Origin of the sequence: Arenibacter amylolyticus (assembly GCF_002150785.1) — a bacterium.
Taxonomy (GTDB): Bacteria; Bacteroidota; Bacteroidia; order Flavobacteriales; family Flavobacteriaceae; genus Arenibacter; species Arenibacter amylolyticus.
In genome coordinates this window covers 1-57,671 of record NZ_MTAZ01000018.1, presented here as the reverse complement: position 1 = coordinate 57,671, position 57,671 = coordinate 1, and the positions used below count along the sequence as shown (strand labels likewise).

Annotated in this window: 53 protein-coding genes and 5 tRNA genes (1 of these 58 running past the window's edge); 38 read left to right on the top strand and 20 right to left on the bottom strand. The window is 40.8% G+C overall.

Annotated features, from left to right (window positions below):
- A protein-coding gene (locus BV214_RS08690) for a biotin--[acetyl-CoA-carboxylase] ligase (protein ID WP_086477114.1) crosses the window boundary here: on the top strand, nt 1-477 show its 3' portion. 255 nt of this gene lie to the left of the window's left edge; 477 of the gene's 732 nt are visible here — the last part of the coding sequence; the start codon falls outside the window, past its left edge; its stop codon occupies nt 475-477.
- Nucleotides 478-636: 159 nt separating this feature from the next.
- On the opposite strand, the gene BV214_RS08685 is transcribed toward BV214_RS08690, so the two are convergent.
- Together BV214_RS08685 and pyrE are read right to left on the bottom strand one after the other, a co-directional pair.
- Nucleotides 637-1,029, bottom strand: coding sequence for an orotate phosphoribosyltransferase (locus BV214_RS08685; RefSeq protein WP_086477113.1), 393 nt, complete (start codon nt 1,027-1,029; stop codon nt 637-639).
- A gap of 3 nt (nt 1,030-1,032) precedes the next feature.
- Nucleotides 1,033-1,674: an orotate phosphoribosyltransferase gene (gene pyrE / locus BV214_RS08680; protein ID WP_086477112.1), complete on the bottom strand. Its 642-nt coding sequence runs from the start codon at nt 1,672-1,674 to the stop codon at nt 1,033-1,035.
- A gap of 7 nt (nt 1,675-1,681) precedes the next feature.
- On the opposite strand from pyrE, the gene BV214_RS08675 reads away from it, so the two are divergent.
- Nucleotides 1,682-2,269 (top strand): NUDIX hydrolase, encoded by a 588-nt coding sequence (locus BV214_RS08675; RefSeq protein ID WP_086477111.1) that lies wholly within the window; start codon nt 1,682-1,684, stop codon nt 2,267-2,269.
- On the opposite strand, the gene BV214_RS08670 is transcribed toward BV214_RS08675, so the two are convergent.
- From BV214_RS08670 to BV214_RS08650, 5 genes are all read right to left on the bottom strand, one after another.
- Nucleotides 2,270-4,015, bottom strand: coding sequence for a M14 family metallopeptidase (locus BV214_RS08670; RefSeq protein ID WP_086477110.1), 1,746 nt, complete (start codon nt 4,013-4,015; stop codon nt 2,270-2,272).
- 125 nt (nt 4,016-4,140) lie between these two features.
- Nucleotides 4,141-4,551, bottom strand: a complete 411-nt coding sequence (locus tag BV214_RS08665; protein ID WP_086477109.1) for a response regulator — start codon at nt 4,549-4,551, stop codon at nt 4,141-4,143.
- Nucleotides 4,538-6,388 (bottom strand): PAS domain-containing sensor histidine kinase, encoded by a 1,851-nt coding sequence (locus BV214_RS08660; protein WP_086477108.1) that lies wholly within the window; start codon nt 6,386-6,388, stop codon nt 4,538-4,540. The genes BV214_RS08665 and BV214_RS08660 overlap by 14 nt, the downstream gene beginning before the upstream one ends.
- 170 nt (nt 6,389-6,558) lie before the next feature.
- Entirely contained in the window at nt 6,559-7,017 is a 459-nt protein-coding gene (coaD, locus tag BV214_RS08655; protein WP_086477107.1) for a pantetheine-phosphate adenylyltransferase, read from the bottom strand.
- A gap of 94 nt (nt 7,018-7,111) precedes the next feature.
- Entirely contained in the window at nt 7,112-8,095 is a 984-nt protein-coding gene (locus BV214_RS08650) for a D-alanine--D-alanine ligase (RefSeq protein ID WP_086477106.1), read from the bottom strand.
- Nucleotides 8,096-8,281: 186 nt separating this feature from the next.
- On the opposite strand from BV214_RS08650, the gene BV214_RS08645 reads away from it, so the two are divergent.
- The 3 genes from BV214_RS08645 (at nt 8,282) to yaaA (ending at nt 10,751) form a co-directional block, all read left to right on the top strand.
- Nucleotides 8,282-8,869 carry a PASTA domain-containing protein gene (locus BV214_RS08645; RefSeq protein WP_086477105.1) on the top strand — a complete coding sequence of 196 codons (588 nt, stop codon included), beginning with the start codon at nt 8,282-8,284 and terminating at the stop codon, nt 8,867-8,869.
- A 2-nt stretch (nt 8,870-8,871) separates the two neighbouring features.
- Nucleotides 8,872-9,903 (top strand): RluA family pseudouridine synthase, encoded by a 1,032-nt coding sequence (locus BV214_RS08640; RefSeq protein WP_086477104.1) that lies wholly within the window; start codon nt 8,872-8,874, stop codon nt 9,901-9,903.
- Between the two features lie 86 nt (nt 9,904-9,989).
- Complete coding sequence (gene yaaA, locus BV214_RS08635) at nt 9,990-10,751, top strand: peroxide stress protein YaaA (RefSeq protein ID WP_086477103.1); 762 nt, start codon at nt 9,990-9,992, stop codon at nt 10,749-10,751.
- Nucleotides 10,752-11,001: 250 nt separating this feature from the next.
- Here yaaA and BV214_RS08630 read toward each other — a convergent pair whose 3' ends face one another.
- Nucleotides 11,002-11,130, bottom strand: coding sequence for a 30S ribosomal protein THX (locus tag BV214_RS08630; protein WP_086477102.1), 129 nt, complete (start codon nt 11,128-11,130; stop codon nt 11,002-11,004).
- Between the two features lie 357 nt (nt 11,131-11,487).
- Here BV214_RS08630 and BV214_RS08625 point away from each other — a divergent pair, with 357 nt between their 5' ends.
- The gene (locus tag BV214_RS08625) at nt 11,488-12,207 is read left to right on the top strand and encodes a uracil-DNA glycosylase family protein (protein WP_245806764.1); all 720 of its coding nucleotides are present in this window, start codon (nt 11,488-11,490) and stop codon (nt 12,205-12,207) included.
- Nucleotides 12,208-12,261: 54 nt separating this feature from the next.
- Here BV214_RS08625 and BV214_RS16765 read toward each other — a convergent pair whose 3' ends face one another.
- The 11 genes from BV214_RS16765 to BV214_RS08570 all read right to left on the bottom strand — a co-directional run bounded on the left by BV214_RS16765 (nt 12,262) and on the right by BV214_RS08570 (nt 21,454).
- Nucleotides 12,262-12,405 carry a hypothetical protein gene (locus BV214_RS16765; RefSeq protein WP_176328484.1) on the bottom strand — a complete coding sequence of 48 codons (144 nt, stop codon included), beginning with the start codon at nt 12,403-12,405 and terminating at the stop codon, nt 12,262-12,264.
- 344 nt (nt 12,406-12,749) lie between these two features.
- On the bottom strand, nt 12,750-13,514 hold the full coding sequence (trpA, locus tag BV214_RS08615; RefSeq protein ID WP_086477099.1) for a tryptophan synthase subunit alpha: 765 nt from the start codon (nt 13,512-13,514) through the stop codon (nt 12,750-12,752).
- A 50-nt stretch (nt 13,515-13,564) separates the two neighbouring features.
- Nucleotides 13,565-14,746 carry a tryptophan synthase subunit beta gene (trpB, locus tag BV214_RS08610; protein ID WP_086477098.1) on the bottom strand — a complete coding sequence of 394 codons (1,182 nt, stop codon included), beginning with the start codon at nt 14,744-14,746 and terminating at the stop codon, nt 13,565-13,567.
- A gap of 57 nt (nt 14,747-14,803) precedes the next feature.
- A complete protein-coding gene (locus tag BV214_RS08605; RefSeq protein WP_086477097.1) occupies nt 14,804-15,451 on the bottom strand; it encodes a phosphoribosylanthranilate isomerase in 648 nt (215 codons plus the stop codon).
- On the bottom strand, nt 15,448-16,233 hold the full coding sequence (trpC, locus tag BV214_RS08600) for an indole-3-glycerol phosphate synthase TrpC (protein ID WP_086477096.1): 786 nt from the start codon (nt 16,231-16,233) through the stop codon (nt 15,448-15,450). Before trpC ends, BV214_RS08605 begins: the two co-directional genes overlap by 4 nt.
- A 31-nt stretch (nt 16,234-16,264) precedes the next feature.
- Nucleotides 16,265-17,260: an anthranilate phosphoribosyltransferase gene (gene trpD, locus BV214_RS08595; protein WP_086477095.1), complete on the bottom strand. Its 996-nt coding sequence runs from the start codon at nt 17,258-17,260 to the stop codon at nt 16,265-16,267.
- 112 nt (nt 17,261-17,372) lie between these two features.
- The gene (locus BV214_RS08590; RefSeq protein ID WP_086477094.1) at nt 17,373-17,987 is read right to left on the bottom strand and encodes an anthranilate synthase component II; all 615 of its coding nucleotides are present in this window, start codon (nt 17,985-17,987) and stop codon (nt 17,373-17,375) included.
- A 78-nt stretch (nt 17,988-18,065) separates the two neighbouring features.
- Nucleotides 18,066-19,463, bottom strand: coding sequence for an anthranilate synthase component I family protein (locus BV214_RS08585; RefSeq protein WP_086477093.1), 1,398 nt, complete (start codon nt 19,461-19,463; stop codon nt 18,066-18,068).
- 274 nt (nt 19,464-19,737) lie between these two features.
- Nucleotides 19,738-20,316 carry a YceI family protein gene (locus BV214_RS08580; protein ID WP_086477092.1) on the bottom strand — a complete coding sequence of 193 codons (579 nt, stop codon included), beginning with the start codon at nt 20,314-20,316 and terminating at the stop codon, nt 19,738-19,740.
- Nucleotides 20,317-20,342: 26 nt separating this feature from the next.
- A complete protein-coding gene (locus BV214_RS08575; protein ID WP_086477091.1) occupies nt 20,343-20,975 on the bottom strand; it encodes an NAD(P)H-dependent oxidoreductase in 633 nt (210 codons plus the stop codon).
- Nucleotides 20,976-21,007: 32 nt separating this feature from the next.
- On the bottom strand, nt 21,008-21,454 hold the full coding sequence (locus tag BV214_RS08570) for a MarR family winged helix-turn-helix transcriptional regulator (RefSeq protein WP_086477090.1): 447 nt from the start codon (nt 21,452-21,454) through the stop codon (nt 21,008-21,010).
- A 191-nt stretch (nt 21,455-21,645) separates the two neighbouring features.
- On the opposite strand from BV214_RS08570, the gene BV214_RS08565 reads away from it, so the two are divergent.
- The 27 genes from BV214_RS08565 to BV214_RS08435 all read left to right on the top strand — a co-directional run bounded on the left by BV214_RS08565 (nt 21,646) and on the right by BV214_RS08435 (nt 47,718).
- Nucleotides 21,646-21,960, top strand: a complete 315-nt coding sequence (locus tag BV214_RS08565) for a rhodanese-like domain-containing protein (RefSeq protein WP_086477089.1) — start codon at nt 21,646-21,648, stop codon at nt 21,958-21,960.
- A gap of 137 nt (nt 21,961-22,097) precedes the next feature.
- The gene (locus BV214_RS08560) at nt 22,098-23,381 is read left to right on the top strand and encodes a DUF2851 family protein (protein ID WP_086477088.1); all 1,284 of its coding nucleotides are present in this window, start codon (nt 22,098-22,100) and stop codon (nt 23,379-23,381) included.
- Nucleotides 23,382-23,390: 9 nt separating this feature from the next.
- The gene (locus BV214_RS08555) at nt 23,391-23,618 is read left to right on the top strand and encodes a PspC domain-containing protein (RefSeq protein WP_086477087.1); all 228 of its coding nucleotides are present in this window, start codon (nt 23,391-23,393) and stop codon (nt 23,616-23,618) included.
- A gap of 2 nt (nt 23,619-23,620) precedes the next feature.
- Nucleotides 23,621-24,628 carry a potassium channel family protein gene (locus tag BV214_RS08550; RefSeq protein WP_086477086.1) on the top strand — a complete coding sequence of 336 codons (1,008 nt, stop codon included), beginning with the start codon at nt 23,621-23,623 and terminating at the stop codon, nt 24,626-24,628.
- Between the two features lie 100 nt (nt 24,629-24,728).
- Nucleotides 24,729-26,792 carry an amino acid carrier protein gene (locus BV214_RS08545; protein ID WP_086477085.1) on the top strand — a complete coding sequence of 688 codons (2,064 nt, stop codon included), beginning with the start codon at nt 24,729-24,731 and terminating at the stop codon, nt 26,790-26,792.
- Between the two features lie 167 nt (nt 26,793-26,959).
- Nucleotides 26,960-28,774 carry a sodium-dependent transporter gene (locus tag BV214_RS08540; RefSeq protein WP_086477084.1) on the top strand — a complete coding sequence of 605 codons (1,815 nt, stop codon included), beginning with the start codon at nt 26,960-26,962 and terminating at the stop codon, nt 28,772-28,774.
- Nucleotides 28,775-28,929: 155 nt separating this feature from the next.
- Complete coding sequence (locus BV214_RS08535; protein WP_086477083.1) at nt 28,930-29,853, top strand: ComEA family DNA-binding protein; 924 nt, start codon at nt 28,930-28,932, stop codon at nt 29,851-29,853.
- A 43-nt stretch (nt 29,854-29,896) separates the two neighbouring features.
- Complete coding sequence (locus BV214_RS08530) at nt 29,897-31,036, top strand: acyl-CoA dehydrogenase family protein (protein ID WP_086477124.1); 1,140 nt, start codon at nt 29,897-29,899, stop codon at nt 31,034-31,036.
- 151 nt (nt 31,037-31,187) lie between these two features.
- Nucleotides 31,188-31,529 (top strand): DMT family transporter, encoded by a 342-nt coding sequence (locus BV214_RS08525; protein WP_176328485.1) that lies wholly within the window; start codon nt 31,188-31,190, stop codon nt 31,527-31,529.
- A 217-nt stretch (nt 31,530-31,746) separates the two neighbouring features.
- Nucleotides 31,747-31,941 (top strand): 30S ribosomal protein S21, encoded by a 195-nt coding sequence (gene rpsU, locus BV214_RS08520; RefSeq protein WP_086477081.1) that lies wholly within the window; start codon nt 31,747-31,749, stop codon nt 31,939-31,941.
- Nucleotides 31,942-32,194: 253 nt separating this feature from the next.
- On the top strand, nt 32,195-33,082 hold the full coding sequence (locus BV214_RS08515) for a tyrosine-type recombinase/integrase (protein ID WP_086477080.1): 888 nt from the start codon (nt 32,195-32,197) through the stop codon (nt 33,080-33,082).
- 38 nt (nt 33,083-33,120) lie between these two features.
- Nucleotides 33,121-33,423 carry a ribosome hibernation-promoting factor, HPF/YfiA family gene (hpf, locus tag BV214_RS08510; RefSeq protein WP_086477079.1) on the top strand — a complete coding sequence of 101 codons (303 nt, stop codon included), beginning with the start codon at nt 33,121-33,123 and terminating at the stop codon, nt 33,421-33,423.
- 97 nt (nt 33,424-33,520) lie between these two features.
- A tRNA-Thr gene (locus tag BV214_RS08505) sits at nt 33,521-33,594 on the top strand.
- Between the two features lie 294 nt (nt 33,595-33,888).
- Nucleotides 33,889-33,970, top strand: a tRNA-Tyr gene (locus BV214_RS08500).
- Between the two features lie 128 nt (nt 33,971-34,098).
- A tRNA-Gly gene (locus BV214_RS08495) sits at nt 34,099-34,171 on the top strand.
- A gap of 180 nt (nt 34,172-34,351) precedes the next feature.
- Nucleotides 34,352-34,423, top strand: a tRNA-Thr gene (locus tag BV214_RS08490).
- A gap of 54 nt (nt 34,424-34,477) precedes the next feature.
- Nucleotides 34,478-35,665, top strand: a complete 1,188-nt coding sequence (tuf, locus tag BV214_RS08485) for an elongation factor Tu (RefSeq protein ID WP_086477078.1) — start codon at nt 34,478-34,480, stop codon at nt 35,663-35,665.
- A 143-nt stretch (nt 35,666-35,808) separates the two neighbouring features.
- Nucleotides 35,809-35,881, top strand: a tRNA-Trp gene (locus BV214_RS08480).
- A gap of 152 nt (nt 35,882-36,033) precedes the next feature.
- A complete protein-coding gene (gene secE / locus BV214_RS08475) occupies nt 36,034-36,222 on the top strand; it encodes a preprotein translocase subunit SecE (RefSeq protein ID WP_086477077.1) in 189 nt (62 codons plus the stop codon).
- A gap of 10 nt (nt 36,223-36,232) precedes the next feature.
- Nucleotides 36,233-36,784, top strand: a complete 552-nt coding sequence (gene nusG / locus BV214_RS08470; protein ID WP_086477076.1) for a transcription termination/antitermination protein NusG — start codon at nt 36,233-36,235, stop codon at nt 36,782-36,784.
- Between the two features lie 105 nt (nt 36,785-36,889).
- Nucleotides 36,890-37,327 carry a 50S ribosomal protein L11 gene (gene rplK, locus BV214_RS08465; RefSeq protein ID WP_086477075.1) on the top strand — a complete coding sequence of 146 codons (438 nt, stop codon included), beginning with the start codon at nt 36,890-36,892 and terminating at the stop codon, nt 37,325-37,327.
- A 20-nt stretch (nt 37,328-37,347) separates the two neighbouring features.
- Nucleotides 37,348-38,037 (top strand): 50S ribosomal protein L1, encoded by a 690-nt coding sequence (rplA, locus tag BV214_RS08460; protein ID WP_086477074.1) that lies wholly within the window; start codon nt 37,348-37,350, stop codon nt 38,035-38,037.
- A 22-nt stretch (nt 38,038-38,059) separates the two neighbouring features.
- Nucleotides 38,060-38,575 (top strand): 50S ribosomal protein L10, encoded by a 516-nt coding sequence (gene rplJ, locus BV214_RS08455; protein ID WP_086477073.1) that lies wholly within the window; start codon nt 38,060-38,062, stop codon nt 38,573-38,575.
- Between the two features lie 53 nt (nt 38,576-38,628).
- On the top strand, nt 38,629-39,006 hold the full coding sequence (gene rplL, locus BV214_RS08450) for a 50S ribosomal protein L7/L12 (protein WP_086477072.1): 378 nt from the start codon (nt 38,629-38,631) through the stop codon (nt 39,004-39,006).
- Nucleotides 39,007-39,138: 132 nt separating this feature from the next.
- A complete protein-coding gene (rpoB, locus tag BV214_RS08445) occupies nt 39,139-42,948 on the top strand; it encodes a DNA-directed RNA polymerase subunit beta (RefSeq protein WP_086477071.1) in 3,810 nt (1,269 codons plus the stop codon).
- Between the two features lie 62 nt (nt 42,949-43,010).
- Complete coding sequence (gene rpoC, locus BV214_RS08440) at nt 43,011-47,309, top strand: DNA-directed RNA polymerase subunit beta' (RefSeq protein ID WP_086477070.1); 4,299 nt, start codon at nt 43,011-43,013, stop codon at nt 47,307-47,309.
- Nucleotides 47,310-47,406: 97 nt separating this feature from the next.
- Nucleotides 47,407-47,718, top strand: coding sequence for a DUF3467 domain-containing protein (locus BV214_RS08435; RefSeq protein ID WP_086477069.1), 312 nt, complete (start codon nt 47,407-47,409; stop codon nt 47,716-47,718).
- An 86-nt stretch (nt 47,719-47,804) separates the two neighbouring features.
- Here the strand turns inward: BV214_RS08435 and BV214_RS08430 are convergent, their stop codons facing one another.
- Nucleotides 47,805-49,394 (bottom strand): peptide chain release factor 3, encoded by a 1,590-nt coding sequence (locus BV214_RS08430; RefSeq protein ID WP_086477068.1) that lies wholly within the window; start codon nt 49,392-49,394, stop codon nt 47,805-47,807.
- Nucleotides 49,395-49,772: 378 nt separating this feature from the next.
- On the opposite strand from BV214_RS08430, the gene BV214_RS08425 reads away from it, so the two are divergent.
- The 5 genes from BV214_RS08425 to BV214_RS08405 form a co-directional block, all read left to right on the top strand.
- Nucleotides 49,773-51,683 (top strand): gliding motility-associated C-terminal domain-containing protein, encoded by a 1,911-nt coding sequence (locus BV214_RS08425; protein WP_086477067.1) that lies wholly within the window; start codon nt 49,773-49,775, stop codon nt 51,681-51,683.
- Between the two features lie 15 nt (nt 51,684-51,698).
- Entirely contained in the window at nt 51,699-52,652 is a 954-nt protein-coding gene (locus tag BV214_RS08420; RefSeq protein ID WP_086477066.1) for a PorP/SprF family type IX secretion system membrane protein, read from the top strand.
- 10 nt (nt 52,653-52,662) lie between these two features.
- A complete protein-coding gene (locus tag BV214_RS08415) occupies nt 52,663-54,600 on the top strand; it encodes an OmpA family protein (RefSeq protein ID WP_086477065.1) in 1,938 nt (645 codons plus the stop codon).
- A gap of 158 nt (nt 54,601-54,758) precedes the next feature.
- Nucleotides 54,759-56,816 carry a hypothetical protein gene (locus tag BV214_RS08410; protein ID WP_086477064.1) on the top strand — a complete coding sequence of 686 codons (2,058 nt, stop codon included), beginning with the start codon at nt 54,759-54,761 and terminating at the stop codon, nt 56,814-56,816.
- A gap of 400 nt (nt 56,817-57,216) precedes the next feature.
- Nucleotides 57,217-57,671, top strand: a 455-nt coding sequence (locus BV214_RS08405) for a hypothetical protein (protein WP_140157742.1), incomplete at its 3' end; no start/stop codon positions are given.

The window sequence follows — 57,671 nt, the reverse complement described above, 5'->3', positions numbered from 1 at the left end:
TTAGACCAACTGGAAGTGCCTAGTTTAAGAATTAAATGGCCCAACGACATTATGTCAGGTCGGACTAAGATTTGCGGTATTTTAATAGAAAATATCCTTTCGGGGCAGTTAATTCATAGCTGTATAATAGGAATCGGACTCAATGTAAACCAATTAAATTTTCAAAACCTGCCCAAGGTTTCCTCCCTAAAGCTATTATTTGGGCGCGATTTTGACTTGGAAAAGGTGCTTCTGGCAATCATAGACCAGTTAAAAAAATATTTAAAGCTCCTGGAAGAGGGGCAATTTAAGGAGCTGGGTAGTCAGTATGAAGCGCGACTTTTTAGAAAGGGGATGCCTACTGCCTTTAAGAATAAGGAGAACCAATTGTTTATGGGGATGATACAGGGCGTGTCCCGTACTGGAAAGTTGTTAATCCAATTAGAGGATGATAGCGTGCAGGAGTTCGATCTAAAAGAGGTGCAGATGATGTACTAGCATAAGCAAGTTGCTAGGCTTTAGTCTGAGCAGGGCATTTTCTCTAGTTAGGCTTTTGGTGATGAAAATAAATTGGGTTGAAACTACCTATTCCTAGGTTAAAACACCTTTTAAAACTGCGGTAGTATCAACCCTCGCTGGGTATTTTTATCTCAAGTTTTAAAGCTTGGCTAGATTTTCGGACAGGGTACCCATAAAATTAGTGATGGGCGATTTAATCATCATTGCCATCATGGCATTGAATTCACCCTCAAAACTTAGGGTTACCTCACTCTGAGCGTCGCTTACTTCAGTAATATCTGCCGTTAAGGTGAAAGGAAGTTTGTCGCTAGCAGCTCCAAGAACAACTTGGGAATGGGGGGTTTGATCTTTTTTCTGAAGGACAATTTCCGGCATTCCCTTCAAAGCAAATAAAAACCGATCCTCATTAAGGACTTCAAACTTGCTGATGTTGCTGGGCATTAAAGTTTCAAAATTCTTTATGTCGTTCAGAAAATCGAAAACTTCCTTATTGCTTTTGTTTACGGTTCTTTTTGGTGTCTCTAAATGCATAGCTTATAATTGCCAGGTAGCGGGATTAGATCGCCACTCCATTAGTGTTTTATATTGTTCCTCCTTTATATAATTTGTTTCAGTGGCCTGCTGTAGGAGGTGGTCGTAATCGCTTAAGGTGTGCAGTTCCACATCGCTTTTCGCAAAATTTTCTGTAGCAATTGGGAACCCGTAGGTAAATAGTGCCAACATGCCTTTAACATTGGCGCCACTGCTCTCCAGTGCTTTCACAGCGTTTAGGCTGCTTTTCCCTGTGCTTATTAAATCTTCTATGACAACCACATTCTGGTTGGGTTCCAAATGTCCCTCAATTTGATTTTGACGTCCATGGGATTTTGGCTCTGGTCTTACATAGATAAATGGGAGTCCTAAGTATTCTGCTACCAACATTCCAATTCCTATGGCACCGGTGGCTACCCCGGCAATTACATCTGGTTTACCATATAGGGTTTCTAATTGTTTGCCCATTTGCTCCCTCATATAATTTCTAATAACCGGATAGGAAAGTACGATACGGTTATCACAATAAATAGGAGACTTCCAACCCGAAGCCCACGTAAAAGGATTTTCAGGTTTCAACTTAATTGCATTAATTTGCAACAGAAGTTCGGCCGTTTTTTTTGCTGTGTCTTTGTCTAAAACCATAACGCAAATGTATAAAGTTTTTGTTAATGAGTCACCGTTGATTTTAACAAATAAATTGTCAGACAATACTAACGGCAAGTATTTTATGTTAAATGCCTCCTCTATTAATGAGGCAATCAGCGCGTTGTCCAGTAAAAAGCTCAAAGAAGCTTTTATTTATCATCCCAATAAAGAAGAAATCCTTAAGAAGTTTTCCAAGAAAATACCACTTGTTGTAGCTGCAGGGGGAGTAGTAACCAATAAAGAGGGGAAAGTCCTATTTATTTACCGCGAAGGTAAATGGGATCTTCCAAAAGGAAAATTGGATAAGGGAGAGACTATAGAGGAATGTGCATTGCGGGAAGTTGAGGAGGAGACTGGAGTGAAAGGCCTGAAGATTGAAAATTTTCTAAAGACTACCTACCATATTTTTAAGCGGAATGGCGGCTATAAATTAAAAGAGGTTCACTGGTTTGCGATGCGAACCAATTACAAGGGCGAATTGGTAGGGGAAGCTAGCGAGGGAATAAAAAAAGTAAAATGGAAAGGGCCTAAGAAAATTAAAAAGGCATTGGAGAACTCCTACGCTAATATTAGGATCTTATTTAAGGAGTAGTTAATCCTTTAAAAGTCGGTATACGGGGTATTGCATATGGTAGGGGTCATATGGTTTGGATTGTTGGTAAATCCAGTCTAATTGTGCATACCAATTACTAGAAAACTGGGGATCCTGCTCTTTTTTCAACAAAAACCCTGCCTTCAATTCTGGGTTCTCCTTTAAGAGTTGCAGGGCAATGTCCTCAAAAACATAGGGCGAAAAACCTTCTTTTCGCTGAAGAATGGCATCAAAAAAATTCCAGTTAAAAAATGAATCGGTGGCCTCCGGTTCCAAGGTTTCCAGTAAATACCGCAACCCTTTCTGATTGGTAGGAACTAGAATATCCCCTGGGGTGAATTCAATTTTTTCCGTACTGGCTATTGCCTTGGTGTTGTAGTGAGGGAAATGGCCCTCATAGGAACTCTGGTAGGTCTCGTAGCTTTCTATGGTGTATTTTTCTACTTGGTACGTACGCGACTCTTTTAATATTTCAAAATTAATCTGATTGCTTTCTAGTAGTTTGATTACGTTGTCCCAGCCTTTTTTGATTAGATAGGCCTTTGGGATCTCTACCTCCTTAGTGGGGACATAATAATTGTGATAGGGAACTTCCTTGGTGAATGGTCTATTCCGGTCGTATTTTAATCTAGGGAAGCCTGTTACTTCACTGGTAAGAGTGTCTGCGGCATATCCCTTAAATTTTAAAACGCTGCTTTGGGTGGTGTCTATTGCCCATTGTAGGGGGTAGGTTGTTTTTTCTAGGTACCACTGAAAGCTGGATTCTCGTAATTGTTTTATTTTTTGATGATCCCGCTCTGCTAGGTCTAATAGCTGTTTCATTAACTCATAGGTGCCTTTTACCCTTTGTTTGTAAGGTTTAAGCATATGGGTTTCTACCATTAGGCCTAGCGTATTCCAAAGGGCGGTATACCCGGTGGAATAACGGGGATAGTCCATAAATTGGGGAAAACCCTTTTCGGGCACGGTATTAAATATATTTACATAAGGGGTAATATCCCAGCCGTTATTTTTCAAGGAAGCTTCTAAGGTGGGCATCATTTCCTGGTGTAGGTACTTACCCAATTCACCATCTAGCTTGTTGTGTTGGGTGAATAAATGTGTGATGGTATATTGGTAATCGGCCCCATTGCTTACGTGGGTGTCTATAAATATGTCTGGTTTTACCAGGTGGAATATATTGAAGAAAGTATGGGCGTTTTTTGTGTCGCCCTTAATAAAATCGCGATTAAGGTCATAGTTTTTTGCATTCCCTCTAAAACCGTAGGAAATTGGGCCGTTCTGGTTGGCTCTGGAGGTGGAGTTTCTGGCTAGCGCACCACCAATATTGTAAACGGGGATGGTGACTAAAACCGTGTGTTTTGGAGGGGTAATCTTTTTAAGTGCCAGGTCGCGGTACAATAGCATGCTAGCATCGATACCATCGCTTTCCCCTGGATGAATGCCATTGTTGATGAGAAGTACGCTTTTTTCCTGGCCAATCTTATGAAAATTAAATTGGGCATCGGCGTTATACGTCACTATATGAAGGGGGTGGCCACTGTCCGTTGTGCCTAGGGTTCGTATGTTTATTTCAGGAAATTCCCTGGCTAGTGTAGTGTAAAAATCAATGGTCTGTTGGTAGGTTGCCGTCGCTTCGCCCTTGCTGCTTTCAAAAACGGTGGTGAACTCCTTAGGCTCGCTTTCTTCTTTGGGTTTGCAAGATAGGAGGCAGAGTATTGCCGTAAGCGCTAATAGAGGCTTCATGATATGACTTTGATTTTTCTAGTGGGTGGTCTAAGAGGTGTCCCCATGCTTGATAACAGGTTTGTGCTTAGCTCCAATGCACGGGGGTATCCTATAATTTCAATCGATCAAAGTTTGGGGCAAGGTTAAGTGGTTATCACATTGGTGATTTCCACAATGTCTTCCTTGCGTATGGGTTTGCTTTTAAAAGCAATTGGGTGATGGGTGGTTGTTTTAAATTCTTCGGATTTATCCTTGTCGTTCTGATCAATGGAAGAACTAACAATATTGATGTTTACCGATTTGCTTGCCGGTAGTTTAATAAATTCTTCCAAAAACTCCCATCCGTCCATTACTGGCATGTTAATATCCAAAAATATAATATCTGGAAGCTCCTTGTTCTCCAGCAATAGTTTCTGTACGTGGTTTATGGCCAGTTGACCATTTGGGAATTCCAAAATTTGATCGCAATCTACCACTGCATTCAGTAATTTTTTAATTCCGTATACGGTGATAGGATCATCGTCTACAATGAATATCGAATTAATTTTCCTCATTGAAATATAAATTTATAGTGGTACCAACCCCAACCTCGCTTTGGGCATTTACTTTTCCTTCCATGGTCTCGATCTGATTTTTTACGATGTATAACCCCATTCCTTTGGCCTCTGTATTGCTATGGAAGGTTTTGTACATCCCAAACAATTTTTTGCTGTGCTTCTTCATGTCTATCCCTAAACCATTATCCTCTATCCGCAGAACCGTATAATTTGGAACGTGGTGTAAGCTGATGTTTATAATGGGAGGCACATCGGGCTTCCGGTATTTAATGGCGTTGGTAATTAGTTCGGTTATTATACTTTCCAGATAGGATGGGATAACGTTAATACGCGTCTCCATCGGAATCTCAGTAACAACGGTAGCCTTGTGTTCGTCTAAGCTAGGGTTTAGTTTTTCTAGAACGCTGTTAAGTGTTTTGTGTAGTACTACCTCTTTTTTACTGTTATTAGCCTCTGTGTTAATGGCCACTATGTCATTTAAATTGTGGAGAGTTTCCATTAGGTTGTTAGAGGCATCCGTTAACATACGGATAATGTTTTCGCGCTCTTCCTGATCTTCTTCCTCTGTAAGAAAATCTAGTAACATAGAGAAATTGGCCGAGTGCGATCGTAGGTTATGGGAAACGATATATGCAAAATTGACCAGCTTTTTGTTTTGTTGGGAGGTAACGTGTATAAGTCTTTTTAATTCCTTTTCCTTTTGCTTTATATGGGAAATATCCATGGTAATACCTACCAATCCGGTAGTCTCCCCGTTTGTGCCTTTTAATGGGATTTTGGAACTGAGGTAGTAATTACTGGTCCCATCCGGATTTTGTTGGCTAAATTCCTTGTGGATCATGGGAATTTGTGAAATCATGACCTCTAAATCCTCTTCCCTGCTTTGTTCTGCTGTTTCTTTGTCGTAAATATCAAAATCGTCCTTGCCAATAATATCCGCTTCGTGGGCTATTCCGCAATGATCCAATTCTGATCGGTTGGCTAATATTTTTTTGGATTCGGTATCCTTTATGTAAATGCGTATCGGTAAATTGTTGATAAGGGTTTTTAGGAGGTGTTCGTTGTTTTTAGTTTGATGTTCCTTTAGGACATAATCTGTAATGTCCTGTACAATACCTATCAATCCTATATAAACACCATTTTGGTACAGGGGTTTCCCTGAAACATTTACCCATTTCTGATTTCCTTTGGCGGTTGTGATCTGTAATTTTTCGTTCCAGGAGGTTTTCTTTTCCATGGCGGAGTAAATGGCCATGGAAATGGTGTTGCGATCGTATCCTATTTTATGAAAATCTATATAGTTGTCTAGGGTGAGGCCAGTGTTGTCTTCTATCTCCAGCAAAGTTAGAATCATAGGGCAGGAGGTGAAAATATCTTGTTCCTGGTGGTATTCCCAGTTTCCTATTTTTCCTTTTTCCTCGGTCTCTTTTAGGATAAATTGGAGTCGGTTTAACTGTTGCTCCTTTTGTTCCGTTTGGGTAATGTCCTCTGCTTGGACAATAGCGCCAATCACGTTTTCGGCTTCATCATACCAGGGGAAGATCTCCCATTGGTACCACTTTGTTCCTGCGTTCTTATCGGTATAGCGCTCCTTAAAACTTTCAGCTCTCTTTCCTTTGATGCATCCTAGAACACTATTGGTCCATTGCGTGCTTTCCCAGCCTAAGAGATCCTGAATTTTTTTATGCTTATAATTACAGGGTGGGAAATTAAACTCTTCTACCCATTTGTCCGAGGCAAAAACAACCTTACATTCCCTATCTATAAACGCAGTGGCTTGGGGTAGCTGTTTTATCAGAAATTGATTAGAGATGACTGGATTGTTCTTAAGCATTAAATCTAATTTATTGCAATATTATTTTTTTTCTTCTAATAATGGTAGTATTTGTTGTGAATGCCCCTATTATGGTGGTGTAAGACTTTGAATGGGAGGAAGATGATCCCTGAATGTTGCTCATTAGGATGCTTATTGCCATATTTCCGAGTGGTCAAAATTCTTAAATTTTATTGCACGCGTACGGAACTGGGCACCAAGCCGGTATAATCCCCGCCATTACGAATTACATCCCTTACAATAGAAGAACTAATATACGATTTTCCTGATGATGTAAGTAAGAAAACAGTCTCAATTTCAGAGAGCTTACGATTGGTATGGGCTATGGCCTTTTCAAATTCGAAGTCCCCGGGGTTTCTAAGTCCTCTTAAAATAAATTCTGCATCCACTTTTTTGCAGAAATCAACAGTAAGTCCTTGGTAGGTTTGGACGCTAATTTTAGGTTCGTCCTTAAATGCTTCGGAAATAAATCGTTTGCGTTCTTCCAGGGAAAACATATAATTTTTATCTGTATTTACCCCAATGGCAATGATCAGCTCATCAAAAAGGGTAATACCCCGTTTAATAATATCATAATGTCCCAAGGTAACAGGGTCAAAGGATCCTGGAAAAATAGCGCGTTTTTTCATTTTTATGGATTAGTAATGCCTCTATAATAGGTTGGGAAATTAGGTTGAATCATCCTGTAGGGCAAACTCTTTATATTGGTTTTATGCCGCAAAGTTACTTAATTTCTTTCAAAGCTTGCCAAATGGCACTTTCAAAGAGTTCTGAAAGTGAAATGCCAGCGGCAGCGGCCTGTTGGGGTAAGATACTTTCGTTCGTCAATCCAGGCGTGGTGTTCATCTCTAACATATAAGGCTCGTCACCTACAAAAATAAACTCACTTCTAGAGTATCCCTTCAATTTTAGGGTGTCATAAGCCAGTTTGGCAATATGCACCACTTTTTCTTCTTGTATTTTTGAGATTCTAGCAGGCGTAATTTCTTGGGCTTCACCCTTGTATTTTGCCGAATAATCAAAGAAATCATTTTCGGATACAATCTCTGTGATGGGTAGTACCGTGGTTTTCCCTTTGTATTGGATAACCCCTACCGAGACTTCGGTACCGTCTAAAAAAGATTCTATAAGAATCTCATCGTCTTCCATAAAAGCTTTTTCTATGGCTTCTGGCAGTTCTTCCTTGCTGTATACCTTGGTAATGCCAAAGCTAGAACCGGCTTTGTTGGCTTTTACGAAACAGGGAAGTCCCACCGTATCTATTATTTTGTCGTGTTTAATGGGGTCGCCTTGGTTGAGGTAATAAGAGGTGGCCGATTTTATTCCGTAGGGTTTTAGTACACTTAGAAGATCCCGCTTGTTAAAAGTTAGGGCTGCCTGATAGTAATCACAGGAAGTGTGTGGGATGCCCAAGAGATGAAAATAGGCTTGCATAATGCCGTCTTCGCCCGGAGATCCGTGAATGGCATTAAATACACAATCAAAACTAAGGGTCTCCTGATCCAATTTTACGGTAAAATTGTGCTTGTTTACCATGTGCTCCTCTTGGTTATCATCTACCAAGACCCACTTGTTCTCAAGAATATGAATTTTATAGGCGTTAAATTTCTCCTTGTTCAAATTTTGAAAAACCACTTCCCCGCTCATCAGGGAGATTTCGTACTCGCTAGAATAGCCACCCATAATAATGGCAATGTTTTTTTTCATCCTTCAAAATTAAAAGTTCCCAAACTATAAGAGGTTCAATTCCATTATCTTATTGCCGTTGGATTTCGGTAAGGGTCAGTTATTTTTAGGTTTTTAGGCCAGTCTTATCATTCGGCAAATATCATGCATTCAAAACAAAGAAAAAAGCATTCGGTTTTCTATCTTTGTCGTTTAAGAAAATAAATTATGCTGAACTTTTTCAAATTTCTAATTAGCAGGGCATTCTTAATACAGTTAATACTGGCATTAGTGGCTTTGGTATTGCTGGTATTTGGTGCCATGCATTGGTTGAAACTGACTACTAACCACGGGGAGTTTGTGGAAGTCCCGGATTTGTCCGGGCTTTCCGTAATGGAAACCAGGAGCTTGGTAGAGAAATCCGGACTGCGCTTTTCAGTGTTGGATTCGGCAAACTACAACCCGTCTTATCCCAAGTTCTCCATTATAGATCAAAATCCGCCAGCGGGTAGTGAGGTTAAGGAGGGGAGAAAAATATATATCACGGTAAATCCGTCTGGATATAAAAAAGTTACCATACCCAATATAATTCAAGTTACCCAAAGAAATGCTAGTTCCATGCTCAAGGCGGTTGGCTTAGAGGTAGAGCGGGTAACCTATGTGGACGAACTTGGAAAGGATATGGTGTATCATATAAAGCATAAGGGGAAATATGTGGCTCCTGGGGATAAATTGCCAAAAACCTCCAAGATTGAATTGGTTTGTGGTAACGGTAATATTTCCGAGAGAGCTCAAATTAAGTCAGATTCAGAATAATTATGGAAGAGAGGGACGATTTGGAAATGAATGATGACGACTTGTTTGAGCATCATAGTTTTATTGCATCCAAAGGGCAAGACCCCCTAAGGGTAGATAAATTTTTAATGAATTTTATTGAGAAAGCTACTAGAAATAAAATTCAACAGGCTGCAAAAGATGGACATATTTGGGTAAATGGCAGTACGGTAAAGCAAAATTATAGGGTTAAGTCTGGGGATCATGTGCGGGTATTGTTTCCTCATCCACCACACGAGTTTTTATTGACGCCAGAAAATATTCCTTTAGATATTGTTTATGAGGATGAGGTGCTAATTGTGGTGAATAAACCTGCTGGGATGGTAGTACACCCTGGTCACGGTAATTATTCTGGGACGCTAATCAATGCACTCTTACATCATCAGGAGAATTTGCCTGTAAATAGTGATGACCGCCCAGGGCTTGTTCATAGGATAGATAAAGATACCTCTGGGTTATTGGTGGTGGCTAAAACGGAGGCGGCCATGACTCATTTGGCAAAGCAGTTTTTCGAAAAAACCAGCGAACGCGAATACATCGCGTTGGTATGGGGAAATGTAGAAGAAGATGAGGGGACTATAGAAGGCCATATAGCAAGGAATCCAAAGAACAGACTGCAAATGTCGGTTTTTCCTGAAGGGGACCAAGGCAAGGAAGCTGTGACCCACTTTAAGGTGTTGGAGCGACTAGGTTATGTGACCTTAATATCATGTAAATTGGAAACGGGCAGAACCCATCAAATAAGGGTACATTTAAAATATATTGGTCATACATTATTTAATGATGAGCGGTATGGTGGGGAAAAAATATTGAAGGGTACCACATTTACCAAGTACAGGCAGTTTGTAGAAAATGCCTTTAAAATTCTACCAAGACAGGCACTACATGCCAAGACTTTGGGGTTTGTGCATCCCGTTTCGGGGGAATACATGCGGTTTAGTTCCGAATTACCCGAGGATATGGCCCAGTGTATCGAAAAATGGAGACGCTACGCTCCTCAAAATCAGGCTGAATAGCTTTTTACGGACACATTAGATATTTTTAGAACTTAGGGAAGGCAGTAAGTGCTGCGACCTAAAGGACGTTTATAAAATAATAAGGAATGAAGATTGTAATATCTCCAGCGAAGACGCTGGATTTGGAAACCAAATTACCAGTAAAGGAATTCTCCCAACCAATATTTTTGGAGGAAGCCCAAAAGTTAAATACGGTGCTAAAGAAGAAAAAGCCAAAAGCCCTTTCGGAACTTATGGGCATTTCGGATAATTTGGCGCAACTAAACTGGGAGCGTAACCAAGCTTTTTCCATCCCTTTTAGTCCGGATAATGCCAGGCCGGCAGTCTATGCCTTTAAAGGCGACGTATATCAGGGGCTGGATGCCTATTCTATAGCTCCAGAAAAAATGATGAAATTGCAAGAGCAGTTGCGTATACTATCTGGATTATATGGTATTCTTAAACCTTTAGACCTAATGCAACCCTACAGGTTGGAAATGGGAACATCCTTAAAAGTGGGAAGAAAGAAAAACTTGTACGAATTTTGGAAAAAACAACTTACCGATTATCTGAATACGGAATTACAGGAGGGGGAGTTGTTTATTAATTTGGCCAGTAACGAATATTTTAACGCTTTAGATCCAAAGGCTTTAAACGTACCCGTGATTACTCCCATCTTCAAGGATTGGAAAAATGACAATTTAAAGGTGATCAGTTTTTATGCGAAAAAAGCTAGGGGCTCCATGGTGCGTTACCTTTTAGAATCTAACGCCCAATCCCTGGAAGACGTCCTAGGTTTTGACAGGGATGGCTATTTGTTCAGCAAAGAGCACACCTTAAGGGAAGATCAGCCTGTCTTTATCAGGTAGTAGTGCCCTACATGCTAATGGCTCCCGGTAGTTAAGGCATTCCTATCCTAATAATATAATGATTGATATAGAAAACAATCTACACCCCTGTTTAGGAGGGTATAGGGGCAGTAGATTTCGTTTTTGAGTATAAGGGCCTGGTGGGGAGACCCAACATTTGGTGGGATTGCAGTGGCATCCACCCTTTTCCCAAAACGTTTACTGGTGAGGATGTTGGTAGGAAGATGGGAAGCGCGTCCGTTTTTTAGGATTACTTCTTCTTCTCCACATTTATTTTTTCCTCTATACTTGGTCTTCTTTTAATCTTACGTTTCCGCCGAGTACCATAAGTACCGTTGATTATTTTACCTCTTTTAGATTTCTTATCTCCTTTTCCCATAGTGACTCATTTTTAATTAATAATCTTTTGTGTTCCTGTTTTGTAAAGGTAGGGGCCTTTCTTCCTAAATGGCACCCTTTTATCCCAATTTTCCCTTAATATAAGTTATTTTTCCATTGTACCCCCTTGGGCTTAAGTGCTAAGTTTGTGGAATATTCAAGAGCCGATCCCGAAGATCCCTAGGTTTGTTCTCCTTTATGCTCAAAAGTAAGAGTGACAAATAAAGGAAGTTGATTTTTAAATATAAGATCCCTAAAAATTCTTATATTTTTAGGGTGATGAGGGCACTAACATAGAAATGGAAGCCCTAACGGGAAGGCTGTTTCTACAAGGAGCACCTCCTTAAGTGAATTTTAATTGAAAACTAAACTTGTTTTGAGAGCTAAAACATTTTTACATACCCATCCATATCCTCCCTTTTTGTTTCCAGAGGCAACCAAGCTTATTGTTGGGACCCTACCTCCTCCCAGGTTTACCACCGGGGAATTAAAGGAAGGCGACGTTAACTTTTGTTATGGAAGCAGGGACGGACAATTGTGGCCTATATTAGATCGGATTTTTGGACTTAAGCTCTCCTATAAGGAAACGGAGCTGGCCATACAAGAACGAAAGCAATTTTTACTGGACAGACAAATTGGAATCTGTGATATAGTAAAAAGTGCCGAAAGAGTTAGAGTAGATGCCTCAGATCTCGGATTGCAAAGTATCGAATTTCGAGATATGTTTAAATATCTTCAGCAATATCCTAAGATCAACACGCTATTGTTCACCGGAGGAAACAGTAAAAATGGCCCCGAGTACTTATTCAGAAAGTATATTAAGGAGTTTGGGGTACAGCTACGCCAGGTTTCCAGTCGCATACCCCGCATCCATCAATTTGCGCTGCCCCAACCCTATAGCAATCCAGCTATGGATGGCAAGAGTGGCAGGTTAATCAGAACCGTATCCTTAACAGCACCTTCTGGAGCGGCTAATAGGGCAGTAGGGAGTATGGAAGCCTATAAGAGGATGAAATTAAATAACCCTGAAATCAATACGTTAGATTTCAGGGTTATTCAATATCGGGAGTTTTTTTAGCTCCAACCATACTTCACACCCTCTTTGGATTTAGATGTCTTGGGTGTGGATAAATTAATGTTTGTTCTGTTGCTTCTTTATCGTCTTCTCCTCAATGTCGAATTTATTGGTATCTATATTGGTATTCCCAGTAGGATTGGTCGGGTTATGTTGTTCTTCTTTTCTTTTAAACTTTCTCTTGTCATTTATAATTCCCATGTCATTTAGTTTTTTAAGGTTCACACTTAAACTACCAAAATTTCAGTAAAATCTCCGTTAAAGGATTTTTAAACCTTTGTTAGGAAATGTTAAGTGGACAAGGGGTTAATCAGATTTTCACCTGCGCTTTTCCCTGAGCTTTATAAGCAGCAGTCTCAATGCTAGGAGAAAGGGAAACCCATGAAAAACAAGGTCAAACCAATCCATGGGCTGCATTCCCTTGGCGCCTCCCATAATCCATTGCAATTTACCAAAGAGATGTGGTTGTGGAAAATAGGGTGCCAGGCCCAGGGTTAAACATAATAAGGCTATTAGCTTGTAATTGTTAAGTAGTTCTTTCAAGCCTATCTAATGATTTGTTCTACAAATTCCCGAACGTTACCGGTACCATTTTTGGTAATATATTTTATAAAAGCCGATCCAATAATGGCCCCTTTTGCCCACTTGGTAGCCTGCTGGAAAGTCTTGGAATCGCTGATTCCAAATCCTATTACCTGAGGTGTTTTCAATTGCATCTCGGCAATTCTTTTAAAATAGGACTCTTGTTCATTTCCAAATCCATTGGAGGATCCGGTAACACTGGCCGAACTCACCATATAAATAAAGCCATCCGAAGCCTCATCTATTTGTGCTATTCGCGCCTCACTGGTCTGGGGGGTAATCAGGAAAATGGGGAGCAATCCATATTTTCTAAATAGCGCCTCATATTCTTCCTGATATTTATCCAATGGTAAATCGGGTAAAATGAGTCCGTCTATTCCCACTTCTTGGCATTTTTTGCAAAATGCTTCCACTCCATACTGCAGAATAGGATTAAAATAGCCCATAATGATTAGGGGAATGTTCACCGAGCTTCTTATGTCCCTTAATTGATCAAATAGAACGGCAGTAGTCATCCCATTTTTCAAGGCTTGGGTAGAACTGGCCTGTATAGTGGGGCCATCGGCCAAGGGATCGCTAAAGGGCAATCCAATTTCTATCATATCTACCCCACTGCTTTCCAAGTCCTGGATAATCTGTACTGTATCGTTTAAATTGGGGTATCCTGCCGTAAAATAGATGGAGAATAATTTTTTATCCGATTTTAATTTCTGTTGTATTCTGTTCATTCCAATAGTCTTTTAGGATTCCCGCCAATGACGGGAGTAAGAGTGCATGCTTATAGCTCAAAGTATTTTATATAGGTGTTTAAATCCTTATCCCCACGGCCAGATAGGTTAAGAACCACCACATCCGTTGGCTTAAACGATCTTGTTTTTAGAATGGCAAGTGCGTGGGACGACTCAATGGCGGGGATAATACCTTCTAATTTGCAGAGTTCCATACCAGACTGCATAGCGGCATCATCCGTTACCGGAATAAACTCTGCTCTTCCGGTTTTGTACAAGTGGGCGTGCATGGGGCCAACCCCTGGGTAGTCTAAACCAGCTGAAATAGAGTAGGGCTCTGTAATTTGTCCATCGGGTGTTTGCATCAATAGGGTTTTGCATCCATGGATAATCCCTTCTTTTCCCAGTACTGAGGTGGCAGCACTTTCGCCGCTTTCCACTCCTTTTCCTGCAGCTTCTACGGCAATAATGCCCACTTCTTCTTCATTCAAAAAATGATAAAAGGTGCCGGCCGCATTACTACCCCCGCCAACGCAGGCCACAACGTAATCTGGGTTTTCCCTGCCTTCCTGTTCTTTTAGCTGCCATTTAATCTCTTCGGAGATAATAGACTGGAATCTGGTGACCATATCCGGGTAGGGGTGGGGGCCAATGGCAGAACCAATAATATAGTGGGTGTCTACGGGATTATTGATCCAATCCCGAATAGCCTCATTGGTAGCATCCTTAAGTGTTTTACTTCCTGATAGGGCGGGCCTTACCTGGGCGCCCAGCATTTTCATTCGGGCTACATTGGGGGCCTGGCGAGCAATATCGATCTCGCCCATATACACAATGCACTCCATGCCCATAAGGGCGCAAACGGTAGCGGTAGCCACCCCATGTTGTCCGGCACCTGTCTCAGCAATAATTCTAGTTTTGCCCAAACGCTTGGCCATTAAGATCTGACCAATGGTATTGTTTACTTTATGTGCTCCAGTATGGTTGAGGTCTTCCCGTTTTAGGTAGATTTTTGTATTGTATTTTTCAGAAAGGCGCTTGGCAAAGTAAAGGGGGGAGGGCCTTCCCACATAATTTTTCAGTAATTGATCAAACTCCGCCTTAAAGGAGGGCTCTTCCATTACCTTTAAATATTGTTGCCTTAAATTCTCCACATTGGGATACAGCATTTCCGGTATAAAGGCCCCACCAAATTCACCGTAATATCCTTTTTCGTCTACGTTATAATTCATGATTTGTTATAGTGTTTAGTACAAAGTATTGAGTACATAGTATTGAGTATTGAGATTCTACTGACTACCCATTACTCTCTTTTTAAACTCTTTTATTTTTTCTACTTCTTTTAATCCCGGTTCTGTTTCAAACCTACTGTTTACATCTATGGCGTAGCAATATTTGGATTCTGGCCTTTGTAGAAACTCTTTAATTTTTTCTGTTTCTTCTAGGCCTATTCCCCCGCTTAAAAAGTACGGCTTTTGAGAGGGGTAGTCCCTTAAGACTTCCCAGCTAAAAGCATAGCCATTACCTCCGGGAAGTTTCCCTTTGGTGTCGAACAGAAAATAATCGGCCACCTCTTCATAGGGTTCCAACTGCCCAAAATCAAAGTTGTCCTTAATGGAGAAAACTTTTATAATCTCCAATTTCTGGTCGGGGTGGTCTAGTTCTATTTTCCTTAAATTTTTGCAAAATGCGGGGCTTTCCTTACCGTGCAATTGCACTGCCTGCAGTTGATATTGATTTACTTTGGTGGTGATTTCCTCCAAGGTGGCATCCACAAAAACACCAACCTTTTTAATGGTGTCGGGTAGTTTGGTGGGTGCCGCCTTTAGAAAACGGCTAGAGGGCTCCCAAAAAATAAATCCCAGGTAGTGGGGCTGAAGCTTGGCCACTTCCAGCATATTATCCGGGTATTTCATACCGCACACTTTCAGTTTCATGACGTTAGCTGTTTTATAAATTGGGTAGCGCTTTCTCCGGGATTATCCGTTTTCATGAAATTCTCCCCTATTAAAAACCCTTGGTACCCATAGGGCTGTAACTCTTTTATGGCTTCTACAGAACTGATACCGCTTTCAGAGACTTTTACAAAATCGTCTGGAATAAGGGTAGAGAGGGCTTTGCTGGTCTCTAAACTTACCTCGAAGGTTTTTAGATTTCTATTGTTAACACCAAATAGGTCCAAACTAGGCATAATGGATTTATGGAGTTCCTCTTCATTGTGAACCTCTAGGAGCACTTCCAAAGACAGACTTTGGGCAAATTGGGACAGGGATTTAATTTCCTCTTTGGTTAAAATTGAGGCGATTAATAGGATAACATCGGCTCCGTAAGCCTTGGCTTCCAATAGTTGATATTCCTCCAATATAAACTCCTTGCGCAACAAAGGCAGGTTTGCAGAGGCTCTGGCCAACAATAGGTCGTCCATTGATCCCCCAAAGTATTTACCATCGGTTAAAACCGACATGCCACAGGCACCAGCCTTTTCATAGCCAGTGGCCACCTCGTCAACGCTAAGGTTCTGATTGATGACTGCTTTGGACGGAGATCTGCGCTTGTGTTCGGCGATAATACCACTCTGACTTTTCCTAAGATTGGTAGCCAAGGAAATGGTAGGTCTTTCAAACAAAACGGAAGATTCTAATTGCGAAATGGGAACAATAGACTTTTTAAGAGCTACCTCTTTGCGTTTGTCGATCACTATTTTGTCCAGTATATTCATAGTCTATTTTTAATTGAAGCAGGTATTATATTTATTGGTTGCTAAGGGTTTGTAATTTTTTAAGGGTCTGCAGTGCTTTCCCACTGAGGAGTGATTCTTTGGCCATTTCAAAGCCTTCTTTTGGCGCTATGCCCTTTACGGTAGCTATGGCAATACCGGCATTGGCACAAACCACATTGTTTTGTGGACTGCTTCCTTCGCCCTGTAATACTTTCATAAATACCTTTGCCGATGACTCCACGCTGTCTCCTCCCACAATATCGGAAGGGGAAATGATATCCACTCCAAAATCTGAAGGCTTTAACATACCTTCGGAGTTGTTGGTGATGGTTTTGGTGTTGCCGGTTAGGGAAATCTCATCATATCCGTCCAAGGCATGTAACACGGTAAAATTATTATCCGTCTTTTGGTAAAGATACCCATACATACGGGCTAGTTCCAAATTGAATACCCCTACCATTTGATTTTTTGGAAAAGCCGGATTCACCATTGGCCCCAGCATATTAAAAAAGGTTTTTACCGCCAACTCTTTTCGGATAGGGGCTACGTTTTTCATAGCGGGATGAAATAGGGGGGCGTGTAGTACGCAGATACCGCTCTCCGCTATACATTTCTCTAAAAACGCAGGGTCATTGCTGAATTTGATCCCTAGGTGTTCCATTACATTACTGCTGCCACATTTAGAGGAAACTCCGTAGTTACCATGTTTGGTGACATGTATCCCTGCACCTGCAGTTACAAAACTAGCCAAGGTGGAAATGTTAAACGTGTCTTTCCCATCTCCGCCTGTACCGCATAGGTCAACCGGGTTGTATTGCGATAGGTCTACCGATACACAGAGTTCCAATAGGGCGTCCCTAAAGCCTTCCAATTCCTCAATAGTGACACTTCGCATCATGTACACAGTTAAAAAGGCTGCAATCTGACTGGTGTTGTATTCGCCTTTGGCTATGTTCACCAGGACCTGTTTGGCAACTTCTTTGGGAAGTACATCGTGGTTGATTAAGCTGTTTAATATATCTTTCATTTTTTACTTTCTATTTAAGGGCTAGGACTATCTAATTTAGGGTGGGGTAGCCGTCTGTCCTACTATTATTTTATGTTTTACTCACTACTCACTACTCACTACTCACTACTCACTAGTTTCTGACCCAGTTTTTCAGGATCTCTTTTCCCTTGGGGGTCAAAACCGATTCTGGATGAAACTGTACTGCACTAACGTCATAATGGGTGTGGCGTAAAGACATTACCTGTCCATTTTCATCAAAGGAGGTAGCCACCAAGACCTCTGGAAGTTTTGGATCTACTACCCATGAATGGTAGCGTCCTACTTCTAGCTCTTTTGGTAATCCGGCAAATAAAGCATCCTCTCCAACGAGGGTGATTTTTGTGGACACCCCGTGATATACCTGATCCAAATTAACAATACTACCACCAAAGACCTCGGCAATAGCCTGTTGTCCCAAACACACGCCAAAGATACTCTTAGAAGGGGCGTATTTGGCTATGATTGGCTTTAGCAATCCGGCTTCGTCCGGAATGCCCGGACCAGGGGACAACACAATCTTCTGAAAGGCATCCACTTCCTCCAGGCTAATTTGGTCATTCCTTTTTACTACCACTTCACAGTCCAAGTCTTCCAGATAATGTACTAGATTATAAGTGAAGCTATCGTAATTGTCTATGACCAGGATGGCCCCTTTAGAATTCTCTTGGGAGGAGCTGGTGTTCTTTTTTGGTTGCTGTTTATCCATGTGTATCTAATATTGCGCTGTTTCTAATTTGTTTTGGGTCTTTCTCCGTTGGGTTTAAATAGCTTTAAAAGACAAAGGTTAAATGGTTTCTGCTATTTCCAAAGCTTTGGTTAGGGCGCCCAATTTGTTATAGGTTTCTTCCAACTCTAGGTCAGGGTTGGAGGCCGCTACCAATCCAGCCCCTGCCTGATAATGCAACTGATGGTTCTTGCTTAAGAAAGTACGGATCATGATGGCGTGATTAAAGTTTCCGTTAAAGTCCATAAATCCAATGGCTCCCCCGTAATACCCGCGATTGGTTTTTTCGTATTTTTCTATTAGTTGCATGGCCATATGTTTGGGAGCACCACTGAGAGTGCCGGCAGGAAAGGTATCTGCCACAACTTTCATAGTAGGGATGTGGTCCTTTTTTTGGCCAGTAACTTTAGATACTAAATGAATTACATGAGAGAAGAACTGTACTTCCCTATAGTTTTCTACCTGTACCATGTTCCCATTTCTACTTAGGTCGTTTCGGGCTAGGTCTACAAGCATAACATGCTCGCTATTCTCCTTGTCGTCTACTTTTAGTTTTTTGGCGAGCTCGGCATCCTGTTCGTCATTCCCGGTTCGTTTAAAGGTGCCTGCAATAGGGTGTATCTCTGCCTTGCCATCCTTTACGATTAATTGAGCCTCGGGCGAACTACCAAATATTTTAAAATCGCCATAATCAAAATAGAACAAGTAGGGCGATGGATTAATGGAACGTAGGGCGCGGTACACATTAAATTCGTCCCCCTTAAAGTTTTGCGAGAATCGCTTGGACAACACCAGTTGAAAAACATCGCCTCTACGGCAATGTTTCTGTGCCAATGCTACCTGCTCCTTGTATTCGTTGTCCTGTAGGTTCGAAATGGGATCCCCGGTCTTTCTAAAATTGTAGGAGGCAAAGTTTTTAACATTTAGCAGCTGCTCTATCTCTGCGATATTATTTTCGGATTCGTAACAGTGGGCAAAAATGTAGGCCTCGTTCTTAAAGTGATCAATGGCCACTATATTGCTATAGACCGCGTAATGAATATCTGGGATGGCAATACTATTTTCTTTTTTGGAAATACTAATATCCTCAAAGTACCTAACCGCATCGTAGGCCATGTAGCCAAAAAGCCCATTGTTTATGAACTTAAAATTGTTGTCCGATGTTTGGAAGCGTTGGCTAAATTGATGAAGTAATAACGGAATGTCCGTATCCTTGTTCACCTGGATTTCTTCAATGCTGCCATCGGGGAATTCTTGTACCAATACTTCGTTCTCTAAGGTAATGGAAGCAATGGGATTGCAGCAGATATAAGAAAAGCTATTGTCATTGGCATGGTAGTCACTACTCTCCAATAAGATACTATTTGGGAAGCGATCCCTAATTTTAAGGTAAACACTTACCGGGGTAATGGTGTCTGCGAGAATTTTTTTATGATGCGATACTAAAGGGTATGTCATTTTGTTTATTTTATTTCTGACCGTATAAACCAGGGTTTTACTTTATTTAAACGAAAAAAGGCCTGTCGTGATGACAAGCCTTTTGGTATAGATATACTACAATGGTGCTTTGCTCACGATGTTTTTCGTAAGTTAATCCACCACCAAGTATTAGTTATATTGTTCTTCATTGAGTGTCAAATATAGGAAGGAATTTTAAAAGTACAAACACAGTGTTGTGTAAAAAATAAAAAACCCCACAAATGTGAGGTTTTAAACAAATCTTATGGGTGGCTTAGAATACTAAGTCTACCACTAGATCAAATTCATCATAAATAGTCTTGTCACCTAAGTTATCGAAGAAACTTCCAGATCCGTACTTTACGTCATATAAGGAGCGGTCTACCTTTAAATTAGCAGTAGCTTTGCTTCCGTATATGGAAAGGTCAAAAGTAATAGGGTTGGTCTTTCCTTTTATGGTAAGATCTCCGGTTACCTTGTACGAGTTTTTTCCGTTTGGTGTAACTTTTGTGAAAACTAATTTAGAGGTAGGGTGAGTAGCAACACCAAAGAAATCGTCAGATTTTAAGTGGCCTTCCAATTTACCTTTGTATTCTCCTTCCAGATCATGGGAAACCAAGCTGGTCATATCTACTACAAACTCTCCTCCAGTTAACTGATCGTTATTAAATTTTAGGGATCCTTTCTTCAAATCTATAACACCATAATGGGAACCAGTTACCTTATATCCTTTCCAGGTTACGGTACTTTCAGATACCTTAACGGCTTTTTCTTCGTTTTCTACTGGGTTAGATGCGATAGCAGTAAATCCTGTTACTACTGCCAATACCAATGTCAATGCATTTTTTCTCATAATTTCAATTTTAATTTAAAGTTTATTTATATAAGTGTAATTAACTCTGCTTTAGGCTTACGCACCTTCTTCAGATGCTGGGTGCCATCTTCTGCAGACCTATAGCCAATGGCTAGCAAAACTGCAGCATTCAACCCTTTTTCGTTTAGACCTAGGATGTTGTTAATTTCCTCGCTATCAAAACCTTCCATCGGACAGCTATCTATCTTTAGATCGGCTGCCGCAGACAGTAAATTCCCTAAGGCTAGATAGGCCTGTCTAGCGGTCCAATTTTCTTTTTCCGAATCGGAAAGGGGTACTAGTTTAGATTTCATAAAATCGGCCCTCCCCTCTAAGTCCTGTAAAGGAACGTTACGCGTGGTGCTGAGGTTTTTTAAGTAATCATCTATTAATTCCTCTCCGTAAGTGACTTGATTGGCCAGCACTATTAAATGGGAGGCCTCTGTAATTTGAGCCTGACCCCATGCGGCTGGTTTTAATTTTTCCCGGATAGTCCTATCCTCTACAACAAATATTTTGTAGGGCTGTAAGCCGTAGGAGGAGGCGCTTAAGGAAGCAGCTTCCAATAAGCTTTCCAGTTTTTCTGGGGATACTTTCTTATCGGTGTCAAATTTTTTGGTGGCATATCGCCAATTTAAGATGTCTATGTAGGTACTCATTATATATAGGTATGGAAAATTAGAAATTGTTTTTAAAACTTATCCAATAACTGGTTTAACTCCTTAAGATCCTGTTTGCTTAAATCCTGTAGGATCTCTTCTTGAGCCAAAGCAATGGCTTTATCTATTTTTATTAAATCCGTTTCTCCTTTAGGAGTGATGGTTATTTCAATTTTTCGGCGGTTACTAGGACAAACAACCCTATTTACATACCCCTTAATTATCAACTTATCAATTAGTCGGGTAGTGTTACTCATCTTCGTCACCATTCTTTCATTCACCGTAGATAAATTGGCGGGTTTTCCCTTCTGTCCCCTTAAAATTCTAAGAACATTAAATTGCTGTAAGGATATCCCGTACGGTTTTATTGCCTGATTCATTACCTCATTAATTTTGTTGGATACAAGGTTAATGTGGATAATGGTCCGACTCTCTAGCGGGATAGGTTTATCTGTCTTAATTAATTTTTCTACTTTCATGTCTATACAACAATTGTATATACAAATGTACGGTCTCTTTCTGGATATTCAATATTGTTGAATAATAAAATTTTGTTAAAAGAGCAGCGTGGGTCAGTTTGGATTTGATTTTATTTTTGGGAAAGCTTCGTTTAAAATTCTATTTGGAAATTAGTAAAATCCTTATTTTTGAAAACTTAAACTAAAATGTTATGGCAGATTTATCACAAGAAGAATGGAGTGCGCAATTGGAAAGCGATCAAAATGCATTCGTATTGGATGTTAGAACACCGGAAGAGGTAGAGGAGGGGTATCTCCCTAATATGACTCATATAGATATTCATTTGGGTCAAGAGTTTATCACGGCTTTGGAGAAGTTAGATAAATCCAAAAATTACTATGTGTACTGCAGATCCGGAAATAGAAGTGGACAGGCCTGTGCCATTATGAATAAACTAGGTTTTGAGAACACCTATAATCTTCAAGGTGGCATCATGGAATGGGAAGGTGAAATTATTGAGGAGTAAGTCAATAAACCTAACCCCTAGCTAACCATTTGCCTTTCCATAAGAATCCAGTCTGTATATAAGGAGTAATGGTCCTAGTAAAACCCTCATAAAATGATGAGTGTGGCTAAATTGGATTATTTTTCTTACTTTGGATTATGCGGGAAGATCTTTTGCATTATATCTGGAAGTACCAAAAATTTGGCAACAGAAAACTTTGCACCTCCAATAATGAGCCCATCGGGGTTTTTGAAGTGGGGGTGCATAATTTTTTGGCAGGTCCAGATTTTTTTAATGCCAAAATCCAAATAGGGGAGCAGCTATGGGCGGGAACCGTAGAAATCCATATTAAATCTTCAGATTGGTACGCCCACCACCACGAGCAAGACCCCAATTATAATAACGTAATACTGCATGTGGTCTGGGAAGACGACGTACATGTTTATAGAAGTGATAATACGGCAATCCCCACCTTGGTTCTTAAGAACTTTATAGATAAGGAGTTGTTGGTAGCGTATCAGGGGTTATTCTATCAACAAGAAAAAGGTTTTCTCAATTGTGGGGAGGAGGTTACTAGACAGCCTTCCGTTGTTTGGGATAATTGGTTGGAGCGACTCTATTTTGAACGTTTGGAACGGAAATGGACCCTAGTAGACCATCTTCTAAATGAATCTAGGAACGATTGGGATAAGGTGTTTTTTATCATGATGATGAAGAATTTTGGGTTGAAAATTAACGGGGATGCCTTTTACGAGATGGCAAGGAAGTTGGATTTCTCCATCATTCGAAAAATTCAGGGCAATCTCCTGCAATTGGAAAGCACATTCTTTGGAATGGCAGGTCTATTGTCCCAAGAGGTCCATGGTTGCGACTACTTTAACCGCTTAAAAAAGGAGTTTCAGTTTTTAAAGAGTAAATTCCCACTTTTGGAGGGGCCGCTTCAGCAACCTCAATTCTTTAGGTTGAGGCCTTCTAATTTCCCTACCATAAGATTGTCCCAATTGGCCAATCTGTATTTTTTGAATAGAAATATATTTAGCAAAGTATTGGCCGCCAAATCTGTAGAGGACTTATATGGTTTGTTTGCCGTTAAGGCCAGTTCCTATTGGGATAGGCATTACACCTTTGGAAAGGAGTCCGGTGCACACCCTAAGAAATTGAGCCCAGATTTTATGGATCTATTAATCGTAAATACCGTGTTGCCAATAAAAATGGGGTACTATAAACACCTAGGGGAGGATAAGAGTGAGGAGTTGGTGCATCTCATTTCTGGGGTGAAGGCAGAGCGTAACCGTGTGATAAGTGGATTCAAGAATCTTAAGGTTTCTTTGCCTACCGCTTTGGAGAGTCAGGCTGTATTGCAACTGTACAATGAGTACTGCGTTAAAAATAAATGCCTACAATGTGTGGTGGGTCATGGATTATTGAAAGGAAAAGCCTAATTTTAGAACATGAAAATTTTTTATTCCATACTTTATTATTTTCAGAAAAGGGGGTTTGAAGTGTGCCGCCGTATTGCAGAACGCCTGGGAATTAGGACACGGGTAGTGAGAACCTCATTTATATACCTCACTTTTGTCACCCTGGGTTTTGGCTTTGCTCTTTACCTGTTTATGGCATTTTGGCTTAGGATAAAGGATTTGGTGTACACTAAAAGAACTTCCGTTTTTGATCTATAAACATGATTAGATTTTTCCGCTCCAGAATGTACTTAGCACTTAGTTTGTTGGTGCTAGTATTGTTGTTTGGAGTGTTGGGGTATAGATTTCTATCTGGCTATACCTGGGTAGATGCCTTTTATATGACAATTATTACCGTGACTACGGTAGGTTTTTCTGAGGTTAGGCCCTTGGACGTTTCTTCCAAGTTGTTCACAGTAGCATTGATTGTTTCCAGTGTATTTATCTTTGCATTTGCCATTTCGGTGATAACGGAATATCTTCTTAGTAGGAACTCACTTCAAATTTTAAAGAAGAAAAAAGTGAAAAATAAAATAGCAAGTTTATCAGGCCATGTTATCATCTGCGGATATGGTAGAAATGGGAGTCAGGCTGCAGAAAGATTAAGAGCGTATAACAGACCTTTTGTGGTTGTGGAAAAGGACCGAGAGGTTATAGAGCGGTTTGAAGATGATGTTCTATTTGTGGAAGGGGATGCTAATGATGATATATTTTTGCAACAGGCGGGCGTAAAGAGGGCTCGGTACCTAATAGCCGCTATGCCAGATGATGCTGTCAACCTTTTTGTGGTTCTCTCGGCTAGACAATTGAACAAAAATCTAATCATTATCAGTAGGGCGGCACAGATTACTTCTCAAAAGAAGCTAAGGCTTGCCGGTGCTAATAAAGTGGTGATGCCAGATAAAATAGGGGGAGATCATATGGCGTCTCTAGTGGTGATGCCCGATCTTATTACCTTTATGGACAAACTATCTATGGAAGGTGGAGATACTACCAACCTAGAGGAATTGTCCATAGATGCCATTATAGGTAAATCCAAAACCAATTCTATCCGGGATTTAGATCTTCGGAAAAAAACTGGTTGTACCATTATTGGCTATGTAGATCCTTCCGGAGCCTATATTATAAATCCCGAAGCGGATGTTAAGCTGCTTCCTGGGAGTAAGATTATTGTTTTGGGGAGACCCGAACAGATCAAAAAACTGAACGAAATGTTCCAAATTGATTGACCTTTTTTCAAACGATAAATTTTTTTGCATTGATTATTTTTATGATATTGCCCCAATAGTTTAACGAAAACCATCGAAAACTGAACCTTTTTAACCAATTATGAAAAAAAACCTAACTTTCCTTATTTCCCTATTTTCCCTTACCCTCTTTTCTCAAGAACTGATAGTAAGGGAAACGCTTTTAAATCCCTCAACCCGTATTAACGACGGAGTCATTAAAGTAGAAGTGGATGGGGGGACGCCTCCTTATCAATATAAGTGGAGCAATCAAGCAACTCCTTTAACTTCCAATCAGTCTAGTGGATTAGTAGAGGGATTGGCTTATACCGTTACTATTTCAGATGCTGGCGGACAGTCTGTTACCAAAGAGTATACCGTGCCAACCGAGGCCATTACAGAGGTGTTTAATGGTTTTATGACGCCAGCAGTGAGTGCTATGGGCTCTGTGCTTTTCTGGGATCCCTTTGCAGCCATCGGAATATATGACCCCGTAGTTTATGCAGATGAAAAACTAATAAGCATTCCAAATTGGTCTTCAGACATGGAAGGGAAGTTTATTTTAGAAGAGTGGCTTGTCCCTGAAGGGAATAAGGTTGGTAAAGGAGATAAAATTGCCATCCTCTCTCGCAATGGCAGTGAAATTGATACCATAACCTCACCTGTGGCAGGTCAATTAAAGTATCTTGCCAAGGAGGGAGGGGTAGTATATAATCCGGAAAATGTAGAGCACTTGATAGAGCAAGGAGCTCATTTTTTGGCTAGTGTTAAGTACGACGAGCCCGTTCCAATTTTGCATCCCAATGGTGATAAGCAAGAGAAGGCCATTCCGTTTATTGTGATTTGGTTGGTGATCGGTGCTTTCTTCTTTACCATTAGAATGGGCTTTATCAATTTCAGGGGCTTTAGGCATTCCATTGATTTGGCTAGGGGGAAGTATGATGACCCCGATGCACCAGGACAGGTGACCCATTTTCAGGCTTTGGCAACAGCGGTGTCCGGTACGGTAGGACTAGGGAATATTGCCGGAGTAGGAGTCGCCATTTCCTTGGGAGGCGCAGGAGCTACTTTTTGGATGATCGTTTGTGGTTTATTGGGTATGTCCTCAAAATTTGTAGAGTGTACCTTGGGAGTAAAATATAGAGGAATACTTCCAGACGGACGTGTATTTGGTGGTCCTATGAACTATTTGCGTTATGGTCTAGAAAAACGCAATATGAAAGGATTTGGGAAGGTGTTGGCCGCCCTATTTGCTATTTTAGCAGTTGGCGCCTCTTTTGGTGGGGGTAATATGTTCCAGGCCAACCAGTCTTTTGAGCAACTTTCCGGACAATTCCCAGCCTTACAGGGTATGGGCTTCTACTTTGGAATTATAACTGCCGTTCTGATAGGGGTTGTGATAATTGGAGGTATTAGCAGCATCGCAAAGGTTACCGGTAGAGTAGTCCCTATTATGGCGTCTATTTATATAATTGCTGCGTTGGCCGTTATTGTTATCAATATAGAAAATATAGGACCGGCATTCTCCGCAATAGTGGACGGTGCTTTTAGTCCGAGTGCCTTAAAAGGTGGGGTAATAGGGGTGCTGATAGTGGGCTTCCAGAGAGCAGCCTTCTCCAATGAAGCAGGAGTAGGGTCTGCAGCTATTGCACACAGTACCGCAAAGACTAATCACCCTCCGTCTGAAGGTTTTGTGGCGCTGTTAGAGCCATTTATAGATACCGTAGTGGTTTGTACGCTTACCGCTTTGGTACTTATCTTTACCGGGATGCACGAAGTGGGCGGCCTGGGAGGTGCTCAGCTGACCTCCGATGCCTTTGGGAGCGTAATCTCTTGGTTCCCCTATGTACTGGCACTTGCAGTTTTCCTATTTGCCTTTTCAACAATGATCTCCTGGTCGTATTATGGGATGAGGGCATGGACCTACCTCTTTGGAAAAAGCAAGAAGGTAGAGTTTGCCTATAAAATGCTGTTCCTGGTCTTTGTGGTAATCGGTGCCTCTGTTAGTTTGGGAGCCGTACTGGATTTTTCCGATATGATGATTTTAGCTATGTCTTTCCCAAATATTATTGGTTTGTATATTATGTCTGGTGAGGTTAAAACAGATCTCAAGGGGTATTGGACTAAGCTTAAAACCAATCAGCTTTACAAAAAACAAAAAGCTTAGATTGTTTCATACGGAAAAAAGCTAAGATTCTTACAAAAAATTCCGCTTAACGTTGCCTTAAGTGCAATGGGATAAGCGGAATTTTATGTTTAATGGGGGTTTAACTATTTTTTTTTACGATCTTGCGCCACTTAATTTAAGGACCAATTAATCGTTTTAAGTAAAGGATGGCAAAATCAACAGAATCTTGGGGATCGCGTTTAGGGTTAATTTTAGCAATGGCCGGAAATGCTGTGGGATTGGGAAATTTTTTAAGATTTCCTGTTCAAGCTGTTGAGAATGGAGGAGGTGCATTTATTATCCCTTACTTGGTCTGTTTCTTATTGATGGGGATTCCCATGTTGTTCATAGAGTGGTCTTCTGGCCGTTATGGAGGTAGGTTCGGGAATCACAGTACACCCTATATCTTGGATTCCATGGTAAAGGGAAGGGTGTTGAAATATATTGGGGTATTTGGGATTTTTACCAATTTGGCTATCGTTGCCTATTACTCCTATATAGAATCTTGGACCATGTCTTATGTGTTTCATTCCTTAAAAGGGACCTTTTCGGGTATGACACAGGCCGAGGTAGCAGGATTCTTTAACTCGTATGTAGATGTTACCCAGAGCTCTACCGGGATTCCTTATGAAGCGGTTGTTTTCTTCGTACTCTGTCTCGGCATCAATACTTTTATTCTTTCTAAAGGGATACGAGGAGTAGAGAAGGTGGCTAAAATAGGGATGCCTCTGTTAATACTATTTGGAATACTTTTGGCCATTAGAGGGTATACCTTGGGGACTAGTGGGGCTTCGGATCTTTTTCCAAATGCCAATGCTTGGGACGGACTTAACTTTTTATGGACGCCGCAGTACGATTCCTTGCTTAATCCAAAAGTGTGGTTGGCAGCAGCTGGGCAAATATTCTTTACCCTATCCGTAGGACTAGGGACCATTCATTGCTATGCCTCCTATGTTAAGAGTAAGGACGATATTGCACTTAACTCTATCACGGCAGGATTTATGAACGGTTTTGTGGAGGTGGTTGTTGGTAGTGCTATCGTTATTCCGATCGCAGCTGGTTATTTGGGGCTAGATTGGGTAATGAATAATGCCGGTTTCGGAATGGCCTTTCAAACCATGCCGTATTTGTTTCAGCAATGGGGGCCTGTCCTAGCAGCAATTGCTGGGGTGATGTGGTTTGGATTGTTGTTCTTTTCGGGAATTACAAGTTCCCTGGCAATGGGTACTCCTTGGTTGGGTTTTATGAAGGATGAGTTTGGTTGGAACAGTACAAAGGGAGCCTGGTCTTTTGGTGGCTTGGCCCTGCTGTTGGGCTTGCCTACCGTCTTCTATTTCCAGGAAGGGGTGTTTGATGATTTTGACTATTGGGCCGGTACCGTGAGTTTGGTGTTTTTTGCATTTTTCGAGGTTATTCTGTACTCATGGGTCTTTGGCATCAATAAAGGATGGGAGGAAATTAATTTGGGGGCCGATATTAAGATTCCCATTATATATAAATACATTATTAAGTATGTAACCCCCTTGTTATTGGGGTGGGTCTTTGTGGCCAGTATACCTAGTATGATTGATAAATTGACGCACCAAGATACCTTTAACAGGTCTTCCTTTGCCGATGTCTACTATGCCGAGATTTTTGATAGAGCTGGGGAAGCCGTAGGAACGGTAGAAGAGGTGGGAGACCACTATATTAAATTTTCTTTCGAAAATACCCGGAAAAGATTCGACCAAAATAAAAATATGGCCTTGTATGAGCCATTTACAGACTATAAGGAATATGTCTTCGATGAGGATCAGTATACCACCGTACTCGTAGGGGATAGGATTAAACCTGGAGATAAAATTGCGAAGGGAGACTTTGTGAATGATGTGTTTTATAGAAACATCGGTAGGTCTATATTAGTAGGTTTGTTTTTATTTATTTCAATATTAGTATATTTAGCATATAAAAAGAGAAGAAAAGAAGGGAGGGCTACCATATGAATTCATCCGCATTAACTGTTATGATAATATCGCAAGGAGTTTTTGTCCTCGTTGCACTCTATTTTTTTTATAGGGTATTAACCACGCCTCCCAAGCAGGAGCCCGACTCGTATTCCGAGAACGATGACATTGTAGAAAGGCAAAAGGAGTAAGCTGTGCGCAAAAAATCGATAAAATCCCATTTCAGTTTTAATAAACAAGAACGAAATGGGATTTTCTTTTTATTGTTCATCATTCTTTCGCTTCAAGGCTTCTTTTATGTTGGCAGTGGGTATTTCTGTGCTAGCCTTGAACCCCAGATAGAAGTAGATAACGAGCTTCAGAAGAAAATAGATCAACTTAAAATAGCATCCGCCAAACGGGACTCCATGGAGGTGTATGACTTTAATCCCAATTTTATTACGGACTATAAAGGGTATGTGTTAGGGATGTCTCCAGAAGAAATTGATAGATTGCATTCGTTTAGAGCAAACAATACTTTTGTTAATTCTGCCCGGGAATTCCAGGAGGTCACTTTAATTTCCGATTCCCTATTACAGGCCATAGCTCCTTATTTTAAGTTTCCAGAATGGACGCAATCGCCAAGGCGATCCAATTTCAAAAAAATGGGTGCCACTTCAAACAATGAAGAATTGGCGTATGCTTCCGAGTTAAAGGAGGAAGTTTCTTCAGCAGGCTTGGTTCTTAAAGACCTTAATAATGCAACCGCTGCCGATCTAAAGTTGGTGTCTGGCGTGGGAACAGTATTATCCAGTAGAATTGTGAAATTTAGAGATCGGCTGGGAGGCTTTGTGAAGGAAGAACAATTGGCACATGTTTACGGTTTGGAAGGGGAGGTGGTCCAAAGAATTTTGCAACAGTTTAAAATTGGAACTGTCCCGGAAATAGTGAAAATAAATATCAATGAGGCCCCTGCCTCCGAATTAGTGGGGTTGGTTTATTTTAATTACGATCTTGCCTATCGGATTGTTGCCTATAGAGATAGGAACGGGGCCTTCACCTCTTTCGATCAACTATTGAGTATTGAAGATTTTCCTTCCGAAAAATTAGATATAATTCAGTTATATTTGCAATTATAAAATAGTAACAGCTAATATAATGGTTATAGATACCCCTAATACAATGAGTTTCGATTTTTCTGAAACTCAGAAAATGGTAGCTGCTTCCGCAAAGGAGTTCGCTGAACAATATATAAGGCCTTTTGTAATGGAGTGGGATGAGGCGCAAACCTTTCCAGTAGAAGTGTTTAAAAAAGCGGGAGAGATGGGCTTTATGGGAGTGCTGGTTCCAGTGGAACTTGGTGGCTCCGGATTGGGGTATCACGAGTATATTAGTATTATAGAAGAAATTTCCAAAGTAGATCCCTCAATTGGGTTATCGGTAGCTGCACATAATTCTTTGTGTACCAACCATATTTTGAGCTTTGGGACGGAGGAGCAAAAACAAAAATGGATTCCCAAGTTAGCTACAGCTGAATGGATAGGGGCTTGGGGTTTAACAGAGCACAATACCGGTTCTGATGCTGGAGGAATGAACACTACCGCTGTAAAGGAGGGAGATCATTGGGTGCTTAACGGGGCTAAGAACTTTATTACCCACGGGAAAAGTGGGGATATCGCTGTGGTTATAGCCAGGACTGGTGAGAAAGGGGATAGCCGCGGAATGACCGCTTTTGCAATTGAAATGGGTACCCCTGGTTTTACTAGCGGTAAAAAGGAAGACAAATTAGGCATGCGCGCAAGTGAAACTGCTGAATTGATTTTTGACAATTGTAAGATTCCAGATGCCAATAGATTAGGGGAAGTAGGGGAAGGCTTTATTCAATCCATGAAGATACTGGATGGAGGTAGGATTTCCATAGGCGCATTGTCACTAGGCATTGCCAAAGGAGCTTATGAGGCTGCTTTGAAATATTCCAAAGAGAGAGAGCAGTTTGGTAAACCTATTAGTCAATTTCAGGGCATCTCGTTTAAACTGGCAGATATGGCAACGGAAATTGAAGCTTCAGAGTTGCTACTACATAAATCGGCCTTTCTTAAAAATGAAGGTCGCAATGTCACCAAGTTGGGCGCTATGGCAAAGATGTATGCCTCCGAAGTATGTGTTAGAGCTGCTAATGAGGCGGTTCAAATTCACGGAGGATATGGTTATACCAAGGATTATCCGGTGGAGAAATTTTACCGCGATTCTAAATTGTGTACGATTGGTGAAGGAACTACCGAAATCCAAAAAATCGTCATTGCAAGAAATATTTTAAAATAAGTGGATAATATATAGCAACCCATCCGGGAAAGGAGGGGGTTATAGCTTCTGTGTTAATTTTGTTTCTTCGCTTTCTTGGCCTATGTTAGGGTTAAAGGGCTTAGCAATAAGGCTATCCCAAGTTTAATCACTATACTTTATTATAATGAATATTAATTGGGTGTTATTGTTATTAGGGGGGTTGTTTGAAACCGGATTTGCCATTAGTTTGGGAAAAGCACAGCAAACATCGGGTAAAGAGATGTGGATGTGGCTGGGAGCTTTTGTAGTGAGCGTTAGTATTAGTATGTTCCTTCTTTTTAAAGCCATGGGCGGAGAGAAAGCGATCCCCGTTGGTACGGCTTATGCGGTATGGGGTGCGATCGGTGCCATTGGGACGGTCATAGCAGGTATACTAATGTTTAAGGAGCCAGTTACTTTTTGGCGACTGTTTTTTCTTTCCACTTTGGTTATTTCTGTAATCGGGCTTCAGGTGGTTGGAGAAGCTGCCTAAGGGTTTTCAAGATTTGTGAATGGCTTCTAGATCCATAGGTAGTTACCCATGCTGTTAGTCTTTATTGGTAATTCAATATGTGAATGTAGGGAACTGCTAGCAGGATGAAATAGGGTCAATGGAGGTTTTAAAAAGTTTTTTAAAATATTTGATGGTATTTGAAGATTAATGATATATATTTGCAGCCTTAATCACAAAAGAGAGGAGGTTATCGCCCATGTTAATAATACCAATAAAAGAAGGAGAGAATATAGATAGAGCTTTGAAGCGTTACAAGCGAAAGTTCGATAAGACCGGTAGAATGCGACAATTGAGAAAGCGTCAGCAGTACACTAAGCCATCTGTTTTAAACAGAGCGCAGAGACAGAAAGCCGCGTATATTCAACATCTTAGGGACGAAGAGGAAATATAAACCCCTATTCTGTATAAGATTTAAACGCCCTGCCAATATGGTAGGGCGTTTTTTTATTTAATGCAATTGCTGCTTCCAGCTTCTTGGTGTGGAGATTACCAGGTCGATTGGGGTCATTATTTTAATGATTAAGTTGCTGGGTGCAATGCTTCTATTGGTAGCCAATTGCTTTTAGTGGATAAAGGTTCTTGACTATGGATATTAAATACTTGGTTTTAATTTCCGTGGGAACAAACTTTTGTAACTTTGAGTCATGTCTCTTTCAGCCTTTATTTCATATTTATCCTTAGAGAAGAATTACTCTCCTCATACGGTACTTGCATATAAGAATGATGTTCTTGAGTTTTCGGACTTCGTTGTCCATCGATTTCAAATGGTGGATATCGATGAAGCTAACTATGCCTTAATACGGAGCTGGATTATAGATTTGGTAGAATCGGGGATATCCAATAGATCCGTTAACCGTAAAGTGGCCTCTTTAAAAGCCTACTATAACTTTCTTTTGAAAACAGAGCGATTGTCGGTAAACCCATTGGCAAAGCATAGGGCGTTAAAGACATCTAAAAAGGTAGAAGTGCCATTTTCCGAACAAGAAATGGAAAAAGTGCTAAGTCAGATGGTTTATGAAAATACATTTGAGGGTAAACGAAATAAGTTGATCATTGAGCTTCTGTACGCCACCGGGATAAGACGGGCAGAGCTAATAGGGCTCCGTATGCAGGATGTAAATGTATCCGAAAATACTATTAAGGTGCTGGGAAAGAGGAACAAGGAGCGTATAATCCCATTATTGGATTCGGTAAAGCAGTCTTTTTTGGTGTATAGAGAGGCTAGGGAAGAGTTGCAAACTGTACGGGACCACGCCTATGTTTTTCTTACTTCCAAGGGTAATAAAGTGTATGAAACGCTTGTGTATAGAATTGTAAATAGGTACCTTAGTGAGGTGTCTGTTAAGGTAAAAAAGAGTCCGCATATTTTGCGGCATACCTTTGCAACCCACTTGTTGAATCAGGGAGCGGATTTAAATGCAGTAAAGGAGTTATTGGGTCACTCAAGCTTGGCGTCTACCCAGGTTTATACTCATAATAGTATTGCGGAATTAAAAAAAGTATATCTCGCGCATCCTAGAAACAAGGAGTAATAGGTTAAGTATTGTTTAACGTTCAAAAAAAGTAATATATGAAAGTAAACACGCAATCGGTAAATTTTACGGCTGAAGGGAAACTATTGGACTTTATGGAGGCCAGGTTAGGTAAGCTAGAGCAGTTTTATGATAAGATCGTTAGTACGGATGTGTATCTAAAGGTAGAGAACACAAGCTCTAAAGAAAATAAAATAGTGGAAATCAAGGTATTGGTGCCACGAGATAATTTTATAGTGAAGAAACAATGTAAGACATTTGAAGAGGCAATTGATACGGCATGTAGTAGCTTAGAGCGCAAGCTGGTGAAGCGAAAAGAAAAAATTAGGCTAAATGCGTAAAAATTTTTCAAAAAATGTTTTGATTAAAAAAATAAAGGTATACATTTGCAGTCCGTTAGAAATAGCGGGCTTTTTTTTGAAAGGAAAAGAAGTAAAGGCCGATGTAGCTCAGCTGGCTAGAGCAGCTGATTTGTAATCAGCAGGTCGTGGGTTCGAGTCCCTCCATCGGCTCAATAAAAAGGCAGGAATAGAAGTTGTTTTTGCCAAGTTTTTTGAAATAATGTTTTCAGGTTTCTAGAGTGTAAAACCAGTCTAAAATAAAGTCGAAAAAAAATTTTCGATTTAGGGTTGGAAAACAAAAATAAATACTATTTTTGTCGCTCTTTTAAAAGAGGGGTTGATGAACGGCGGAAGTGAGTTCTGAAGTTTAAAGAGGGTCCGAAAGGAATTGTCTTAATCAGCCGAAGTGAAACTACTATTGTATAGTGTTCATTTGTTCTTTGGAAATTGTAATTTAATTAAGTTGGGGAGATACTCAAGCGGCCAACGAGGGCAGACTGTAAATCTGCTGACTATGTCTTCGCAGGTTCGAATCCTGCTCTCCCCACTAAAGTGATCGCTGCTAAGTTCTTGTTTTTGAACGACGCGTCACGACAAGAGTTTTTTTTGATAAAAATTCGGAACTTTCTTTTGAAATAATGAGATAAGTTTTTAGGTTTGCCTGAAAATTATAATGCGGGAGTAGCTCAGTTGGTAGAGCGTCAGCCTTCCAAGCTGAATGTCGCCGGTTCGAACCCGGTCTCCCGCTCAAGATTTTAAAAGCAGAGGCTCCTTAATTTGGGGCTTTATGCGATTGGAATAGATTCGACTGGATTAAAAATCCAGTTAAGGGGCAAAGTCTAAAAGGCTTCGTTCGGTTCATTTAACTTTGGGTTGATGGCGAGTGTAGGAAGTAAGGGGTTGCCCGGACTTCTGGTATTTTTAAAAGGCCGGTGTAGCTCAGGGGTAGAGCGCTTCCTTGGTAAGGAAGAGGTCATGAGTTCAAATCTCATCATTGGCTCAATTAAGGCATTATTTGTACACTAATATAAACTAAGAATTAAAATTAACAAACATGGCAAAGGCAACATTTGATCGTTCCAAACCGCATTTAAATATAGGTACTATTGGACATGTGGATCACGGTAAGACTACATTGACTGCAGCTATTACTACTGTATTGGCTAACGCAGGATTTTCTGAAATGAGAAGTTTCGATTCTATCGATAACGCTCCTGAAGAAAAAGAAAGAGGTATTACCATTAATACTTCACACGTAGAGTACGCAACTGCTAACCGTCACTACGCTCACGTTGACTGTCCAGGTCACGCCGATTACGTAAAGAACATGGTTACTGGTGCTGCTCAGATGGACGGTGCTATATTGGTGGTTGCTGCGACAGATGGTCCAATGCCACAGACTCGTGAGCACATCCTTCTAGGACGCCAGGTTGGTATTCCAAGAATCGTTGTTTTCTTGAATAAAGTAGACATGGTTGATGATGAGGAGTTATTGGAGTTGGTTGAAATGGAAGTAAGAGATTTGCTTTCTTTCTACGAGTACGACGGTGATAATGGACCTGTTGTTGCTGGATCTGCATTAGGTGCTTTGAACGGTGAGCAGAAGTGGGTAGACACTGTGTTGAGCTTGATGGAAGCAGTTGATAACTGGATTGAGTTGCCAACAAGAGATGTTGATAAGAACTTCTTGATGCCTGTTGAAGATGTGTTTACAATTACTGGTCGTGGAACTGTTGCTACAGGACGTATCGAAACTGGTGTTGCTAACACTGGAGATCCAGTAGAGATCATCGGAATGGGAGCTGAGAAATTGACTTCTACTATTACAGGGGTTGAGATGTTCCGTAAGATATTGGATAGAGGAGAAGCTGGTGATAACGTTGGTATCCTTTTGAGAGGTATTGAAAAGACTCAAATAAAAAGAGGAATGGTAATCTGTAAGCCAGGTTCTGTAACTCCACACGCTAAGTTTGAGGCTGAGGTTTATATCCTTAAGAAAGAAGAAGGTGGACGTCACACTCCATTCCACAATAACTACCGTCCACAGTTCTACGTGAGAACTACAGATGTTACGGGTACTATTAATCTTCCTGATGGAGTAGAAATGGTAATGCCAGGTGATAACCTTACTATCACAGTAGATCTATTGTCTCCAATTGCTTTGAACGAAGGATTGCGTTTTGCAATACGTGAAGGTGGTAGAACAGTAGGTGCAGGACAGGTTACTAAGATAATTGACTAAGTCATTATAGATTAAGGTAATTTAACATTGAGGGTGTCTTGCTAAAGCGGGATACCTTTCAATGTAAATATAAGTAGGTGACTTACTTCCTGTGTTGAGTCTTTCAAATTTGAGAGGTTTGTAGAAAGTAAGTCATCTTATAAACGGGTGTAGCTCAGTTGGTAGAGCACTGGTCTCCAAAACCAGGTGTCGGGAGTTCGAGCCTCTCCGCCCGTGCAAAGTAAAGCTAAGGGTTTTAAAGTTCTTGTTGCTTTTAGAGTAACAGGACAATACGAAGCCTGAGTTGAAATAGAGTAAGGCTTTAAGGGAAGGTAGGGGGATCTCTGCTAAGTGCCCGGAAGTCAGTTAAGAAAATAAAGACACGCTGCATGTTTACATATATATCAGAATCCATTGAGGAACTTAAGAATAATGTTTCTTTGCCTCCTAGGGCAGAATCTACCAATTTAATGGTTATAGTAGCGGTATTTTCCATTGTTTTTGCGTTGGCGACTTGGGGTGTGGATACTGTATTTGGTAGAGTAATTCAATTTTATTTCAATAACATAATCAATTAAGAGTAGCTCTATGTCTGAAGTGTTGGAAAAGAAATGGTATGTGGTAAGAGCTGTCAGTGGTCAAGAGAACAAGATTAAAGGCTATATAGAGACGGAAGTTGCCCGTTTGGGGTTTGAGGACTATTTGGAAGAGGTTTTAGTTCCTACGGAAAAAGTAGTACAGATCAGAAATGGGAAAAAAATAAATAAAGAACGCGTTTATTTCCCAGGGTATATTATGGTGAAAGCCAACCTTGGAGGTGAGATGGTTCATATTATCCGCTCTATAACCAACGTGATCGGATTTTTGGGTGAAACCAAAGGCGGAGACCCTGTTCCATTGAGAAAATCAGAGGTGAACAGGATGCTAGGTAAGGTAGATGAGTTGGCTGTAAAAACAGACAGCGTTGCCATTCCGTTCGTATTTGGGGAGACCGTAAAAGTTATCGATGGTCCATTCAATGGATTTAATGGTACCGTAGAGAAGATCAACGAAGAAAAACGCAAGCTAGAGGTGATGGTGAAGATCTTTGGAAGAAAAACACCTTTGGAGCTTAGTTATATGCAGGTAGAGAAAATCTAGCAAGCGTTAATTACCTTCAACAAACAAAGAATTAATAAGAACTGTTACATAGTTGAAAGGGGTGTTGCTTCCAATTTAACACCACTTTAAATTTAATTAGAAACAATGGCAAAAGAAGTAAGTAAAGTAGTTAAACTACAAGTTAGGGGAGGTGCTGCGAATCCGTCGCCACCGGTTGGACCCGCTTTAGGTGCTGCCGGGGTTAACATAATGGAATTCTGTAAGCAATTTAATGCGCGTACACAGGATAAAGCAGGAAAAGTTCTGCCCGTTGCGATCACGGTTTATAAAGACAAGTCGTTCGACTTTGTTGTAAAGACACCGCCAGCGGCAGTTCAATTAATGGAAGCGGCTAAGGTTAAAAAAGGATCTGGCGAGCCTAACAGAAACAAGGTGGCCAGTGTTACTTGGGATCAGGTTAAAGCAATCGCTGAGGACAAAATGGTAGATTTAAATGCCTTTACGGTAGAATCCGCAATGAGCATGGTAGCTGGTACAGCTAGATCTATGGGTTTAAAAGTAGCAGGCACGAGACCTTTTTAAAATCTTAAAAGCAATTTAGAATGGCAAAATTAACAAAGAAGCAAAAGGAAGCTCAGGGCAAGATAGATAAGAATAAGCTCTATTCTGTTGCTGAAGCTGCTGCTTTAGTAAAAGAGATAACCAATACAAATTTTGATTCATCTGTTGAATTGGCGGTGCGTTTGGGTGTAGATCCAAGAAAAGCCAATCAAATGGTACGTGGGGTGGTAACACTTCCTCATGGAACAGGTAAGGATGTTAAGGTTTTGGCATTGGTAACGCCTGATAAGGAAGCAGAGGCAAAAGAGGCTGGTGCTGACTATGTAGGTTTAGATGAGTATTTGGATAAAATTAAAGGTGGTTGGACCGATGTAGATGTAATTATCACCATGCCAAGTGTAATGGGGAAATTAGGTCCACTAGGTAGAGTTTTAGGGCCAAGAGGTCTTATGCCTAATCCAAAAACTGGTACAGTAACCATGGACGTAGCCAAGGCGGTTACGGAGGTGAAAGCTGGTAAGATAGATTTTAAAGTTGACAAAACAGGAATTGTGCACGCAGCTATTGGGAAGGTATCTTTCTCAGCAGATAAGATTGCGGATAATGCCAATGAGTTGTTGGATACCTTGTTAAAGTTAAGGCCAACGGCGGCTAAAGGGGTGTATATGAAATCAATTTATATGTCCAGTACTATGAGTCCTAGTGTTGCATTGGATCCAAAAGTAGATTAACTGTTAGTCAAAAGATTTTATTATGACAAGAGAAGAGAAAGTAAATGTTATACAGGATTTAACTGCTCAATTGGCGGAAAGCTCCACAATTTATTTGACTGACATTTCTGGATTGAATGCTGAGAAAACTTCAGCTTTAAGAAGGGCTTGTTACAAAGCAAATATTAGACTTGCAGTAGTTAAGAACACTATGCTTGCAAAAGCAATGGAGGCCTCTGAAAAGGACTTTGGTGAACTTCCGGAAGTTTTGAAGGGAAGTACCTCCGTAATGTTTTCTGAAACTGGTAACGCACCTGCAAAGTTAATCAAGAACTTTAGAAAGAAAGCCGATAAGCCTGTTTTGAAAGGGGCTTATATAGCCGAGGCAATCTATATTGGTGACGATCAATTGAATACTCTAGAGAGTATCAAGTCTAAAGAGGAAATGGTTGGCGAAATCATTGGATTGTTACAATCCCCAGCTAAGAATGTTATCTCTGGACTTAAGTCCGGTGGAGGTAAGCTTGCTGGAATTCTGAAGACGTTATCAGAAAAATAATACGTACGCACTAAAAACAATTATATTTTAAAATTTTATTAAACGATAGAAAAATGGCAGAATTAAAAGATTTCGCAGAACAATTGGTTAACCTTACAGTAAAAGAAGTAAATGAGTTAGCTGCAATATTAAAAGAGGAGTACGGTATTGAGCCTGCAGCTGCTGCAGTTGCTGTTGCTGCTGGTGGTGGAGCCGAAGGTGGTGAAGCTGCTGAGGAGCAAACTGAATTCGACGTAATTTTGAAAGCCGCTGGTGGTTCTAAATTAGCAGTTGTTAAATTGGTTAAGGAATTGACTGGTTTAGGATTGAAAGATGCTAAGGACATCGTTGATAGCGCACCTAAAGCTGTTAAGGAAGCTGTTGCTAAAGAAGAGGCTGAGGCAATTAAATCTCAATTGGAAGAAGCAGGAGCAGAAGTTGAGCTTAAATAATAGCGACAACCATAATTATTCTGGTTTAGGTCTTTCCGCTTTTTGTGGCTAGACCTAAGCCTTTTTATACATACCGTGTATAAAGGGATACACGACCCAATTAAGTATTCACGATCAAAATTTTGTCCATTGATGTTCACAAATCAGACTGAAAGAATAAGTTTCGCATCCGCTAAGAACACGCCGGATTATCCGGATTTCTTGGACATTCAGATTAAATCATTTCAAGATTTTTTTCAACTTGAGACCAAATCTGACGAAAGGGGCAATGAAGGGTTGTATAACACCTTCATGGAAAACTTTCCCATTACAGACACCAGGAACCAGTTCGTCCTAGAATTTTTAGACTATTTTATTGATCCACCTAGATATTCCATTCAAGAATGTATAGAGCGTGGACTTACGTACAGTGTTCCTCTAAAAGCTAGATTAAAATTATATTGTACAGATCCAGAGCATGAGGATTTCGAGACCATCGTACAGGATGTGTACTTGGGTACAATTCCTTATATGACTCCTAGTGGTACCTTTGTGGTAAACGGTGCCGAGCGTGTAGTTGTTTCTCAGTTACACCGTTCTCCTGGGGTTTTCTTCGGACAATCCTTCCATGCAAATGGAACTAAGTTGTATTCTGCCAGGGTAATTCCTTTTAAAGGATCTTGGATAGAATTTGCAACTGATATCAATGGCGTTATGTACGCTTATATTGATAGAAAGAAAAAATTACCTGTTACTACCCTGTTTAGAGCAATAGGCTATGAAAGGGATAAGGACATCTTGGAAATATTTGATCTTTCGGAAGAAATAAAAGTTTCCAATGCCGGACTTAAAAAAGTGCTTGGCCGTAAATTGGCAGCTAGAGTATTGAACACTTGGCACGAGGATTTTGTGGATGAAGATACGGGCGAAGTGGTCTCAATTGAGCGAAACGAGATTATCTTGGATCGTGACACCGTTCTAGAAAAAGAACATATTCCGGAAATCTTGGACGCCGATGTAAAATCTATCCTCTTGCACAAGGAGAATAGTGGACAGAGTGATTATTCCATTATTCACAATACCCTTCAAAAGGATCCAACTAACTCCGAAAAAGAAGCTGTTGAACACATCTATCGTCAATTGCGTAACGCAGAGCCGCCAGATGAGGAGACTGCTCGTGGTATTATAGATAAGTTGTTCTTCTCCGATCAGCGTTATAACTTGGGAGAGGTAGGACGTTATAGAATGAATAAAAAACTTGGTTTGGACATCGCCATGGACAAGCAGGTCCTTACCAGGGAAGATATCATTACCATTATAAAATATTTGATAGAATTGATCAATTCCAAAGCGGAGATCGATGATATCGACCACCTTTCTAACCGTAGGGTTAGAACGGTAGGTGAACAATTGTCACAACAGTTTGGTGTAGGTCTTGCCCGTATGGCCAGAACTATTCGTGAACGTATGAACGTACGTGACAACGAGGTGTTTACCCCAATTGATTTGATCAACGCGAAAACATTGTCTTCGGTGATCAACTCCTTCTTTGGAACCAACCAGTTGTCCCAATTTATGGACCAGACCAACCCCTTGGCGGAAATTACGCACAAGAGAAGGCTGTCTGCATTAGGGCCAGGTGGATTATCCAGAGAGAGAGCAGGGTTTGAGGTACGTGACGTTCACTATACGCACTACGGAAGACTTTGTCCGATTGAAACTCCTGAAGGACCCAATATTGGGTTAATTTCTTCGCTATCGGTTTTTGCCAAGGTAAACCCAATGGGCTTCTTGGAAACTCCCTACCGTAGAGTGGAAGATGGAAAAGTTAATCTAGACGATGCTATCTACCTAAGTGCAGAAGAGGAAGAAGGAATGAAAATTGCACAAGCAAACATTCCTATGGATGATGAAGGTACCATCACACCAGAAAAACTGATTGCAAGGGAAGAGGGCGATTTCCCAGTAGTAGATCCAGTAGAATTGAACTATACGGATGTTGCTCCTAACCAAATTGCTTCTATCTCTGCCTCCTTAATTCCATTCTTGGAGCACGATGATGCGAACAGGGCTTTGATGGGATCTAACATGATGAGACAGGCAGTACCCCTGTTAAGACCAGAGGCGCCTATTGTAGGTACCGGATTGGAACGTCAGGTTGCATCAGACTCTCGAGTATTGATAAATGCAGAAGGCGATGGGGTTGTGGAATATGTGGATTCTAAGAAGATCACCATTAAGTACGATAGGACCGAGGATGAAAAACTGGTAAGTTTTGATGAAGATTCCAAGACCTATGAGTTGGTGAAATTTAGAAAGACTAACCAAGGTACCAGTATTAACCTTAAACCCATTGTAAGAAAAGGGTATAGAGTTAAAAAAGGACAGGTACTTTGTGAAGGATATGCTACTGAAAACGGCGAATTAGCATTGGGTAGAAACCTTGTAGTGGCCTTTATGCCATGGAAAGGTTACAACTTTGAGGATGCTATTGTGATTTCCGAAAAAGTGGTAAGAGAGGATATATTTACTTCTATTCACGTAGATGAGTACGCGTTGGAAGTAAGGGATACCAAATTGGGAGCTGAGGAATTAACCAATGATATTCCAAACGTTTCTGAGGAAGCTACCAAGGATTTGGACGAATACGGAATGATCCGTATTGGAGCCGAAGTGAAGCCTGGGGATATCCTTATTGGTAAGATTACCCCAAAAGGGGAATCAGATCCAACACCGGAAGAAAAATTATTGCGTGCCATCTTTGGAGACAAGGCAGGAGATGTTAAGGATGCTTCCTTAAAAGCTTCCCCTTCCCTACATGGAGTGGTCATCGATAAGAAATTATTCTCTAGATCTGTAAAGGATAAGCGTAAGCGTTCTGAAGACAAAGAGGAATTGGCAAAATTGGAGTTGGAATACGAAGTAAAATTCCAACAGCTGAAAGATGTATTGGTAGAAAAGCTGTTCACCTTGGTCAATGGTAAAACTTCACAGGGCGTATTAAACGACCTTGGGGAGGAAGTACTTCCAAAAGGAAAGAAATACACCTTGAGAATGTTGAACGCAGTAGACGATTTCGCCCACTTGGTAGGAGGAAGTTGGACTACGGATAAGGAGTGCAACGCTTTGGTGAACGATCTTTTGCATAACTATAAGATTAAACTAAACGACCTTCAAGGTAACCTAAGAAGGGATAAGTTTACCATTTCTGTTGGAGATGAACTGCCTTCTGGAATTATGAAACTAGCCAAGGTGTATGTTGCTAAAAAACGTAAACTGAAGGTAGGAGATAAGATGGCAGGACGTCACGGAAACAAAGGTATTGTTTCTAGAATTGTACGTCATGAGGATATGCCGTTCTTGGAAGACGGAACTCCAGTAGATATTGTACTAAACCCACTAGGGGTACCTTCCCGTATGAACATTGGTCAGATTTATGAGACTGTTCTAGGATGGGCCGGATTAAAATTAGGTAAGAAATACGCTACCGCAATTTTTGATGGAGCCGACTTGGACGAGATCAATACCTTTACGGATGAAGCTGGAATTCCTAGATACGGACATACCTATCTATATGACGGAGGCACGGGTCAGCGTTTCCACCAGCCTGCAACAGTAGGGGTGATTTATATGTTGAAATTAGGTCACATGGTAGATGATAAGATGCACTCGCGTTCTATAGGACCCTACTCGCTAATTACGCAGCAGCCATTAGGAGGTAAAGCTCAATTTGGAGGTCAGCGATTTGGAGAGATGGAAGTGTGGGCCTTGGAAGCGTATGGAGCTTCTGCAACCCTACGTGAAATATTAACGGTTAAATCTGATGATGTTATTGGAAGAGCCAAGACATATGAGTCTATCGTTAAGGGAGAAACCATGCCTGAACCTGGATTGCCAGAATCTTTCAACGTATTAATGCACGAACTTAAAGGTTTAAGTTTAGACATAAGATTGGAAGAATAATGAGAATAGGTTTTGAACACTATTCCTAACAATTAGAATTAAATTAGTATCAGAATATAGTTATGGCTAGACTAAAAGATAATAATACCGTTAAAAGGTTCAATAAAATTTCAATCGGGTTGGCCTCTCCAGAAGCTATTTTGGCAGAGTCCCGAGGTGAGGTTTTAAAACCTGAAACTATTAACTATAGAACGCACAAACCAGAGCGTGACGGTCTTTTCTGTGAGCGTATCTTTGGTCCTGTAAAGGATTACGAGTGTGCTTGTGGCAAGTACAAGAGAATTCGCTACCGCGGGATCGTTTGTGATCGTTGTGGCGTAGAGGTAACAGAGAAAAAAGTCCGTAGGGATAGGGTAGGACACATTAATTTAGTAGTACCCGTTGCCCATATATGGTACTTCCGTTCCCTTCCAAATAAAATTGGATACCTATTAGGATTGCCTTCCAAGAAATTGGATATGATTATTTACTACGAACGTTACGTAGTAATACAGCCTGGAATCGCTAAAGGTCCAGAAGGGGAAGAAATTAAGAAGATGGACTTCCTGAGTGAGGAGGAGTACTTAAATGTAATGGAATCCATTCCTCAGGAAAATCAATACCTGGAAGATTCCGATCCCAACAAGTTTATTGCTAAAATGGGAGCGGAGTGTCTAATTGACCTATTGTCTAGGATAGACTTAAAAGAACTATCCTACGAACTTAGACATAAGGCCAATACAGAAACTTCCAAGCAGCGTAAGACCGAGGCATTAAAAAGACTTCAGGTAGTAGAGGCCCTAAGGGAGTCTCAAGAGAATAGAGAGAATAATCCGGAGTGGATGATCATGAAGGTTATTCCGGTTATTCCACCAGAATTACGTCCATTGGTACCCTTGGATGGTGGTCGTTTTGCCACCTCGGATTTAAATGATCTGTATAGAAGGGTTATCATTAGAAATAACCGTCTTAAAAGATTGGTAGAAATCAAAGCTCCAGAAGTTATTCTTAGAAATGAGAAGCGTATGCTTCAGGAAGCTGTAGATTCCCTATTTGATAACACCCGTAAGGCATCAGCAGTAAAAACTGAATCTAACAGGCCTCTAAAATCACTTTCCGATTCCTTAAAAGGTAAGCAAGGACGTTTCCGTCAAAACCTTTTGGGTAAACGTGTGGATTACTCTGCTCGTTCGGTTATTGTTGTAGGACCAGAGATGAAGTTGTTCGAATGTGGTTTGCCTAAGGATATGGCCGCAGAACTTTACAAGCCTTTTGTAATCCGTAAATTGATTGAAAGGGGAATTGTAAAAACTGTTAAGTCTGCCAAGAAAATAATAGACCGCAAAGAACCGGTAGTTTGGGATATCCTGGAAAATGTCTTAAAAGGACATCCAGTACTATTGAACCGTGCTCCTACCTTGCACCGTCTAGGTATACAAGCGTTTCAGCCTAAACTGATAGAAGGTAAGGCAATCCGTCTTCACCCATTGGTATGTACGGCTTTTAACGCGGATTTTGATGGTGACCAGATGGCAGTACACCTTCCGTTGGGTCCAGAAGCAATTTTGGAAGCCCAACTATTGATGTTGGCATCACATAACATTCTTAACCCGGCAAATGGTTCTCCTATTACTGTACCTTCACAGGATATGGTTTTGGGTCTGTACTATATGACCAAGGAAAAGAAATCTACTCCAGAGGAAGAGGTTAAAGGAGAAGGACTTACTTTCTACTCCTATGAAGAGGTAGTGATTGCTTACAACGAAGGACGTTTAGATCTTAACGCAGGCATTAAAGTGCGTGCAAAGAACTTTAATGAAGAAGGAGAGTTGGTAAATCAAATTATACCAACAACCGTAGGTAGGGTCTTGTTTAATATGGTAGTACCAGAAGAAGCAGGATATATCAACGAAGTATTGAATAAGAAATCGTTAAGGGATATTATTGGTAATATCTTAAGAGTTACTAGTGTTCCCGAAACGGCAGAGTTCTTGGATAAGATCAAGACCATGGGATATGATTTCGCCTTTAGAGGTGGACTATCCTTTAGCTTAGGGGATATTATTATTCCTAAAGAAAAAGATGAGATGATTGCAGATGCCAACGCACAGGTCGATGGTATTATGGCAAACTATAACATGGGTCTAATTACCAATAACGAACGTTATAACCAGGTAATTGACGTGTGGACATCTACCAATACGGTGTTGACCGAATTGGCTATGAAGCGAATTCGTGAAGACATGCAAGGGTTTAACTCTGTGTATATGATGTTGGATTCTGGGGCAAGGGGTTCTAAGGAGCAGATTCGCCAGTTAACCGGTATGCGTGGATTGATGGCGAAGCCTAAGAAATCTACCGCTGGAGGTGGGGAAATTATTGAAAACCCCATTCTATCCAACTTTAAGGAAGGATTATCCATTTTGGAATACTTTATTTCTACTCACGGTGCGCGTAAGGGACTTGCGGATACGGCCTTGAAAACGGCAGATGCCGGTTACTTAACTCGTCGTCTGGTAGACGTTTCCCAGGATGTGATTGTCAATATAGAAGATTGTGAGACCCTAAGAGGTATTCAGGTAGAAGCACTTAAAAAGAACGAGGAGATTGTAGAATCATTGGGTGACAGAATCCTAGGTAGGGTTTCTCTACACGATGTATACGATCCATTAACCGAAGAACTGCTAGTAGAAGCAGGACAGGAAATCAAGGAAGATGATGTGAAACGCATCAATGCTTCTCCGATCGAAATGGTTGAAGTACGTTCGCCGTTAACTTGTGAGGCTCTAAAAGGAATTTGTGGTAAATGTTATGGAAGAAACCTTTCTACCAATAAAATGGTGCAAAGAGGAGAAGCCGTTGGTGTTGTTGCCGCACAGTCCATTGGGGAACCAGGTACACAGTTAACCCTGAGAACCTTCCACGTTGGAGGTATTGCAGGAAACATTTCAGAGGACAATAAACTGGAAGCTAAATATGCTGGTATTGCTGAAATAGAAGAGCTGAGAACCGTTAGCAATAAAAATGAGGAAGGTGAAGATTCTGAAATTGTAATTTCTAGGACTTCAGAGGTAAAGGTAATAGATCCTAAAACTGGGATTACACTTAGTACCAACAATATTCCTTATGGATCTCAGTTGTTCATTAAGAATGGGGATAAAGTTGAGAAAGGTCAAAAGATCTGTTCGTGGGATCCTTATAACGGGGTAATCGTTTCAGAATTTACTGGCCAGATTGCTTATGAGAATATTGAGCAAGGAGTTACCTACCAGGTAGAAATTGATGAGCAGACCGGATTCCAGGAGAAAGTAATTTCTGAATCCAGAAACAAAAAGTTGATTCCTACTTTATTGATCAAGAACGATAAGAACGAAGTATTGCGTTCTTACAACTTACCAGTTGGTTCACATATCATGGTAGATGATGGTGATAAGATTAAGGAAGGTAAGATTTTGGTTAAGATTCCACGTAAATCGGCCAAGTCCGGGGATATTACTGGAGGTCTTCCAAGAGTTACCGAATTGTTCGAAGCACGTAACCCATCTAACCCTGCGGTAGTTTCTGAAATTGATGGAGTTGTTTCCTTTGGAAAGATTAAACGAGGGAATAGAGAAATCATTATAGAATCTAGATTAGGAGAGGTTAAGAAATACTTGGTAAAACTGTCTAATCAGATCCTAGTTCAGGAGAATGATTACGTACGTGCCGGAATGCCATTGTCCGATGGGGCTATTACTCCAGAAGATATCTTGGCGATTAAAGGGCCGTCTGCAGTACAGCAGTACCTAGTAAACGAAGTACAAGAGGTTTACCGTTTACAAGGGGTGAAGATTAATGACAAGCACTTTGAGGTGGTAGTTCGTCAGATGATGCGTAAGGTACGTATCCAAGATCCGGGAGATACTATTTTCTTGGAAAATCAGTTGGTTCACAAGGAAGACTTTATCGTAGAGAACGATGAGATTTACGGAAAGTTGGTAGTTGAGGATGCTGGTGATTCTGAAAACTTAAAACCAGGTCAAATTATTTCCCCAAGGGAATTAAGGGACGAAAACTCCATGTTGAAGCGTAATGATAAGAATTTGGTCTCTGCTAGGGAGGCGGTAGCAGCTACTGCCACACCGATCCTTCAGGGGATTACTAGGGCATCCTTGCAGACCAAGTCGTTTATCTCAGCGGCTTCTTTCCAGGAAACTACCAAAGTATTGAACGAAGCTGCAGTAAGCGGAAAAGTAGATGCATTGGAAGGCTTGAAGGAAAACGTGATAGTTGGACACAGAATTCCAGCTGGAACGGGAATGAGGGATTATGACAATATCATTGTAGGCTCTAAAGAGGAATACGATGAAATCATGGCCCGAAAAGAGGAGCTGAAATTCTAAACTAATAAAACCTCGATGGATTAACATCGAGGTTTTTTTTTGCCCCTAATTTAAATTAATTTATCCCTAAGAATTAGAACCTATAAATCGTTAAATAATGAGCGAGAAAGACCAAAAACAAAATCAGATTAATATAGAATTGGATGAAAAGACAGCTGAAGGAGTCTATTCCAATCTGGCTATCATTAACCATTCCGTATCCGAATTTGTGGTAGATTTTATCAGTATGATGCCTGGTGCGCCAAAAGCCAAGGTTAAAAGTAGAATTATACTTACTCCCCAACACGCCAAAAAGTTTTTAAAGGCGCTGAACGACAACGTAAATCGTTTTGAGCAGGCCCACGGTACTATTCAGGATTACGAACAACCTCCCATTCCAATTAATTTTGGACCTACAGGAGAGGCATAATAAAAAAGGCCCTTTGCACATTGCAAAGGGCCTTTTTTATTAGGATTACCTACTTGGTAAAGCACTCTCCGTACCAAGGGGCGCCATCAATTAAACTCCGAGGTAAAGTGTAGTTTTACATTAGGGTATTTCTGCTGGGTCATCTGTAGTGAAAACTGGGAGTCTGCCAGGAATACCAATTGATTGCGTTTGTCCTTCGCTAGGAACTTGCTCTTTACCCTTTTAAATTCTTTAAACTCCTCACTTTTGCTATCCTTGGGTTCTACCCAACAGGCTTTGTATACCGGGAAGTTCTCATAGGAACATTTGGCCCCGTACTCGTGCTCTAAACGGTATTGAATCACCTCAAATTGTAAGGCCCCTACGGTACCAATTACTCTCCTTCCGTTAATCTCTAAGGTGAATAGCTGGGCTACACCTTCATCCATTAGCTGATCAATTCCCTTGTACAATTGTTTAGATTTAAGGGGATCTGCATTGTTAATATATCTAAAGTGCTCTGGTGAAAAACTGGGGATTCCTTTATAATTTAAAATTTCCCCTTCGGTTAGGGTGTCTCCAATCTTAAAGTTTCCAGTATCGTGCAGACCTACTATATCACCTGGATAAGAGATGTCTACAATTTCTTTTTTCTCAGCGAAAAAAGCATTGGGACTGGAGAATTTTAGCTTTTTGCCATGTCGTACGTGTAAATAGGGCTTGTTCCGTTCAAACGTACCAGAAACCACCTTAATAAAGGCCAAACGATCGCGGTGTTTCGGATCCATATTAGCGTGAATTTTAAAGACAAAACCAGACAACTCGGCCTCCTCCGGTTTTACCATCCGCTCCTCCGCCATTTTAGGTTGGGGCTTTGGGGCAATATCAACAAAGCAATCCAATAGCTCGCGTACGCCAAAATTGTTTAAAGCAGATCCAAAGAATACAGGCTGTTGTTCTCCTTTTAGATATAGGTCTTTATCAAAATCTGGATATACCCCTTGGGCCAGTTCTAAATTTTCCCGTAGGTCGTTGGCAGATTTCTCGCCAATAATTTTTTCCAACGCTGGGTTGTCTAAATCGTCAAAGGCGATGGTTTCTTCAATATTCTTTTTACTATCCCCACTAAACAGGTTAATGTTCTTTTCATAAATATTATAGATACCCTTAAAATCGTACCCCATTCCAATAGGAAAACTCAAGGGAGTTACGTTTAGGTGGAGTTTTTGTTCCACCTCGTCCAAAAGGTCAAAGGCATCCTTCCCTTCTCGGTCCAGTTTATTGATGAAAACGATCATTGGAATGTTTCTCATCCTACAGACCTCTACCAATTTTTCGGTCTGCTCTTCCACCCCTTTGGCCACATCTACCACCACAATAACACTATCTACAGCGGTGAGGGTCCTAAAGGTATCTTCGGCAAAATCCTTATGCCCTGGGGTATCCAAGATATTAATCTTTTTATCCTTGTAAATAAATGCCAAGACGGAGGTGGCTACGGAAATCCCCCGTTGCTTTTCAATCTCCATAAAATCACTCGTAGCACTTTTCTTTACTTTATTGTTCTTAACGGCTCCCGCTTCCTGAATTGCCCCACCAAATAAAAGTAGTTTCTCTGTTAAGGTAGTTTTCCCCGCATCGGGGTGTGCAATAATTCCAAAAGTTCTTCTTCGTTGAATTTGATTCTTAAAACTCATTATGCAATTTGTTTATGCAAAAATAGGTCATTAAACTTTCTTCATCGAGCAAAATCGACCAAATAAGGAAAAGCCGCTACCTCCCATATCAAAATATGCTTTTAGGGCTATCGTTCATTCAACTGACTTGGACTTTCTTCTTCAATTTTTGCGCTGATTAAGCAAAGGTAAACGGTATGTTTTAAAGGTTGCTGGTTTCAAAAAAAGGTGTTTTGTCGAGTATTATTGTCGTTCCTAGATTGTTGATCTATTAGGAAACCCATATTATTGGATGGTGGGCATTTTAATTTAACTTAGCCCTAAATATTGTAGTTGCCCCCATACTTACAACATTAAATTCTACGCAGCCATGGTGATTGGTTAATTAACTTATCATAGATGGTGATTTTTATTTTTAATACACTTAAGAAGAGAGTACTCTTAGTCTTCACGCCATTAGTGGCGTTTTTCTTATTTGGACTAACTACGTCCTTTAAGTCGAGCCCTGAAGATATTGCCCAAGGGACTATACTTCTGCGGAGTGCGAACAGCCAACAGTTCCAAGATCCTAATCCGCAAGGAAATGGTATGGTATGCACCCCATTGGAGTTGAAAGCCATACAACCTTCAGATTTTGGTTTTCCAGAAAACCATAATGCAGGGAGTTTATCGGCTACAGAACAGGATATAAGCGCAAAATGGGGCCTGCCAGCGGGTAGTGTACTGGTTAGTGTTTCTGGAGCAAGCACCCATAATAAAAATTCGTTTCATGTATATGACTCTAAGCCAACCGAGTTTAAATTTTCAGGGACGGTCCCAGTAAAGGTTGTTGCCGGGCATTCCCCACATATTCCTGCTTTGGGACGTGATGGAATCATTGGATTGCCTGGGGACGTATATAATCAGACCACTATAGTACCACTAGGATTATTAGCTGCCAATGAGGGAGCTAATTATTATATAGAGAATACTACCGTAGCAGATATCGATAAGAAAAATAGATTCTTTTGGCATTCGGAATCAACTGTAACCCAGATATCCTTTTACACTACAGAAGCGAAGCAAAGAAGTGGTATTGGATTATCATTAATACCAATGATTTGTGTAAGTATGGATGATGATGGGGATGGGGTGCCAAATGATCAAGAAGAAGAGGACGGGACAGACCCTTCGGATTCCTGCGATTTTATTCTAGAGCACCAAACGCTTTCCCCTTCCGATGAATGGATGATTCTGGATTGTGACGGGGATGGGGTTACCAATGAGATAGAAGTGATAGAGGGTACAGACCCCTTAAATCCCTGTGATTATAATCTGGAAAGTGTTACAGAAATCCGTTCCCAGGCATGGGAAGAATTGGACTGCGATGGGGATGGTAATCCCAATGGCTCAGATCCAAATCCCCTGGTGGCTACTGCAAGGGATGATGATGGCTTAACGCCAGCACTTACCGAAACCTCCATCAATATTTTGGCAAATGATGATTTTTTGCCCAATAACGACTCCATTAATAGGGGAAGTACCCAGTTATCCCACATAGACGGCACGGCAATGGGTAGCATACAGTTGGATGCTGCTACGGGTATGTTATCTTACACTCCCCTTGTGTCCGAATCCAATACTACGGTGACTATCGTTTATGAGGTTTGTAATAGAAAGGTAGATCCTACTGTTTGTGCTACGGCCACGGTGCGCATTCTAGTAGAAGCGAATATATTGGATGCCCAAGAGGATATCATAAACGGGGGAACATTAGGCGGGATCCCCGCGGATGCCAATGTACTGGACAATGATACGTTAAATGGTGACCCTGTTCTTCCCAAGGAGGTGATATTGACCGCTACGCCTACGGAGGCTCTTTCTATTAATGAGGATGGGAGCATAGAGCTCACGCCTGGGACTAAGGAAGGAAGCTATTCCATTGATTATATAATTTGTGAAGTCTCCAACACCACCAATTGCGATTCTGCAACGGTAACCGTACTGGTGTCCAAGGACGATTCTATTGAACCAATAGAAGTGAATCAGCTGGTAACTCCCAATGGGGATGGTAAAAACGACTTCCTTTTTATAAGGGGAGTAGTAAATGCCAAGAATAACTCCTTGCAAATATATAACAGGTGGGGAGTATCTGTCTACGAGGGAAGGGACTACAATAATCAGAACAACGTCTTTGAAGGTAGATCTAGGGGGAGGTCAACCGTTTCTGGTCAAGATTATTTGCCCGCAGGGATCTATTATTACATTTTTCAGTATCAGACAGACCAAGAGGATGTAACGGACAGTGGCTACCTTTATTTGAGCCAATAAAATACCTATTGTAAGATGAACTATAAAAAGAGTCTCTTTGTCACTGTTTTAACCATGTTTTTATTCATGGTTGGGCTGCATGCGCAACAAGACGCCCAGTATACCCAATATATGTACAATACTATGAGTGTAAATCCTGCCTATGCAGGATCTAGGGGGCAGTTGAGTATAGCCGCGCTCTATAGATCCCAATGGGTAGGGCTTAACGGGGCACCCAAAACACAGACTATTAACCTACACTCCCCCATAAGGAACAGTAGATTAGGTTATGGTATTTCCATTATCAACGATAATATTGGGGATGGGGTAGTACAGGAAACCCAGTTTGATGCACTTGTTTCCTATACTATAGAGGTGTCTATGGATGCCAAACTGTCTTTTGGACTAAAGGCAGGGGGCAATTTATTGAATTTGGATTTTACTGGACTCAACAATTTTGATTCAGAGAATGTGGAAGGGGAAAATATCGATAATAAGTTTTCTCCCAATTTTGGCGTGGGGGTATATTATCATACGGATAAATTCTATGCGGGAATATCTGCTCCCAATTTAATAGAGACACAGCATTTTGACAATTCCAAGAGAGATGCCAATTCGGTACAATTCTTAGCTACCGAAAGAATGAATTTCTACTTTATAACCGGCTATGTATTTGACCTAAACCATAATTTTAAATTTAAACCCGCATTGTTGACCAAGGTAGTGGGTGGGGCCCCCCTACAATTGGATGCATCGGCAAGTTTCCTGTATAATGATGTGTTTAGCTTTGGGGCAGCCTATAGATGGGATGCCGCATTCAGTGCCATGGTGGGGGTGCAACTAAGCAACCAAATAATGATAGGACTGGCCTACGATCGTGAGACTACCGAATTGGGAGGTACCCAGTTTAACGATGGTACTTTTGAAGTCTTTTTAAGGTACGAATTGGTGAGGAAATTCAATAGAATGATTTCGCCACGTTTCTTCTAAAAAGGAAAATATGATTAAAAAATTATGCTTGCTTACGTTTATCGTTTTGGTCTTTGTTCCGGTTTCCCAGGCTCAAGATAAACTGGTAAACAAGGCCAATAAAAACTATAAGGATTACTCGTTTAGTTTGGCTATTGATATCTATAAACGGGTGTTAGACAAAGGCTACGTTTCTGCGGATTTGTTGAAGAAACTGGGGAACTCCTACTATTTTAATGGTGATTATTCCGAAGCTTCGGAAATATACCAGCAATTGTTAAAGGATTATCCAGAATCTATGGCTCCCGATTTTTATTTTAGGTATGCGCAGACCTTACGGTCGTTGGGAGAATTAGATAAATCTAGAACTATCATGGCAAAATTCTCCGAGATGAATGCCTCGGATGTCCGGGTAGGACTTTATAAGACCGAAGCCGACTATTTTGAGGAGATTGCCAAGAATTCTGGCCGTTACCAAATAGGGAAGTTTAAGCATAATTCCAAGTACTCAGATTTTGCGCCTACCTTTTATAAACAAGGGTTGCTTTTTGCCTCGGATAGGGATACCGGGAATTTTTCTAGGAATAGGCATACATGGACGGCCATGGATTTTTTAGATTTATACAAGGTGAATGTAGATAGTGCCTCCCAAGATAAGGTACTACCCTTGGGAAAGGAAATAACTACCCGATTACACGAATCAACTACTGCCATATCCAAGGATGGAAAAACCCTCTATTTTACAAGAAACAATTACTTGGATGAAAAGACGGTGAAGAATAAGAAGGGCATAATTCGCCTAAAACTGTTTAAAGCTACCAAAAAGGGAGGGGAGTGGACCGCTATTAAAGAACTCCCCTTTAACAGCGATTCCTATTCGGTGGCCCATCCAACCCTAAGTCCGGATGAAAAAACCTTGTACTTTGCGTCAGACATGCCCGGGACCTATGGACAATCAGACATTTTTAAGGTAGCCATCCATGGGGATGGCAGCTACGGACCCCCTATAAACTTAGGGGAGTCTATAAATACGGAGGCTAGGGAAAGCTTTCCCTTTGTAAGTAGTGAAAACATATTGTATTTCTCATCGGATGGGCATCCAGGCTTGGGCGGGTTAGATGTATTCGCAGTAAAAATTGCCGATAGCCAGTCGCTCGGTAAAGTGATAAATGTGGGGAAACCCATCAATAGTAATGTGGACGATTTTACCTTTATTATTGATGAGGAGACCAAGCAGGGATATTTTGCTTCCAATAGGAAGGGGGGAGTAGGGGGTGATGATATTTACAGTTTTACAGAGACTAAACCCTTGCAATTAGATTACTTTGCTTCCATATCGGGGATCGTTAGGGATAAAATAACCAATGAAGTATTAGTGGGTGCCAGGGTAAAGGTAATCGATGAGACCAATGAGGAAGTAACTTCGGTACTTACCAACATTGAAGGGTATTATACGGTGATGATTGATGGGAATACAGGAAACTTTATAAGGGCCCTAATGGATGGTTATGTACCTGCCGAAGAGTATCTCCCCGTATCGGAAGTTAAGCCTAGTGAAATAGATTTCTATTTGGAACCCAATACGGTCACTGGCAATTCTGGGGACGATTTGGCCAAGTTGTTACAATTGGGAACTATCTATTTCGATTTCGATAAATATAGCATTCGGTCCGATGCTGAGGTAGAAATACAAAAGATTATTGCTGCCATGGAAAAATATCCCAGCTTAAAATTAAAGGTTACTTCCCATACGGACAGTCAGGGAAGGGACAGCTACAATCTTTGGCTGTCGCACAAACGGGCCGAAGCTACCACCGCCTATATGAAGGCAAAAGGAATTGCTGGTGATAGGTTACTACAGCAAGGTTTTGGGGAGACCAAGCTTGTTAATAAGTGTGGGAATGGGGTAAAATGTTCCCAGGAAGAACACCAGATGAACCGTAGATCGGAGTTTCTTATTTTGGAGTAGGGGAAGGGTTTATATCATTTAACTTATTGAAATTAGTAACTGTTCGCTTGTTCCATATAACATTATTAAGCCTTTATACACCCTATTCTTTGGTTTTTGCAACAATTTTTGGGTCAGACTTTCTTGTCAGATTATTTTAGGCGACAATTGAAATACATATGCGTTATAACCTTCTAAAAATTATATTTCTAATTTCATTAACAGGAATTATACAGGTGGCTGCTCAGAATCCAGGTGTAGGGGCTAATTTTGGTATTGAGGCTGATGTATATTCTGGGACTACTACCTCTGGTACGGATGACTGGTTCCAAGGGACTACGGGAATGGGAGTGATTGACCAGAGTCAACAAGCAAGCTTCCAATCCCTAATCGATTCAAGAAGTAATACGCCTTTTGATACCCGGATGAGTCGTGGTAATTACACGGTCCACAATGGATATGTTTGGTATGCGGCAAGGTTTGGGCATGATCAAGTGGGATCAGAAGGCGGAGTTGACGATGATACTATTTTTGCACAAGGTAAGAATGGAGATAATCCAGAAACTTGGGAAATAACTTCAGGAAGTCCCGGAAGTAAGAATGATATTATTGATAGTTACGTTCATATGCGTAGGGATGGAGATTCGGCCAATGACGATCTATGGGTGAATTTAGCGGTTTCTACTTTGGAAGCCAATGGTTCTCATTTTCTAGATTTTGAATTATTTGTTCGTGAACTACAAGTAAGTGGTTCGAGCTTTACAAATGTGGGCCCAAATGGTGGACACACCGCTTGGGAGTTTAATCCGTTAACGGGTGATCCCTTACAAATTGGGGATGTAACTGTTGGATTTTCTTACACCGGTCAAGGGGTGGAAGGGATAGAGGTCCGCGTCTGGACAAGAAAATTTAATTATGATAATAATATCGGTTTTACCTACATTAAGAATAAGGATGGTTTTGTTGGTAGTGCTTCAGTTGGTGGGGTTACATATGGTTATGCCAGTATCGATTTTACGGGCAATACCTATAGTCGTGTAAATTCCGTTTCAGCTCTTGCACCGCCATGGGGTACTAATGCAACGGGCCTAGATTCAGCCACCGCTTATCAAGTAAATTCTTTAGCGGAGGTTGCCGTGAATTTCACTGGAATAGGCTTTGATCCAGGTACGCTTTTTGGAAATAGTTTTGCATGCGACTCTCCCTTTAGTTCAGTGTTAGTTAAATCTAGAACCTCTGCTGCCTTTAATGCCTCCTTGAAAGATTTTGCTGGTCCCTATGATTTTTTGGGTGGGGAAGCGGGCTATACGGTAGATACCAGTATTCAGGATCCAGGAGATTTTCCTGGGTGTGAGCCAAACGAACAGTTAACCTTACAGGCTAATTTTATTTCTCCATCTGCAGAATATACGTGGCGATCCCTAACCCCAGGAGTTACATTTCCAGATGGAAGTATTCTAAGAAGGGGAGTGGGACTCAATAATATTCCAATAAATAAACCAGGGGAATATTCACTAAATATTGCCCCATTGGCGGGATGTAGTTCAGATCCAACTGATGCTTCCACTATAACCGTAGGGCAAGACCCAATAGGTAGCATTGATTCACAACCGGTAAACACAAGGGTTTGTGAAGGAAGTTCGGCCCAGTTTTACGTGAACACGACTAATTTAGATACTTATCAATGGCAAATTAGTACCAATAATGGCAGTACCTATAGTGATTTGGCGGATGGTGGTCCTTATGCAGGTGTAAATACAAATACATTAACCATTAATCCTGCCGTTATAAGTATGAATAATAATTTATATAGAGTGGTAGCTTCATCAACAGCAAGTAGCTGTGATTCAAAAGTGTCCAGTGCAGCAGAATTAATTGTAGAAAGTAGCGTAACGGTAGATTCCTCCCCCACTGATACCACCGTTTTTCAAAATGCAAATGCTGTTTTTACTGTCACTGGAACCAATGTTGATACCTATCAATGGGAGGTGAGCACAGATAATGGTGTAAGTTTCAGCCCCATATTAGATGGTGCTAATTATAATGGGGTGGCAACTTCTTCTTTAACGGTTATTAATACTGAATTGAGTTATTCCGGATTCTTGTTTAGAGCAGTTTTATCCAATTCATCCGGAGCTTGTTCAATGCCGGCAACTTCTTCCCATGCTTTATTAACAGTCAAGATAAGCACTGTGATTACCAACAGACGGATTACCCATCGAGTAAAAAAGAATTAGTGATGCCTAAACCAAAGGGTACAATCCAATCTAAATCAAGAGAGAGCTATTATTATTCATCCATACCAGGCAAATTACTTAGGTAGTTCTTACTGGTTGCTTAAGTTGATCTATCAGATAGGAACAAAAGAAACTAGACCGCCCCGTATTTTTTCACAAATTTTATTGTCTGCGCGATGTATTTCATCGATGAAACAGGGTGTTTAAGGAGTGTATAGGTCTTTAGATTTTCACCATTTAGAAGCTGTAAACGGGCTAAACCCCTTTTTTTTTGCTCTTTACTATAGGTTTTAGCCAATACACAACAAATATTTCAGCTACGGACTCAGTTAATTAATATTTGTATGGTAGCGTCATTTCTTTATTCCTGGTAAATCACGAGATAATAGTTATGTGCTACATGAGAACAACAGTATTTAGTAATCCAACCACCATGAACAAAAAGATTCTACTTTTTATTTTCCTTATATCCAGTTTTGCTTTTGCGCAAACCACCGTTAGTTTGGAAGACCAATGTGATTGTAAGGTGTTAAGCGGAACACTTGTTTCAACACCAGGTAGTACATCACCATCTGCCGGTACAGGCGATATCTATGTGAATACCACTACGGGAACCATCTATTATTGGGATGGGAACTCTTGGGAGTTGACAACTACCGATAGTCAGCAACTTCAAAACTTCACTTTCGATCCAACAACGGATCAACTTTCTCTAACACTGGAAAATGGAGGTAGTGTTAGTGTGGATCTGGGTAGTTTGCGGTTTGTGGAGACTATGACGACGATTGTTTCCAATACCAACGGTACCTTCACCTATAGGGATGAGGCTGGTGTGGATACGGTGATCGATATCTC

Excerpts from the sequence above, each read along its gene's own strand:
- secE (WP_086477077.1), top strand. The coding sequence starts at position 36,034 with ATGTTTACATATATATCAGAATCCATTGAGGAACTTAAGAATAATGTT.
- rplA (WP_086477074.1), top strand. The coding sequence starts at position 37,348 with ATGGCAAAATTAACAAAGAAGCAAAAGGAAGCTCAGGGCAAGATAGAT.
- nusG (WP_086477076.1), top strand. The coding sequence starts at position 36,233 with ATGTCTGAAGTGTTGGAAAAGAAATGGTATGTGGTAAGAGCTGTCAGT.
- coaD (WP_086477107.1), bottom strand. The coding sequence starts at position 7,017 with ATGAAAAAACGCGCTATTTTTCCAGGATCCTTTGACCCTGTTACCTTG.
- BV214_RS08540 (WP_086477084.1), top strand. The coding sequence starts at position 26,960 with ATGGCAAAATCAACAGAATCTTGGGGATCGCGTTTAGGGTTAATTTTA.
- BV214_RS08585 (WP_086477093.1), bottom strand. The coding sequence starts at position 19,463 with ATGACATACCCTTTAGTATCGCATCATAAAAAAATTCTCGCAGACACC.
- BV214_RS08660 (WP_086477108.1), bottom strand. The coding sequence starts at position 6,388 with ATGCTTAAGAACAATCCAGTCATCTCTAATCAATTTCTGATAAAACAG.
- BV214_RS08685 (WP_086477113.1), bottom strand. The coding sequence starts at position 1,029 with ATGCATTTAGAGACACCAAAAAGAACCGTAAACAAAAGCAATAAGGAA.
- rpoC (WP_086477070.1), top strand. The coding sequence starts at position 43,011 with ATGGCTAGACTAAAAGATAATAATACCGTTAAAAGGTTCAATAAAATT.
- trpC (WP_086477096.1), bottom strand. The coding sequence starts at position 16,233 with ATGAATATACTGGACAAAATAGTGATCGACAAACGCAAAGAGGTAGCT.
- BV214_RS16765 (WP_176328484.1), bottom strand. The coding sequence starts at position 12,405 with ATGGGAATTATAAATGACAAGAGAAAGTTTAAAAGAAAAGAAGAACAA.
- BV214_RS08560 (WP_086477088.1), top strand. The coding sequence starts at position 22,098 with ATGCGGGAAGATCTTTTGCATTATATCTGGAAGTACCAAAAATTTGGC.
- trpB (WP_086477098.1), bottom strand. The coding sequence starts at position 14,746 with ATGAATTATAACGTAGACGAAAAAGGATATTACGGTGAATTTGGTGGG.
- rplK (WP_086477075.1), top strand. The coding sequence starts at position 36,890 with ATGGCAAAAGAAGTAAGTAAAGTAGTTAAACTACAAGTTAGGGGAGGT.
- BV214_RS08580 (WP_086477092.1), bottom strand. The coding sequence starts at position 20,316 with ATGAGAAAAAATGCATTGACATTGGTATTGGCAGTAGTAACAGGATTT.
- BV214_RS08425 (WP_086477067.1), top strand. The coding sequence starts at position 49,773 with ATGGTGATTTTTATTTTTAATACACTTAAGAAGAGAGTACTCTTAGTC.
- BV214_RS08590 (WP_086477094.1), bottom strand. The coding sequence starts at position 17,987 with ATGGATAAACAGCAACCAAAAAAGAACACCAGCTCCTCCCAAGAGAAT.
- BV214_RS08575 (WP_086477091.1), bottom strand. The coding sequence starts at position 20,975 with ATGAGTACCTACATAGACATCTTAAATTGGCGATATGCCACCAAAAAA.
- BV214_RS08665 (WP_086477109.1), bottom strand. The coding sequence starts at position 4,551 with ATGAGGAAAATTAATTCGATATTCATTGTAGACGATGATCCTATCACC.
- rplJ (WP_086477073.1), top strand. The coding sequence starts at position 38,060 with ATGACAAGAGAAGAGAAAGTAAATGTTATACAGGATTTAACTGCTCAA.
- BV214_RS08650 (WP_086477106.1), bottom strand. The coding sequence starts at position 8,095 with ATGAAAAAAAACATTGCCATTATTATGGGTGGCTATTCTAGCGAGTAC.
- tuf (WP_086477078.1), top strand. The coding sequence starts at position 34,478 with ATGGCAAAGGCAACATTTGATCGTTCCAAACCGCATTTAAATATAGGT.
- BV214_RS08430 (WP_086477068.1), bottom strand. The coding sequence starts at position 49,394 with ATGAGTTTTAAGAATCAAATTCAACGAAGAAGAACTTTTGGAATTATT.
- BV214_RS08565 (WP_086477089.1), top strand. The coding sequence starts at position 21,646 with ATGGCAGATTTATCACAAGAAGAATGGAGTGCGCAATTGGAAAGCGAT.
- BV214_RS08435 (WP_086477069.1), top strand. The coding sequence starts at position 47,407 with ATGAGCGAGAAAGACCAAAAACAAAATCAGATTAATATAGAATTGGAT.
- BV214_RS08555 (WP_086477087.1), top strand. The coding sequence starts at position 23,391 with ATGAAAATTTTTTATTCCATACTTTATTATTTTCAGAAAAGGGGGTTT.
- rplL (WP_086477072.1), top strand. The coding sequence starts at position 38,629 with ATGGCAGAATTAAAAGATTTCGCAGAACAATTGGTTAACCTTACAGTA.
- BV214_RS08515 (WP_086477080.1), top strand. The coding sequence starts at position 32,195 with ATGTCTCTTTCAGCCTTTATTTCATATTTATCCTTAGAGAAGAATTAC.
- trpA (WP_086477099.1), bottom strand. The coding sequence starts at position 13,514 with ATGAACAGAATACAACAGAAATTAAAATCGGATAAAAAATTATTCTCC.
- BV214_RS08570 (WP_086477090.1), bottom strand. The coding sequence starts at position 21,454 with ATGAAAGTAGAAAAATTAATTAAGACAGATAAACCTATCCCGCTAGAG.
- yaaA (WP_086477103.1), top strand. The coding sequence starts at position 9,990 with ATGAAGATTGTAATATCTCCAGCGAAGACGCTGGATTTGGAAACCAAA.
- BV214_RS08545 (WP_086477085.1), top strand. The coding sequence starts at position 24,729 with ATGAAAAAAAACCTAACTTTCCTTATTTCCCTATTTTCCCTTACCCTC.
- rpsU (WP_086477081.1), top strand. The coding sequence starts at position 31,747 with ATGTTAATAATACCAATAAAAGAAGGAGAGAATATAGATAGAGCTTTG.
- hpf (WP_086477079.1), top strand. The coding sequence starts at position 33,121 with ATGAAAGTAAACACGCAATCGGTAAATTTTACGGCTGAAGGGAAACTA.
- BV214_RS08605 (WP_086477097.1), bottom strand. The coding sequence starts at position 15,451 with ATGAAACTGAAAGTGTGCGGTATGAAATACCCGGATAATATGCTGGAA.
- BV214_RS08670 (WP_086477110.1), bottom strand. The coding sequence starts at position 4,015 with ATGAAGCCTCTATTAGCGCTTACGGCAATACTCTGCCTCCTATCTTGC.
- BV214_RS08420 (WP_086477066.1), top strand. The coding sequence starts at position 51,699 with ATGAACTATAAAAAGAGTCTCTTTGTCACTGTTTTAACCATGTTTTTA.
- BV214_RS08550 (WP_086477086.1), top strand. The coding sequence starts at position 23,621 with ATGATTAGATTTTTCCGCTCCAGAATGTACTTAGCACTTAGTTTGTTG.
- BV214_RS08645 (WP_086477105.1), top strand. The coding sequence starts at position 8,282 with ATGCTGAACTTTTTCAAATTTCTAATTAGCAGGGCATTCTTAATACAG.
- pyrE (WP_086477112.1), bottom strand. The coding sequence starts at position 1,674 with ATGGTTTTAGACAAAGACACAGCAAAAAAAACGGCCGAACTTCTGTTG.
- BV214_RS08630 (WP_086477102.1), bottom strand. The coding sequence starts at position 11,130 with ATGGGAAAAGGAGATAAGAAATCTAAAAGAGGTAAAATAATCAACGGT.
- BV214_RS08530 (WP_086477124.1), top strand. The coding sequence starts at position 29,897 with ATGAGTTTCGATTTTTCTGAAACTCAGAAAATGGTAGCTGCTTCCGCA.
- trpD (WP_086477095.1), bottom strand. The coding sequence starts at position 17,260 with ATGAAAGATATATTAAACAGCTTAATCAACCACGATGTACTTCCCAAA.
- BV214_RS08640 (WP_086477104.1), top strand. The coding sequence starts at position 8,872 with ATGGAAGAGAGGGACGATTTGGAAATGAATGATGACGACTTGTTTGAG.
- BV214_RS08675 (WP_086477111.1), top strand. The coding sequence starts at position 1,682 with ATGTATAAAGTTTTTGTTAATGAGTCACCGTTGATTTTAACAAATAAA.
- BV214_RS08410 (WP_086477064.1), top strand. The coding sequence starts at position 54,759 with ATGCGTTATAACCTTCTAAAAATTATATTTCTAATTTCATTAACAGGA.
- BV214_RS08415 (WP_086477065.1), top strand. The coding sequence starts at position 52,663 with ATGATTAAAAAATTATGCTTGCTTACGTTTATCGTTTTGGTCTTTGTT.
- rpoB (WP_086477071.1), top strand. The coding sequence starts at position 39,139 with ATGTTCACAAATCAGACTGAAAGAATAAGTTTCGCATCCGCTAAGAAC.